At 71.7% G+C, this 48,632-nt stretch carries 32 protein-coding genes (1 of these 32 only partly in view); 19 read left to right on the top strand and 13 right to left on the bottom strand.

Annotated elements, in window-relative coordinates; genetic code table 11:
- The 3 genes from ABZ953_RS15445 to ABZ953_RS15435 form a co-directional block, all read right to left on the bottom strand.
- Nucleotides 1-810, bottom strand: an 810-nt coding sequence (locus ABZ953_RS15445; RefSeq protein ID WP_361722780.1) for a histidine kinase, incomplete at its 3' end; no start/stop codon positions are given.
- A gap of 101 nt (nucleotides 811-911) precedes the next feature.
- Nucleotides 912-1,700: an ABC transporter permease gene (locus tag ABZ953_RS15440; RefSeq protein WP_361722732.1), complete on the bottom strand. Its 789-nt coding sequence runs from the start codon at nucleotides 1,698-1,700 to the stop codon at nucleotides 912-914.
- A complete protein-coding gene (locus tag ABZ953_RS15435) occupies nucleotides 1,697-2,599 on the bottom strand; it encodes an ABC transporter ATP-binding protein (protein WP_361722729.1) in 903 nt (300 codons plus the stop codon). The genes ABZ953_RS15440 and ABZ953_RS15435 overlap by 4 nt, the downstream gene beginning before the upstream one ends.
- Nucleotides 2,600-2,783: 184 nt before the next feature.
- Between ABZ953_RS15435 and ABZ953_RS15430 the strand changes: the two genes are divergently transcribed.
- The 5 genes from ABZ953_RS15430 (at nucleotide 2,784) to ABZ953_RS15410 (ending at nucleotide 12,253) form a co-directional block, all read left to right on the top strand.
- Nucleotides 2,784-4,679, top strand: a complete 1,896-nt coding sequence (locus ABZ953_RS15430; RefSeq protein ID WP_361722727.1) for an ABC transporter ATP-binding protein — start codon at nucleotides 2,784-2,786, stop codon at nucleotides 4,677-4,679.
- Complete coding sequence (locus tag ABZ953_RS15425) at nucleotides 4,676-6,598, top strand: ABC transporter ATP-binding protein (RefSeq protein WP_361722724.1); 1,923 nt, start codon at nucleotides 4,676-4,678, stop codon at nucleotides 6,596-6,598. Before ABZ953_RS15430 ends, ABZ953_RS15425 begins: the two co-directional genes overlap by 4 nt.
- 57 nt (nucleotides 6,599-6,655) lie before the next feature.
- Complete coding sequence (locus ABZ953_RS15420; protein ID WP_361722721.1) at nucleotides 6,656-7,483, top strand: hypothetical protein; 828 nt, start codon at nucleotides 6,656-6,658, stop codon at nucleotides 7,481-7,483.
- Between the two features lie 699 nt (nucleotides 7,484-8,182).
- Nucleotides 8,183-10,255: a M4 family metallopeptidase gene (locus ABZ953_RS15415; protein ID WP_361722718.1), complete on the top strand. Its 2,073-nt coding sequence runs from the start codon at nucleotides 8,183-8,185 to the stop codon at nucleotides 10,253-10,255.
- Between the two features lie 375 nt (nucleotides 10,256-10,630).
- Nucleotides 10,631-12,253 carry a M4 family metallopeptidase gene (locus ABZ953_RS15410; protein WP_361722715.1) on the top strand — a complete coding sequence of 541 codons (1,623 nt, stop codon included), beginning with the start codon at nucleotides 10,631-10,633 and terminating at the stop codon, nucleotides 12,251-12,253.
- Nucleotides 12,254-12,364: 111 nt separating this feature from the next.
- On the opposite strand, the gene glgP is transcribed toward ABZ953_RS15410, so the two are convergent.
- On the bottom strand, nucleotides 12,365-14,992 hold the full coding sequence (gene glgP, locus ABZ953_RS15405) for an alpha-glucan family phosphorylase (protein WP_361722712.1): 2,628 nt from the start codon (nucleotides 14,990-14,992) through the stop codon (nucleotides 12,365-12,367).
- Nucleotides 14,993-15,195: 203 nt separating this feature from the next.
- Here glgP and ABZ953_RS15400 point away from each other — a divergent pair, with 203 nt between their 5' ends.
- The 6 genes from ABZ953_RS15400 (at nucleotide 15,196) to glgB (ending at nucleotide 28,383) form a co-directional block, all read left to right on the top strand.
- On the top strand, nucleotides 15,196-17,931 hold the full coding sequence (locus tag ABZ953_RS15400) for a serine/threonine-protein kinase (protein ID WP_361722709.1): 2,736 nt from the start codon (nucleotides 15,196-15,198) through the stop codon (nucleotides 17,929-17,931).
- 83 nt (nucleotides 17,932-18,014) lie between these two features.
- Complete coding sequence (locus ABZ953_RS15395; protein ID WP_361722706.1) at nucleotides 18,015-20,366, top strand: protein kinase; 2,352 nt, start codon at nucleotides 18,015-18,017, stop codon at nucleotides 20,364-20,366.
- A 233-nt stretch (nucleotides 20,367-20,599) separates the two neighbouring features.
- Nucleotides 20,600-22,636, top strand: coding sequence for an alpha-1,4-glucan--maltose-1-phosphate maltosyltransferase (locus ABZ953_RS15390; protein WP_361722703.1), 2,037 nt, complete (start codon nucleotides 20,600-20,602; stop codon nucleotides 22,634-22,636).
- Nucleotides 22,633-24,351: a maltose alpha-D-glucosyltransferase gene (gene treS, locus ABZ953_RS15385; RefSeq protein WP_361722700.1), complete on the top strand. Its 1,719-nt coding sequence runs from the start codon at nucleotides 22,633-22,635 to the stop codon at nucleotides 24,349-24,351. Before ABZ953_RS15390 ends, treS begins: the two co-directional genes overlap by 4 nt.
- A 118-nt stretch (nucleotides 24,352-24,469) precedes the next feature.
- Nucleotides 24,470-25,903 (top strand): maltokinase, encoded by a 1,434-nt coding sequence (locus ABZ953_RS15380; RefSeq protein WP_361722697.1) that lies wholly within the window; start codon nucleotides 24,470-24,472, stop codon nucleotides 25,901-25,903.
- Between the two features lie 26 nt (nucleotides 25,904-25,929).
- Nucleotides 25,930-28,383, top strand: coding sequence for a 1,4-alpha-glucan branching enzyme (gene glgB / locus ABZ953_RS15375; protein ID WP_361722694.1), 2,454 nt, complete (start codon nucleotides 25,930-25,932; stop codon nucleotides 28,381-28,383).
- 1 nt (nucleotide 28,384) lies between these two features.
- Here glgB and ABZ953_RS15370 read toward each other — a convergent pair whose 3' ends face one another.
- From ABZ953_RS15370 to ABZ953_RS15355, 4 genes are all read right to left on the bottom strand, one after another.
- On the bottom strand, nucleotides 28,385-30,631 hold the full coding sequence (locus tag ABZ953_RS15370; RefSeq protein ID WP_361722691.1) for a helicase: 2,247 nt from the start codon (nucleotides 30,629-30,631) through the stop codon (nucleotides 28,385-28,387).
- A gap of 215 nt (nucleotides 30,632-30,846) precedes the next feature.
- The gene (locus ABZ953_RS15365) at nucleotides 30,847-31,164 is read right to left on the bottom strand and encodes a thioredoxin domain-containing protein (RefSeq protein ID WP_361722777.1); all 318 of its coding nucleotides are present in this window, start codon (nucleotides 31,162-31,164) and stop codon (nucleotides 30,847-30,849) included.
- Between the two features lie 36 nt (nucleotides 31,165-31,200).
- Nucleotides 31,201-31,593 (bottom strand): MerR family transcriptional regulator, encoded by a 393-nt coding sequence (locus tag ABZ953_RS15360; protein WP_361722688.1) that lies wholly within the window; start codon nucleotides 31,591-31,593, stop codon nucleotides 31,201-31,203.
- A gap of 57 nt (nucleotides 31,594-31,650) precedes the next feature.
- Nucleotides 31,651-32,598 (bottom strand): MerR family transcriptional regulator, encoded by a 948-nt coding sequence (locus ABZ953_RS15355; RefSeq protein ID WP_361722685.1) that lies wholly within the window; start codon nucleotides 32,596-32,598, stop codon nucleotides 31,651-31,653.
- A gap of 123 nt (nucleotides 32,599-32,721) precedes the next feature.
- Here ABZ953_RS15355 and ABZ953_RS15350 point away from each other — a divergent pair, with 123 nt between their 5' ends.
- Nucleotides 32,722-33,534: an alpha/beta fold hydrolase gene (locus ABZ953_RS15350; protein WP_361722682.1), complete on the top strand. Its 813-nt coding sequence runs from the start codon at nucleotides 32,722-32,724 to the stop codon at nucleotides 33,532-33,534.
- Here ABZ953_RS15350 and ABZ953_RS15345 read toward each other — a convergent pair.
- The 3 genes from ABZ953_RS15345 to ABZ953_RS15335 all read right to left on the bottom strand — a co-directional run bounded on the left by ABZ953_RS15345 (nucleotide 33,531) and on the right by ABZ953_RS15335 (nucleotide 38,476).
- Nucleotides 33,531-34,136 (bottom strand): dihydrofolate reductase family protein, encoded by a 606-nt coding sequence (locus ABZ953_RS15345; RefSeq protein ID WP_361722679.1) that lies wholly within the window; start codon nucleotides 34,134-34,136, stop codon nucleotides 33,531-33,533. The genes ABZ953_RS15350 and ABZ953_RS15345 overlap by 4 nt on opposite strands.
- Nucleotides 34,137-34,222: 86 nt before the next feature.
- The gene (locus ABZ953_RS15340) at nucleotides 34,223-36,682 is read right to left on the bottom strand and encodes an NACHT domain-containing protein (protein WP_361722676.1); all 2,460 of its coding nucleotides are present in this window, start codon (nucleotides 36,680-36,682) and stop codon (nucleotides 34,223-34,225) included.
- An 87-nt stretch (nucleotides 36,683-36,769) separates the two neighbouring features.
- Nucleotides 36,770-38,476, bottom strand: a complete 1,707-nt coding sequence (locus tag ABZ953_RS15335; protein WP_361722674.1) for an MFS transporter — start codon at nucleotides 38,474-38,476, stop codon at nucleotides 36,770-36,772.
- A gap of 190 nt (nucleotides 38,477-38,666) precedes the next feature.
- Here ABZ953_RS15335 and ABZ953_RS15330 point away from each other — a divergent pair, with 190 nt between their 5' ends.
- A complete protein-coding gene (locus ABZ953_RS15330) occupies nucleotides 38,667-39,257 on the top strand; it encodes a TetR/AcrR family transcriptional regulator (protein WP_361722671.1) in 591 nt (196 codons plus the stop codon).
- Nucleotides 39,258-39,284: 27 nt separating this feature from the next.
- On the opposite strand, the gene ABZ953_RS15325 is transcribed toward ABZ953_RS15330, so the two are convergent.
- Both ABZ953_RS15325 and ABZ953_RS15320 read right to left on the bottom strand, forming a co-directional pair.
- Nucleotides 39,285-40,577: a pentapeptide repeat-containing protein gene (locus tag ABZ953_RS15325; protein ID WP_361722668.1), complete on the bottom strand. Its 1,293-nt coding sequence runs from the start codon at nucleotides 40,575-40,577 to the stop codon at nucleotides 39,285-39,287.
- 180 nt (nucleotides 40,578-40,757) lie between these two features.
- Nucleotides 40,758-42,161: a cation:dicarboxylase symporter family transporter gene (locus tag ABZ953_RS15320; protein WP_361722665.1), complete on the bottom strand. Its 1,404-nt coding sequence runs from the start codon at nucleotides 42,159-42,161 to the stop codon at nucleotides 40,758-40,760.
- A gap of 246 nt (nucleotides 42,162-42,407) precedes the next feature.
- Between ABZ953_RS15320 and ABZ953_RS15315 the strand changes: the two genes are divergently transcribed.
- From ABZ953_RS15315 to ABZ953_RS15290, 6 genes are all read left to right on the top strand, one after another.
- Nucleotides 42,408-44,117, top strand: a complete 1,710-nt coding sequence (locus ABZ953_RS15315) for a sensor histidine kinase (protein WP_361722662.1) — start codon at nucleotides 42,408-42,410, stop codon at nucleotides 44,115-44,117.
- Nucleotides 44,114-44,797 (top strand): response regulator, encoded by a 684-nt coding sequence (locus ABZ953_RS15310; RefSeq protein ID WP_361722659.1) that lies wholly within the window; start codon nucleotides 44,114-44,116, stop codon nucleotides 44,795-44,797. Before ABZ953_RS15315 ends, ABZ953_RS15310 begins: the two co-directional genes overlap by 4 nt.
- Nucleotides 44,798-45,003: 206 nt before the next feature.
- The gene (locus tag ABZ953_RS15305) at nucleotides 45,004-46,365 is read left to right on the top strand and encodes an extracellular solute-binding protein (protein ID WP_361722656.1); all 1,362 of its coding nucleotides are present in this window, start codon (nucleotides 45,004-45,006) and stop codon (nucleotides 46,363-46,365) included.
- A gap of 140 nt (nucleotides 46,366-46,505) precedes the next feature.
- Nucleotides 46,506-47,363: a sugar ABC transporter permease gene (locus tag ABZ953_RS15300; protein WP_361722774.1), complete on the top strand. Its 858-nt coding sequence runs from the start codon at nucleotides 46,506-46,508 to the stop codon at nucleotides 47,361-47,363.
- Entirely contained in the window at nucleotides 47,364-48,233 is an 870-nt protein-coding gene (locus tag ABZ953_RS15295) for a carbohydrate ABC transporter permease (RefSeq protein ID WP_361722653.1), read from the top strand.
- 157 nt (nucleotides 48,234-48,390) lie between these two features.
- Nucleotides 48,391-48,632: the 5' end (the start) of a hypothetical protein gene (locus ABZ953_RS15290; protein ID WP_361722650.1), read on the top strand. 418 nt of this gene lie beyond the right edge of the window; 242 of the gene's 660 nt are visible here — the first part of the coding sequence; it begins with the start codon at nucleotides 48,391-48,393; its stop codon lies beyond the right edge, outside the window.

Below are 48,632 nucleotides of genomic sequence, written 5' to 3'. Positions count from 1 at the left end.
GATCGTACGGACGGTGTCGGCGGCGAGCCGTTCGGCGATGGCCTCGGGGGCGGCACCGTGGCGCCAGTCCCCCGGGATGACGTCGACGTAGACGCGGGCGCCCGCGACGACCTGGAGCTGGGCGATGATCCCGGTCAGGCCCTGCGCGATGGTGTCGTGGATCTCGGCGGCGAGCCTGCGCCGCTCGTCGGCGACGCCCGCCTCCCTGGCCTGGACGAGGAGCTGGGAGTGCAGGGCGGCGTTCTCGTCGAGGGCCTGCTGGAGGGCGGTGTTGGTGCGCTCCAGCTCGGCGATGGTGGCGGCCGCGTCGAGGGCGCGCTGGTCCTCCTGCGCCGCGAGGTGGGCGAAGACGGTGAGCAGGGCGACGTTCACGGCGAGGAGCCCGCCGAAGACGCCCCAGCCGAGTCCGCCGTGCGGGGGCAGGCCGCCGGACTGTGAGCCCGCCATGATGACGGCGGTGGCGAACAGGCCCGGCTTGACCAGGCGCGGGGGCAGCAGCCGCTCGGTGCCGAAGTAGCCGACGACCGCGTAGAACGCGAAGAACGGGTTGATCCAGGTCAGGACGAAGGCGGTGGCCCAGCGCAGGGCGTAGTAGAGGATGCCCGCCGCCGACGGCCCCGGACGGGTGCGGACTTGCGTGCCCCACCACAGCTGGAGCACGACGGCGGAGCCGACCAGGCTCCCCGACACGTACCAGTCGACGCGGTCCATGCCGACGACGCCGCTGGTGGCGGCCGACATGAGGACGCCGAAGAACAGCAGGACGTAGGGGCCCCAGCGGTGGAAGGTGCCCCAGCGCTGTTCGATCATCTGCGTGGCGTCCGCCGTGCTCGTGCTCGTGCTCACCGGCCCAGTGTCGTCGACGGGCGGGACCGTTCGCGTCACTCCCACCCGCGTCACGCCCTCCCGCGTCACTCCCACCGGAACCAGCGCGAGGCCCCCGCCGACAGGACCACGGTCCACAGGGCCAGGACGCCGAGGTGCGCCAGGCCCGGCCAGTCCCCGGCGGCGGCATCGCTGAGCGCCTGCGACGCGGCGCCGAGCGGGGTGCCCTCCACGGCGCGGGCCAGTCCGTCGGGCATCGCCTGCACCGGCAGCCAGACACCCGCGCTGAACATCATCGGGAAGAAGACGGCGGAGCCGATCGCGGTCGCGGCCTTGGTGGTGCGGGCGAGCGCCGAGACCAGGGCGCCCAGGGCGAGTCCGCACAGGATCGCGAGGAGCAGCGCGAGGGCGTAGCCGAAGGCCTGGCGCGGCAGCGCCACGTCGAAGGCGAGCCGGCCCACGGTCAGGGAGAGCAGCGCGGAGACGAGCGCGGCCGCGCCGTGGATGCCCATCTGCGCGCCGAGTACGGCGGAGGGGCGTACGGGGGTGGCGGACATGCGGCGCAGGATGCCGCGTTCGCGGTAGCCGGTGATGAGGGGCGGCATGGCCTGCAGCCCCGCCATGATCAGCGAGAGCAGCACCGTGACGGGCACGTACGCGTCGACCAGGCGGAGCCCGTCGAGCGAGTCGTCCGCCTCACGGAAGGAGGGGATGGAGCCGAGGATCACCAGGAGCAGGGTGGGAAACGCCATGATCCAGAACAGGGCGCCGGGTTCGCGGCGGAAGAGGCGCAGTTCGGCCCTGAGGACGGCCGCGGAGGCCTTGGTGCCCGTGTCCGGGGCGGTGGTGTGCGGTGCGGCGGTGGCCGTGGTCATGCCGATGCTCCCGTCAGGTCGAGGAACGCGTCGTCCAGCGTGGCGTCGGCGACCCGGAGTTGGTGGGCGGTGATGTGGTGCCGGGCGAGCAGGGTGATGGCGGCGTCGACGGTCTCGTCGGTGCCGTTCAGGGTGTAGCGGCCCGCGCGCTGTTCCACGGAGGTGACCGCGGGCAGCGCGGCGAGGACGCGCTCGTCCAGCGGCGCGGACGGCGTGAACGACATGACCGTGGAGCTCGCGGAGCGGCTGATCAGGCCCGCCGGGGTGTCGAGGGCGGCGACCCGGCCCCGGTCGATCACGGCGAGACGGTCGCAGAGGCGCTGTGCCTCCTCCATGAAGTGGGTGACGAGCAGGACCGTGACGCCGCTGTCGCGGACGTCCTCGATGAGCTCCCAGGTGTCGCGGCGGGCGCGCGGGTCCAGGCCGGTGGTCAGCTCGTCGAGGACGACGATCCTCGGGTTGCCGATCAGCGAGAGCGCGATGAACAGGCGCTGCTTCTGGCCGCCGGAGAGCTTGCCGAAGCGGCTGTCGAGCTTGTCGGTCAGGCGCAGCCGCTCGGCCAGCGGCCGCCAGTCGGCGGGGCGCGGGTAGAACGCCGCGTACAGCTCGAGGGCTTCGCGCACGGTGAGCTTCGCCTGGAGCTCGCTCTCCTGTAGCTGCGCGCCGAGGATGCGGGTGAGCTGCCCGTGGTCGGCGACCGGGTCGAGGCCCGCGACGCGGACGGCGCCGGAGTCGGGGACGCGCAGGCCCTCGACACATTCGACGGTGGTGGTCTTGCCGGCGCCGTTGGGGCCGAGGATGCCGAAGATCTCGCCCTCCTCGACGGCGAAGGAGACGCCGTCGACGACGGTGCGACCGCCGTAGGCCTTCTTGAGTCCGTGCACTTCGATGAGGGGCATGTGTCGAGAATCGCCGGTGGGAGGGGGTGCGGACATCGCCCATCACGCTCGAAGCGGCGTCAGCCGATCGGTTGATGGCGGAGTACGACTCGGTGGGTCGCGGGGCGCGACCATGTCGCTTGTCGCTCTGCCGTGCGGAAAACTCGGTGGGCTCTGTCAGTGGCGATCCGTAGGCTCGCTTCTGATGTCATCTACAGATACCCCTGCCGGGAAACGGTCCACCGTACGGACGCTGCTGCGGCTCTGGCCGTACGTGCGTCCGGTGCGAACTCGACTGATCACAGCCGCGGTTGTCGCGGTCGTCGCCTCCTGCACGGGGCTCGTCTTCCCCCTCGTGCTGAAGTGGATGGTGGACGGGCCCGTGGCCGACCGGGACCCGGCCGGGGTCTGGCTGGGGGCGCTCCTGCTGCTTCTGCTCGGTGTCGCGGAGGCGCTGCTGTTCGGGCTGCGGCGGCTGCTGGTCGCCCGGCCCCTCGCGGGCGTCGAGGCGGCGATGCGGGCGGACCTCTACCGCCATCTGCAGCGGCTCCCGGTGGCCTTCCACGACCGGTGGGCGTCCGGGCAGTTGCTCTCTCGCGGCACGACGGATCTGATGCTGCTGCGCATGTTCCTGGCCTTCCCGCTGACGTTCCTGCTGGTCAACGGCGCGACCATCGTGGTCGGCATGATCATCCTGCTCGGGCAGGACTTCACGCTCGGCCTGGTGCTGCTTGCGCCCGTGGTGCCGATGGTGATCGCCCTCGCGTACTACGAGGGGCGGTACAGCGCCGTGGCGCGGCGCGCGCAGGACCAGGTCGGCGATCTGACGACGGTCGTCGAGGAGAGCGTGCTCGGCATCCGGATCATCAAGGGCTTCGGCCGCCACCGCAGCCAGGCACGGGCGTTCCGCGAGCTTTCGCACACCCTGCGCGGCACCGAACTGGCCAAGGCCCGCATCCTCGCCGCGATCTATGCCGTGATCATGGCGCTGCCGGAGGCCGCGATCGGGGCGGCCCTTGTGCTCGGCACGGTGCGGGTCGCGGACGGCGACCTGTCGGCAGGCACGCTGGTCGCCTTCCTGTCGACGGCGCTCGCGCTGCGCTGGCCGGTGGAGTCGATCGGCTTCCTGCTCGCGATGAGCCAGGAGTCGGCGACGGCCACGGAGCGGTACTTCGAGGTGATGGACGCGGTACCGGAGGACGCGGCACCGGAGGACGCGGCACCGAAGGACTCGGCACCGAAGATCACCGAGCCCGCCGGTTCCGGTGGCTCCTCCCCCGCGCCGGACGGCCCCGCCACCGGAACCGGCGGACTCCATTTCGACGGCGTGGAGTTCAGATACCCCGATGCCCCACCGGACTCCCCCGCCACCCTCGACCGCATCGACCTGCACGTGCGCCACGGCGAGACCATGGCGCTCGTCGGCGCGACCGGCAGCGGCAAGACCACGCTCACCGCGCTGGTCCCGCGCCTGCACGAGGTGACCGGCGGCCGCATCACGCTGGACGGTGAGGACATCACGGCGATGGACCGCGAGCACCTGCGCACGCTCGTCGCCGTCGCCTTCGAGGAGCCGACCCTGTTCTCCGCGACCGTGGGCGAGAACGTCCTGATGGGCGCCGAGGAGACCGCGGGCGACACCGAGCTGCGCCGCGCGCTCGACGTGGCGCAGGCCGACTTCGCGCACGCCCTGCCGCAGGGCACCGGCACCCAGGTCGGCGAGCAGGGCCTGAGCCTCTCCGGCGGCCAGCGCCAGCGCCTCGCCCTGGCCCGCGCGGTGGTGGGCCGCCCCCGCTTCCTCGTCCTCGACGACCCGCTGTCCGCCCTCGACGTCCACACGGAGGCGCTGGTGGAGGCGGCGCTGCGGCGCGTCCTCGCGGACACGACGGCACTGATCGTCGCCCACCGCCCCTCCACGGTGCTGCTCGCCGACCGCGTCGCCCTGCTCTCCGGCGGCCGGGTCGCCGCCGTCGGCACCCATCAGCAACTGCTGCGGGACAACGCGGAGTACGCCTGGCTGATGTCGGGCGCCGACACCGGCCCGGGTGCCGCCCCCGACCAGATACCCGCCGACCGCCCCGCCGAGGAGGCTGCCCGATGACCTCGTCGACATCCGTACGGGAGAAGCCCGTAGACCCCGAGGAACCGGCGGGGTCCGACGGCCCGGAGCCGCCCGAGGGATCCGGAGAACCCGGCCGCCCCACGGGCTCGCCCGCGCCGGACGACCCCTTCGACAAGGACGAGCTGCCCGCACCCCCGGGCGCGACCCGCGCGCTGCTGCGCTCCCTGCTCTCGCCGCTGCGCGGCCGCGTCACGCTCGCCGCCGTGCTGCTCCTCGTACAGCAGGCCGTGGTGCAGGCCGGACCGCTGCTCGTCGCGTACGCCATCGACCGCGGCGTGCCCGCCGTGCGCGCCGACGACTACGGCCCGCTGATCGCTGTCGGCATCGGCTATCTGTGCTGCGCGGGCGCCTCGGGCGCGCTGCAATACGCGTTCATCATCGCCTCCGCGCGCGTCAACCAGGACGTCCTGCTCGATCTGCGCGGCCGCATCTTCCGGCACGCGCAGGCGCTCAGCGTCGACTTCCACGAGCGGTACACCTCGGGGCGGCTGATATCCCGCTCCACCACCGACGTCGAGTCGCTGCGCGAACTGCTCAGCGAGGGGCTGCAGGAACTCATCACGGTCCTGCTCTCCTTCGTCTACATCTCGGCGATGCTGCTCTGGCTCGACCTGGGCCTCGGCGCCGTGGCCGTGGCGTCGTTCGTGCCGCTCTACCTCCTCGTACGCCTCTACCAGCGGCGCGCGGGCCGGATGTTCCGCGACCGCTCGACCGCGATCGCCGCCGTCATCGTGAAGTTCGCGGAGACGATGAACGGCATCCGGCCGGTGCGGGCCTTCCGCAGGGAGCGGGCCAACGACGCGGAGTTCGGCGCGCTCAACCAGCGGCACGAGCGGACCAACGGCGACGCCATGCTGGAGATGGCCCGCTATGTGGTCGGCTCCCGGCTCGTCGCCAACACCGCCGTCGCCGCCATCGTGCTGTGGGGCGCCCAGCGCGTCGCGGACGGCGGCCTCGCGCTCGGCGTGCTTGCCGCCTCCGTGCTCTATCTGCGACGGCTCTACGACCCGATCGACCGACTCGGCATGTTCCTCAACTCTTACCAATCGGCGGCCGCGTCCCTGGAGAAGGTCGCGGGGCTCCTTGCCCAGACCCCGGCCGTGCCCGAGCCCGCGTCGGCCGCCGCACGCCCGCTGCCCGTCCTGGCATCCGGCAGGCCGGGCCGCGAGGTGCGGTTCGACGGGGTGCGGTTCGCCTACCGCACGGGCGGCGAGGTGCTGCCCCGCTTCGATCTGACGCTGCCCGCCGGGCAGACCGTCGCCGTGGTCGGCTCCACCGGCGCGGGCAAGTCCACGCTGGCCAAGCTGCTCGCCCGCTTCTACGACCCGACGGACGGGCGCGTCCTCCTTGACGGCGTCGACCTGCGTGAACTCGCGGGCGCCGAGCTGCGGCGCGGGGTGGTGATGGTGACCCAGGAGGCGTTCCTGTTCTCCGGGACGGTCGCGGAGAACATCGCGATCGGCCGGCCCGACGCCACCCGGGAGGACGTCGAACGCGCCGCCGAGGCCATCGGCGCCCACGAATTCATCCTGTCGCTCCCCGACGGGTACGACACCGACGTACGCAAGCGCGGTGGCCGGATCTCGGCGGGCCAGCGGCAGTTGGTGGCCTTCGCGCGCGCCCTGCTCGCCGACCCGGCGGTGCTGATCCTCGACGAGGCGACCAGCTCCCTTGACATCCCGGGGGAACGGGCCGTGCAGCGCGCCATGCACACGGTGCTGCGCGGCCGCACCGCCGTGGTCATCGCCCACCGGCTCTCCACCGTGGAAATAGCCGACCGGGTCCTCGTCATGGCCGACGGCCGGATCGTGGAGGACGGCAGCCCCGACGCACTCATCGCGGGCACCGGCGAATTCGCCGACCTGCACCGGGCGTGGCGGGACAGCGTCGTGAGCTGACGGCACGGCGGGCGGCACGGTTTTTCGGCACGAGCAACGGGGAGTTGAGCCAACGGCATGGCCGACACGGGTACGGACACAGACATGGCCGCGGGCGAGGGCGCGGGGACCGGCGCGGGCACGGAGCACGCCGGGAAGACCTTCACCATCGCGGCGGCCTACCAGGGCTATCCAGGCATCGCCCTCGGCGGATACGTCGCCGGGCTGCTCGTCGGGCGCACGGACGCCGGGGCGGTCCGGGTCGACTTCCGGGCCGCGACCCGGGTGGAGACTCCGCTGCGGTTCGATGAACTCGCGGACGGCGTCGTCCGCCTGTCCGACACGGCGGGCACCGAGCTCGTGACGGCGACGCCCGTCCGTGCCCCGTCCACGACCGACGCCCCCGCGCCGCCGACCCCGGCCGAAGCCCGCACGGCGGCTGAGGCCTTCCGCGCCGCCGGGCTCGCGGGCCTCGACGCGGGCGGCGCCTCGATCGACTGCTTCGGCTGCGGGCACCGCCCGCCGGACCAGGGCGTGCACCAGCAGTGCATGGGGGTGCCCGGCCGCGGCCTCGTGGCGACGGCCTGGACGCCGCACCCCGCTTTCGCCGACGCGCGGGGATCGCTGCGGCCCGAGGCGCTCTGGGCCGCCCTCGATTGCCCGACCGCCTGGGCGGGCATCCACCTCGGCACCCTGCGGCGCGGCGCGGTCACGGCCTCGCTCACGGCGACGTCACCGCGCCCCGTGACGGCGGGCGAGGAGCACATCACGTACGCCTGGCCGATCTCCACGGTGGGCCGCAAGCACACGATGGGCGTGGCGGTCGCGACGTCGGCGGGGGAACTCTGCACGGTGGGCGAGGCGTTGTGGATCGATCCGCGGGAGCGGAGCCGGCCCGAGAGCTGATGTCCGCCGGTGCCGCGCCCCGGCGGAGGCGGCGCCACAGGAATGAACCACCGGCGAAATACAGCCACGTGCCAGCGATCAGTGGCCGTCCTCCGCTTTTCGAACAGCGTGCCGCAGCGCACCGCCGCGGGGCGGGGCGCGTACGGGACGGAGGCGCCCCAGGACGGCCCTCGGGGACGGCGCCGGGCTCCGGCGCGCGCAGCCACCGCCCCCGCCACCGCCCCCGCCTGCGCGCCACGGCCGCGCGACGCACCGCAGGCCCGCGCCCGGATCGCCCCAAGTGGGGCCCTTGCGCCCGGAACGGACCACTCCGAAAACGGTCGTCGAAGCCGGGGTGCGGGGCGACGGAGGCCTCGGCGCAGGTCGCCGGGCAGCCCCGCCGAGGAGCCGCGCCCATCGCCCGCACGGGTCCGCACGAGTCCGCACGCGTCCGCCTGGCCGGACTCCGCATACCGAACGTGCCCTACCGGCCAACGGACTGAATCCAGCCAACTACTGATGCGCACCTGACAACAGCGGTCCTCTGGTGCCACTCTTCCCCTCGACCGTCGCACGGCTTTCAACAAGGCGACGGTTTCTCTTCACGCAATACCCGTTGTGCACCGCCCAGTTCTGCGTTCCGCCTTGTTCTGCCCGGTCGGCGACCCAGCCGTCCGGTAGCTCTGGCCGCGCATCCCCGCGGCCGCGCAGAAGGAGTCCGTGTTGAGAAGCACCTCCCACAGACCCACCTCCCACAGCCGTTCGGCCCGCACTCGCGCGACCGCCGTCGGCGCCCTCTCCGCAGTGGCCGCACTCCTCGCCGTCGCCGTTCAGGCGGGCCCCGCCTCGGCCGACGACCCCGCGGCCAAGGCCCCCGCTCCCGCGGCCCAGAAGCTCGGGAAGGTCGACCCCGGCGCGCTGGCCGTCAAGCTCTCCCCCGCCCAGCGCGCGGAGCTCATCCGCGACGCCAACGCCACCAAGGCGGAGACCGCCGACGATCTCAAGCTCGGCGCCAAGGAGAAGCTCGTCGTCCGCGACGTCGCGAAGGACCGTGACGGCACCGTCCACACGCGGTACGAGCGCACCTACGGCGGCCTGCCCGTCCTCGGCGGCGACCTGGTGGTCGACACCGCCAAGTCGGGCAAGACCGAGGGTGTCACCAAGGCCGCGAAGGCGCAGCTCAAGGGCGTCGACATGAGCGCCGACGTCAAGGCGTCGGCCGCCGAGAAGCAGGCGCTCGGCGCCGCGAAGGCGGCGGGCTCGAAGAAGACCGAGGCGGACCGGGCGCCGCGCAAGGTCGTGTGGATGGCCGAGGGCAAGCCCGTCCTCGCGTACGAGACCGTGGTCGGCGGGCTGCAGCACGACGGCACCCCGAACGAGCTGCACGTCGTCACGGACGCCGCCACCGGCAAGAAGCTCTTCCAGTGGCAGGGCATCGAGAACGGCACGGGCAACACGCAGTACAGCGGCCAGGTCACCGTGGGCAGCGTCCAGTCGGGGTCGAACTACAACCTCACCGACAGCGGGCGCGGCAACCACAAGACGTACAACCTGAACCACGGTACGTCAGGCACCGGCACGCTCTTCTCGGGCCCGGACGACGTCTGGGGCAACGGCCAGGCCTCCAACGCGGAGACCGCAGGCGCCGACGCCGCCTACGGCGCCCAGCTCACCTGGGACTACTACAAGAACGTGCACGGCCGCTCCGGCATCCGCGGTGACGGCGTCGGCGCGTACTCCCGCGTCCACTACGGCAACAACTACGTCAACGCCTTCTGGTCCGACGCCTGCTTCTGCATGACGTACGGCGACGGCTCGGGCAACTCCAAGCCGCTCACGTCCATCGACGTGGCCGCCCACGAGATGACGCACGGCGTGACGGCCGCGACCGGCAACATGACCTACAGCGGCGAGTCCGGCGGCCTGAACGAGGCCACCTCCGACATCTTCGCCGCCGCGGTCGAGTTCAACGCCAACAACGCCCAGGACAAGGGCGACTACCTCGTCGGCGAGAAGATCGACATCAACGGCGACGGCAGCCCGCTGCGCTACATGGACAAGCCCTCCAAGGACGGCGCGTCCAAGGACTCCTGGTACTCCGGAGTGGGCAACGTCGACGTGCACTACTCGTCGGGCATCGCCAACCACTTCTACTACATGCTGAGCGAGGGCAGCGGCGCCAAGGTGATCAACGGCGTCTCGTACGACTCGCCCACCTCGGACGGCCTCCCGGTCACCGGCATCGGCCGGGACAAGGCGTCGCTGATCTGGTTCAAGGCGCTCACCACGAAGTTCACCACGACCACCAACTACGCGGCGGCCCGCACCGGGACGCTCGCGGCGGCCGGTGAGCTGTACGGCACCACCAGCAACGAGTACAAGGCCGTCGCCAACGCCTGGGCGGCCGTGAACGTCGGCAGCCGCCCCGGTGGCGAGGAGCCCGGCACGTCCTTCGAGAACACCACGGACGTCGCCATTCCGGACAACGGCCCCGCGGTCACCTCGACGGTCAACGTCACCGGTCGCACCGGCAACGCGCCGAGCGCCCTGAAGGTCGGCGTCGACATCGTCCACACCTGGCGCGGTGACCTGCAGGTCGACCTGCTGGCCCCCGACGGGTCGGTCTACCCGCTCAAGGCGACCAGTGGCTCGGACTCCGCGGACAACGTCAAGGAGACCTACACGGTCAACGCCTCGTCCGAGGTGGCCAACGGCGCCTGGAAGCTGCGGGTGCAGGACAAGGCCGCGCAGGACACCGGCTACATCAACAGCTGGAAGGTCACCTTCCCGTAAACCGGCCTGAAGGCGCCTGAGGGTGCCGGAAGTCCCCTTCGCAAACACGCCGGAGGGACGCGCCGCCCGTGAACGACGGGCGGGGCGCCCCTCCGGCGCAGCACTGAGCAGAACGAACGCCGCCGCCCCGGGTCGATCAACTCCCCGGGGCGGCGCGCTCGTTCACGCCCCGGTCGCCGTTCACACCCTGTTCGCATTACGTACGTTGACCATCGCTCAACGAACTATTTCCGGCCAACATCAACCCAAGGGCTGACATGTACCTGGCTCGAATGGCACTCTCTCCTCTCAGCACACACACGTCACACCCGCACCGCATCTTTCAAGCCCGGACAGGTCCCCATGCCGTCCGGGCCCCCCACAGAAGGAGCCTGCGTGACCCCCCACATAGCCCGTAAGCGTTCGACCCTGGCCATCGCGACCGCGGTTGCCGCCGGAGCGCTGCTCGCCGCCGGACTGACCACCGGCGCCTCCGCACAGCCGGCCGCCGCGCCCTCCGGCGCGCCCGCCGCCCTCTCCATCTCGGCCAAGGCCGGCCTCATGAAGGACGCCAACGCCGACAAGGCCGCCACCGCCGAGAAGATCGGCCTGGGCGCCAAGGAGAAGCTGGTCGTCCGCGACGTCGTCAAGGACGCCGACGGCACCACCCACACCCGCTACGAGCGCACCTACGACGGCCTGCCCGTCCTCGGCGGCGACCTCGTCGTGCACACCGCCAAGAGCGGCAAGGTGAAGCGGGTCACGAAGGCCACCAAGGCGAGCGTGAAGGTCGCGTCCACCGACGCGAAGCTCGGCAAGTCCTCGGTCGCCAAGTCCGCCGAGTCGACCGCCGCCAAGGCCAAGACCGCCAAGGCCGACGCGCAGTCGCCGCGCAAGGTGATCTGGGCCGCCGAGGGCAAGCCCGTCCTCGCGTACGAGACCGTCGTCACGGGCACCCAGAAGGACGGCACGCCCAGCAGACTGCACGTCATCACGGACGCCGCGACGGGCAAGAAGCTGTTCCAGCACCAGGCCATCGAGAACGGCACCGGCAACAGCCAGTACAGCGGCAAGGTCGAGATCGGCTCGAAGAAGGGCTCGGCAGGCTTCGACCTGACCGACGACACGCGCGGCGGCCACTCCACCCTCAACCTGGCGAACGGCCAGGGCGAGGGCAAGCTCTTCACGGACGACGACGACACGTGGGGCACCGGCAAGCCGGACGACCCGCAGACCGCCGCCGTCGACGCCGCGTACGGCGCCCAGGTCACCTGGGACTACTACAAGAACGTGCACGGCCGCGAGGGCATCAAGGGCGACGGCAAGGGCGCGACCTCCCGCGTCCACTACGGCGACTCCTACGTCAACGCCTTCTGGGACGACAGCTGCTTCTGCATGACGTACGGCGACGGCGAGGGCAACAAGGCGCCCCTCACCTCGATCGACGTCGCGGCCCACGAGATGTCGCACGGCGTCACCTCGGCCACCGGCAACATGGAGTACAGCGGCGAGTCCGGCGGCCTGAACGAGGCCACCTCGGACATCTTCGGCTCCTCCGTCGAGTTCAACGCCAAGAGCCCCGAGGACATCGGCGACTACCTCATCGGCGAAGAGATCGACATCAACGGCGACGGCACCCCGCTGCGCTACATGGACAAGCCCTCCAAGGACGGCCAGTCCCTGGACAACTGGAGCGCGGACGCGGGCAACGTCGACGTCCACTACTCCTCGGGCATCGCCAACCACTTCTTCTACCTGCTGTCCGAGGGCAGCGGCGCGAAGGAGATCAACGGCGTCAAGTACGACTCCCCGACGGCCGACGGCTCCAAGGTCGAGGGCATCGGCCGCGACAAGGCCGAGAAGATCTGGTTCAAGGCCCTGACGACGGAGTTCACCTCGACGACGGACTACAAGGCGGCGCGCGAGGGCACGCTGAAGGCCGCGACGGACCTTTACGGTGCGGACTCGGCTGAGGCCAAGGGCGTGGCGGCGGCCTGGGCCGGCGTCAACGTCAAGTAACAGACAAAAGATTCGCGCAGTTCCCCGCGCCCCTTATTAAGGGGCGCGGGGCTGTGACATGTGCGGCTCCGCCGCGTGGGCGCGACCAGCCCCCACCGGCCCGCAGCAAGCTCACCGCATCAACACCCCCGCCTCCTCCCCGGTAACCTCGGACGGCACCGCCACAAGCCCCATCTCCGCCCCACTCGCAAGCAACCGGTGCGCGGGCAGAATCCGCACCGTGTACCCGAAGGGCCCCGCCCGGTCCAGGGCCAGCGGCCCCTCGTACACCCGTCGCCCCTCCACGTCGGGCCCGCCCGTGGACTTCAGCGGCACCGGATCCGCCCCGTCGATGTGATCCTCAGGATCGACGCGCCCCGCGAGAACCTGGACCTCGACGTCGTCCGGCGTCAGCTCCCCCAGATGCACCCGTACCCGCAGGGACAGCGTGGCCCCCAGCTCGGCGGTGGCGCCGGTCGCCGACGCCTCCACGTGATCGACGGCGACGCGCGGCCACGCGGCCCTGACCCGGGTCTTCCACGCGGCGAGCTCACCCGCCGCGGCGACGTCGAGCGTCCGGTGGGCGCGGGCGGCGGGCACGTACAGCTTCTCGACGTACTCGCGCACCATGCGGCCCGCGAGGACCTTCGGGCCGAGCCGGGTCAGGGTCCTGCGGACCATCTCGATCCAGCGGTCGGGCAGGCCACCGGGGCCGTGCTCGTAGAAGCGGGGCGCGATGCGGCGCTCCAGGAGGTCGTAGAGCGCGGCGGCCTCCAGGTCGTCGCGGCGGTCCTCGTCGATGGCGGCGCCGTCCGCGGTCGGGATGGCCCAGCCGAAGTCCGGCTCGAACCATTCGTCCCACCAGCCGTCCAGGACGGAGAGGTTGAGGCAGCCGTTCAGGGCCGCCTTCATCCCGGACGTGCCGCACGCCTCCAGGGGCCGCAGCGGATTGTTCAGCCACACGTCGCAGCCCGGGTAGAGCTTCTGCGCCATCGCCATGCCGTAGTCGGGCAGGAACACGATGTGCGCACGCACCCGCGGATCGTCGGTGAACCGGACGAGTTCCTGGATGAGCCGCTTGCCCCCGTCGTCCGCCGGGTGCGCCTTGCCCGCGACGACGATCTGCACCGGCCGCTCGGGGTGGCGGAGCAGCTCCATCAGCCGGTCGCGGTCGCGCAGCATCAGCGTGAGCCGCTTGTACGAGGGGACGCGGCGCGCGAAGCCGATGGTGAGGACGTCCGGGTCGAGGACGCCGTCGATCCACCCCAACTCGGCCGTCGCGGCACCGCGTTGGCGCCACGAGTCGTGCAGGCGCCGCCTGACCTCGTGGACCAGCTGTTCGCGCAGGGTGCGGCGCAGCTCCCAGATGTCGGCGTCCTGGATGTCGGCCACCGCGTCCCAGCGGTCGGAGCCGCCGACGGAGAGCGCGTCCTCGGTGCGCCGCTCGCCGATCTGGCGCGCGCCGAGCCGGAAGACCTCGGGGGCCACCCAGGTCGGTGCGTGCACGCCGTTGGTGACGGAGGCGATCGGCACCTCGTCGGCGTCGAACCCCGGCCACAGGCCCGCGAACATCTCGCGGCTCACCGCGCCGTGCAGAGTGCTCACGCCGTTGGCGCGGCTGCCGAGGCGCAGGCCCATCACCGCCATGTTGAAGAGGTTGGGCTCGCCGCCCGGGTAGGTCTCCATGCCGAGGCGCAGGACGTCGCCCGCGTCGATGCGGGGCAGTTCGGCGCCGGGGCCGAAGTGGTGGGCGACCAGTTCGCGGTCGAAGCGGTCGATTCCGGCGGGGACGGGGGTGTGGGTGGTGAAGACGGTCCCGGCGCGCACGGTTTCGAGCCCGGTGTCGAACTCGACGCCTTCCAGGGCCAGTTCGTGGATGCGCTCCAGGCCGAGGAACCCGGCGTGGCCCTCGTTCGTATGGAAGACCTCGGGCTCGGGGTGCTCGGTCAGGCGGCAGTACGCCCGGACGGCGCGCACCCCTCCGATGCCGAGGAGCATCTCCTGCAGCAGCCGGTGCTCGCTGCCGCCGCCGTAGAGCCGGTCGGTCACGTCGCGCTCGCCGGGGTCGTTCTCCTCGACGTCGGAGTCGAGCATGAGCAGCGGCACGCGCCCGACCTGCGCCTGCCAGACGTGCGCCCGCAGCGAGCGTCCGCCGGGCAGCGCGAGCGCGACGGTCGTGGGCGTCCCGTCGTGCTCGCGCAGCAGGGCGAGCGGCAGCTCGTTCGGGTCGAGGACCGGATAGTGCTCCTGCTGCCAGGCGTCGTGGGACAGCGACTGGCGGAAGTAGCCGTGCCGGTAGAGCAGACCGACGCCGATGAGCGGGACACCGAGGTCGCTCGCGGCCTTCAGGTGGTCTCCGGCGAGGATGCCGAGGCCGCCGGAGTACTGCGGCAGGGCGGCCGTGATGCCGAACTCGGGGGAGAAATAGGCGACGGCGCGCGGGAGGTGGCCGTCGCTGCGGGCCCGCTCCTGGTACCAGCGCTCTCCGGTGACGTACTCGCGCAGATCGTCGGACGCCTCGCCGAGCCGTCGCAGGAAGTCCGCGTCGGCGGCGAGCTCGTCGAGCCGCGCGGACGGCACCTCGCCGAGGAGCCGCACGGGGTCGCAGCCGGACGCCGCCCACAGCCGGGGGTCCACGGACTCGAAGAGGTCACGGGTGCGCGGATGCCAGGACCAGCGCAGATTGCGGGCCAGCTCGGAGAGCCGGCCGAGGGGTTCGGGAAGGACGGGACGTACGGTGAATCGACGGATGGCCTTCACAGCGACTCCACCTCTGCCGGGGGATGCGTGACGAATCGACCTACGCGTAGACGGTAGCGGTGTCCGGCCCCCGGGAACCACGGCGCGCGGACGGGCGCAGAAGAGGGGCGTGAGGCGAGGCGCGAAAGAGAGGCGCGGAAGAGAGGCCAGGACGGGCCGGACACCGCCCCCGCCGCCGCCACCCGCTGTAATCTGCAACCTCCTTGAACTTCACGGGACTTGACGGCGGACAACAGCGGCGACGGGGGCGGCAGCGGATGATCGGGCAGTTGCGGGAGTCCTCTCCACGGCGGGTGGGTCCCTACGAGACGCTGGCCCGGCTCGGCGCGGGCGGCATGGGCGAGGTGTTCCTGGCGACGCCGGAGCCGCACGAGCCCGGCCGCCCCTACGAGCAGGACGCGCTCGTCGCCGTGAAGGCGATCCGCAAGGACCTCGCGGGCGACGCCGGGTTCCGCGCCCGGTTCCGGCGCGAGATATCCGTCGCGACGTCCGTCGACAGCCCCTTCGTGGCCCGCCTCGTCGCGGGCGACGCGGACGCCGGGCAGCCCTGGCTCGCCACGGAGTACGTCCCCGGGCCGAACCTCGCCGACGCGGTACGGCGGCACGGCCCGCTGCCCGTCGCCGCCGTCGCCGCGCTCGGCGCCGGAGTGGCCCGCGCGCTGGCCGCCGTACACGGGGCGGGCGCCCTGCACCGCGACCTGAAGCCCGCGAACGTCCTGCTCGGTGCCGACGGGCCCAAGCTCATCGACTTCGGCGTGGCACGGGCGCTCGGCGCGACCACGATGACCGCGACGGGCCTGCTCGTGGGCACGCCCGGCTTCATGTCCCCCGAGCACGTGGCGGGCGGCCGCCACGTGGTGGCCGCGTCCGACGTGTTCTGCCTGGCGTCCGTCCTCGCCTACGCGGCATCCGGCGACGACCCGTTCGGGGACGGCCCGATGGCGGCGGTCCTGTACCGCGTGTCCCGGGCCGAGGCGCGCCTTGACGGTGTCCCCGAGGAGTTGCGCGAACTCCTCGCGGCCTGCCTGGCACGGGAGCCGGGCGAGCGGCCGGAACCGGCGGAGGTGGCGGCGCGGCTGGGCTCGCTGCGAGATGGCGGCGGCGACGGCGGCGGCGGCGACGACGATGATGGGGGTGGTGTTCCTGTCCCTGCGGCCGGGTGGCCCGCCACCGTCCTCGGAGACATCGCCGACGTCCGGCGCGACACCGCCCAGTTGTGCGCCTCGGGACACCCTCTGCTGCCCCTGCCCCTGCCCCCGCTGCCCGACGGCCCCGCGCACCCGGTGACGCAGACCCCCACCTGGACCCCCACGGCGCCTGACCTGCCCGCCCATGGGCTGCCCACCATGAGCTCGGCCGCACCCGTCGCCCCCGCACCCCCCACCCCCGCGCCGCCGCCCCGTCAGGGGCCGACCCTCCGCCGTGCCGTCCTTGTCGTGGCCGCCGTGGCCGTGGCGGGCGCCGTCGTCGGCGGGCTGCTCGCCCTGCGCGGGTCCGACTCCGGTTCCGGCTCCGGTTCCGAAGGCGGCGGCCAGGCATCCGGCAGCACCGGTGGCGGACCCGCGTCCCCCGGGGCGGCGAAGCCCTCCGTCTCCCCCGCCCGGCTGATCGCCACCGCCGGTGTCGACGCGTCCGGCGGCGACGACCGCAACGGCCACGTCCCGCAGCAGGCGGCGCAGCGCCCCGAGGGCTGGCGGCCCTGGAAGGCCACGTACGGCCATGCGCCCATGAGTTGCGCGGCCGACACTGAAGCCGTCGTATGCCTGCTGACGAACGGGACGTACGAGGCACGCAGCGCCGCCGACGGGCACCGCCTGTGGACGTCGGACGGCCGGACGGGGCAGGACGACGGGTCGGGCGGCGAGGCGTACATCAGCCCGTCCGGGGCGTTTTTCATGCCCGGCGACGAACAGCACCCCGTGGTGCGCGGCGGGACGACCGTCATCGCGTACAAGGGCCGTGTGCAGGTTCGCGACTCGAAAAGCGGCGACGTGCGGTGGACGGCCGGTGCTCCGGCCGGGAAGAAGGCCACGTCCGCCCTGCTCACCGACGACCACCTGATCGTCTCCTCGGAGGGCGCCACGCGGGGCGCGGACGGGCCGACGGGCGCCACGGTCCAGGCGTTCCCCGTCGAGCGCGGCGGCGACCCCGTGTGGACGTACGACCTCAGCAACGAGACCCTCTCCATGGCCGAGCAGGGCAACTACACCGCCGTGCTCGCCCACGACGGCCTGGTGTACGCCGACTCCGCCAAGGGTGTCGTCGCGCTCGACGAGAAGAAGGGCGACCGCGTGGGCGGCGTCTTCGACGACGGTCAGTGCCGCTCCCTGATGGCCGACACGCGCGCCTCCGCGGACCCCGGCGACGACCAGATCCTCTGCACCCACGTGCTCGGTGTCGGCGGCGACCTCGACGACCCGACCGCCGATCCGCAGACCCGGGTGAGCCGCCTGGACGCCCGCACGCTCGCCGTCGAGGGCACGTTCGGCTTCAAGGCCCCGCCGACCGGCTCCGACGGGCACCCCGGCCTGGACGTCGTGGTGAGCGCGGTCGCTCCCGGCGCCGCCCTCGCGTACGACACGACGGGCGCGAAGCTGCTCGTGGCCGACCCGAAGACCGGCAGGCTCGTCCGCAAGGAGCCGCTCTCCGTCGTCGACTACGCCATCGCGCGCCCCGTCTCCTCCGGCGCGCTGGTCATCGGAGACCGCGCCCTGACCGCCGACAACTCCACGCTGCGGACGGTGCCGTTGACGGCCGCAGGCACGGTCCGCACCGTCCGGGTCCCCGGCGCCCCCGGCAACCGCGTCGCCGAGCCGCCCGCGGACTCCGGCACGGTGGTCGCCGACCAGCCGAAACCGCCGACGGTCCTGCCGCTCGGCGGCGTCGCGACGATCGTCTACGACCAGGGCACGGTCGTCTCGGTCGAGCTGCCCTCCTGATCCCGGGTTTCCGCCCCCTTTCCCCCGGTCGCCCCCAATCTCCCTCACGATCTCCCTCACGCGCAGCGCTCCTTGGAGGATCCGTGCTCGACCCCCTGTCCGGGCCGCCGCGCCAGGTCGGCCCGTACCGGCTGCTCGCCCTCATCGGCGCGGGCGGCATGGGCGAGGTCTATCTGGCCCGCGAGCGGTCCGGTGCGCCGCTCGTCGCGGTCAAGACCGTCCGGCCCGACCTGGACATCGACCGGGAGTTCCGGATCCGGTTCCGCCGGGAGATCGCGGCGGCGCGCGCGGTCTCGGGCGCGGGCACGGCGGCCCTGCTCGACGGGGACGCGGACGCCGAAGTGCCGTGGCTCGCGACCGAGTACGTCGCCGGGCCCTCGCTCGCGGACGCGGTGCGCCGCTGCGGGCCGCTGCCCGCCGAGGCGGTGCGCGTGCTCGGCGCCGGGCTCGCCCGCGCCCTCGCGGCGGTGCACGCCGCCCAGGTCCTGCACCGTGACCTCAAGCCCGGCAACGTACTCCTCACCCCCGAGGGCCCCACGCTCATCGACTTCGGCATCGCGCAGGCCTTCGACGCGACGGCTCTGACGGCGGCCGGGATGGTCGTGGGCACGCCCGGTTTCATGGCGCCCGAGCAACTGGAGGGCAGCCATGCGGTGGTGCCCGCGTCGGACGTCTTCACGCTCGGCGCGGTGCTCTGCTTCGCGGCGACGGGTCGCGGCCCGTTCGACGACCAGGAACTGGCCTCGGTGATCTTCCGCATCGCGCAGGGCGACGCGGACCTCTCGGCGGTTCCCGACGGCCTGCGCCCGGTGATCGCCGACTGTCTGGCCCCGGCGCCCGAGGGGCGGCCCACGGCGGCGGCGCTCGCCGACCGCCTGGCGGGCGGCGCCGGGCAGGCCGTGCCGTGGCCCGCGCCGGTGCTCTCGCTCTTCGCCGAGCACCGTGAGGCGGTGGCGCGCTGCGAACGGGCGGTGGATCAGCGCTCGTTGGCGGACGCGGCCACCACGTCGGGCATCGCACCCTTGCCGACGCCTCCGGCCCCTCCAACCCCTTCGACCCCTTCTGCCCCTCCGGCCCCTTCGGCCCCGCCGGTCGCGACCGCACCCCGGCGCCGCGGGCGGTGGATCGCCGCCGCGGCGGCGGTGGCGGCCGCGGTGACGGTCGCGGCGGTGCTGCTACCGGGCGACGGCGACAAGGGAAGCGGGAGTGGGAGTGAGCGTGGGAGTGGGGCGAGCGGCGGGCGTCCGTCCGCATCCGGCCGCCACGGCCCCGCCGCCCGTATCGTCCCGGAGTACGGAAACCCGGCCCACTCCGGCGAGTTCGGCGCGGCGAAGTCCCCCGCGTCCGCCCGCCCCAAGGGCTGGAAACCCTGGTCGGTGGCGCGCCCCAAGGGCCTGGACGACCAGGGCAACGGCTGTGTCCTGGTCGCGTCCACGCTGGTGTGCCGGGACGGGAAGGGAGCCGCCACGGCTCTGGACGCGGCGACCGGCGGCCACCGCTGGACCTCGCGCGGCTTCCCTCTCACCGCGGACGACCTGCAGGGCATCCAGTTGCTGCCGCCCGAGAGCGACGGCGAGCGGGTGTACGTCCCGAGCGAGCGCGGCGTGCTCGCGGTGGACCTCTCCTCCGGCACCGAACGCTGGCGCAGACCGACCGCGTCGGACACGGCGGTGATGGGCCTGACGTACGCGAACGGGGTCGTGTACACCGCCGAGTTCAGCTTCGCCGACGAGTCGGCGGGCCCGAGCCGCGCCGTCGTGCGCGCCCGCCGCGCGAGGGACGGCCGCGAGCTGTGGACGTCGCCCACCCTGCCCGCGAAGGTGCAGAACGCGCCCCTCGTCCGGGACGGCCGGGTGTACGCGGCCATCGAGGGCAAGGGCGTCCTGGCCCTCTCCACCAAGGACGGCAAGGTCACCCGGCGCGCCCCCGGCCAGTCCTGCTACGGCCTCCTGGCCCACCGCGGTTCCCTCGTGTGCTGGGACCACGGCACCCCGGGCATCCGCGAACTGGACCCCGCCACCCTCGCCACGCGCCGCACCCTCGCCCCCGGCCTGGAGCCCGCGCTGCCGCCGGTCGTGGGCGACGCGGACGTCCTCGTGGTGGCCACGGGCAGCCCGGATCCCGATGACCCGGTCACCCACACCATGACGGCCTTCGACTGGCGCACCGGCAAGCGCCTGTGGCGTTACGGCGGCCCGCAGGACACCGTGTCCCTCGCCCTGACGGGCAAGCGGGTCCTCGCCGTCGGTCTCTACGAGATGTGGGGCCGCTCCACGAAGGACGACATCGACTCCTACCGCAGGAAGGACATCCCCCTGGCGGACGGGCGGACGGAGTACGACGACCCGCCGTCCCTGGGCTCCCCGCTGTACGTGGGCGGCACCCTGTTCACCGCCACGGACGACGGCAGGATCCTCTCCGGCTACGCCCCGTAGACGTACCCGTCAACAGGCCATAAGGCATATGCGAATTCGGCCCGCTCTTGCCATTCATGGTGGGGCTGGTCTTGCATGCGCCCTTACGCACTAGTAGTTAACAAAGCGCCGGATTGCCCACCCGAAGGGGGTGGGAAGGCTCTTTCGGTACGCACGTCGGCCGCAGTGCCGGCGCGCACCGCGGAACCCCTCCACACCCACGTATCCGTGCACGCGGACAGGAGCGGTCAGACATGCCTCTTGGCTCATCCCCGCCAGGTACTCCCGCACAGCCCACCATCCCCGTCCTGGATGTCGGCCCCGCCGTCCACGGCGGGCGACAACCGGCGAAAGCGGTGCCGGGGGAAACATTCCAGGTCACCGCCACCGTCTTCCGCGAAGGGCACGACGCGGTCGCCGCCAACGTCGTGCTGCGCGATCCCGGGGGGCGGCCCGGACCGTGGACCCCGATGCGGGAGCTCGCCCCCGGCACCGACCGGTGGGGCGCGGACGTCACACCGGACACCGAGGGACGCTGGACGTATGCCGTGGAGGCGTGGGGCGACCCGGTCGCCACCTGGCGTCACCACGCGCAGATCAAGATACCGGCGGGCCTCGACACCGACCTGGTCCTGGAGGAGGGCGCCCGCCTCCACGAGCGGGCCGCGGCCGGTGCCCCCGGCGCCGCCCGGACCGTGGTGCTCGACGCGGCCCGCGCGCTGCGCGACACGGCCCGCTCCCCCGCGGCCCGGCTCGCAGCCGCCCTCATCCCCGAGGTGAAGACGGCACTCGACCGCCACCCGCTCCGTGAACTCGTCACCTCCTCCGAGGAGTTGCCGCTCGTCGTGGAGCGGCGCAGAGCTCTCTACGGATCCTGGTACGAGTTCTTTCCGCGCTCGGAGGGCGCGCTGGTCCGGCCGGGCGCGCCGCCGGTCTCCGGTACGTTCCGTACCGCGGCGGCGCGGCTGCCCGCCATCGCCGAGATGGGCTTCGACGTCGTCTACCTGCCGCCGATCCACCCCATCGGCACCACCTACCGCAAGGGCCCCGACAACTCGCTGTCCGTGGGCCCGCACGACGTGGGTGTGCCGTGGGCGATCGGTTCGCCGGAGGGCGGTCACGACGCCGTCCATCCGGACCTGGGCACCCTGGAGGACTTCGACGCCTTCGTGGGCGAGGCCGGGCGGCTCGGTCTCGAAGTGGCCCTGGACTTCGCGCTGCAGTGCTCGCCGGACCACCCGTGGGTGGAGAAGCACCCCGAGTGGTTCCACCACCGCGCGGACGGCTCCATCGCGTACGCGGAGAACCCGCCGAAGAAGTACCAGGACATCTACCCGCTCGCCTTCGACCAGGACCTGCCGGGGCTGGTCGCGGAGACGGTGCGGCTGCTGCGGTTCTGGATGGGCCACGGGGTCCGCGTGTTCCGCGTCGACAACCCGCACACCAAGCCCGTCGTGTTCTGGGAACAGGTGCTCGCGGACATCCGCGCCACCGACCCGGACGTCATCTTCCTCGCCGAGGCGTTCACCCGGCCCGCGATGATGCGGACCCTCGCTGCAATCGGCTTCCAGCAGTCGTACACGTACTTCACCTGGCGCAACTCGAAGGACGAACTCACCGATTACCTCACGGAGTTGTCACGCGAGACCGCCCACTTCCTGCGCCCGAACTTCTTCGTGAACACCCCCGACATCCTGCACGCCTACCTCCAGGACGGCGGCCGCCCGGCCTTCGAGGTGCGCGCCGTGCTCGCCGCCACGCTGTCGCCGACGTGGGGGATCTACAGCGGGTTCGAGCTGTGCGAGAACAGCGCCGCCCGGCCCGGGAGTGAGGAGTACCTGCACTCGGAGAAATACCAACTGAGGCCCAGGGACTGGGAGTCGGCGGTGCGCAGCGACGACACGATCGCCCCGCTCATCACCGCCCTCAACCGCGTACGGCGCGCCAACCCCGCCCTGCAGCAACTGCGCGACCTGCACTTCCACCCCACCGACAAGGAGACGGTGATCGCCTACTCGAAGTCCACAGGCGCCGCACACGACTCGAACACGGTTCTGGTGGTCGCCAACCTCGACCCTCACCACACCCAGGAGGCAACGGTCTCGTTGGACATGCCGCAACTCGGCCTCGACTGGCACGAGACCGTGCCGGTGCGCGACGAGCTCACCGGCGACACCTATCACTGGGGCAGGACCAACTATGTGCGCCTCGAACCGGGGCGCGCGCCCGCGCACGTCTTCCGGGTCCTGCGACCGTCCTCACCGTTGATCGGAGGGTCACCCACACCATGATCGTCAACGAGCCCGTCCAGGACACCTTCGAGGACACACCCACCAAGGACCGGGATCCCGACTGGTTCAAGCGTGCCGTCTTCTACGAGGTCCTTGTCCGCTCCTTCCAGGACAGCAACGGCGACGGCATCGGCGACCTCAAGGGCATCACCGCCAAGCTGGACTACCTGCAGTGGCTGGGCGTGGACTGCCTCTGGCTGCCCCCGTTCTTCAAGTCGCCGCTGCGCGACGGCGGTTACGACGTCTCCGACTACACCGCCGTCCTGCCCGAGTTCGGCGACCTCGCCGACTTCGTGGAGTTCGTCGACTCCGCCCACCAGCGCGGCATGCGCGTGATCATCGACTTCGTCATGAACCACACCAGCGACCAGCACCCGTGGTTCCAGGCATCGCGCACCGACCCCGCAGGCCCCTACGGCGACTACTACGTCTGGGCCGACGACGACAAGCAGTACAGCGACGCCCGCATCATCTTCGTCGACACCGAAGCCTCCAACTGGACCTTCGACCCCGTCCGCAAGCAGTACTTCTGGCACCGCTTCTTCTCCCACCAGCCCGACCTCAACTACGAGAACCCGGCCGTCCAGGAAGAGATCATCTCCGCCCTCCGCTTCTGGCTCGACCTCGGCATCGACGGCTTCCGCCTCGACGCCGTCCCCTATCTCTTCGCGGAGGAGGGCACGAACTGCGAGAACCTTCCCCGCTCCCACGATCTGCTCAAGCGTGTCCGCGCCGAGATCGATGCCCACTATCCCGACACCGTCCTGCTCGCCGAGGCCAATCAGTGGCCCGAGGACGTCGTCGACTACTTCGGTGACTTCCAGGACGGCGGAGACGAATGCCACATGGCATTCCACTTCCCCGTCATGCCCCGCATCTTCATGGCCGTCCGCCGCGAATCGCGCTACCCCGTATCGGAAATCCTCGCCAAGACCCCCGCCATCCCCTCCGGCTGCCAATGGGGCATCTTCCTGCGCAACCACGACGAGCTCACCCTCGAAATGGTCACCGACGAAGAGCGCGACTACATGTACGCGGAATACGCCAAAGACCCCCGCATGCGCGCGAACATCGGCATCCGCCGCCGCCTGGCCACCCTCCTGGACAACGACCGCAACCAGATCGAACTCTTCACCGCGCTCCTGCTCTCCCTGCCCGGCTCGCCGATCCTCTACTACGGCGACGAGATCGGCATGGGCGACAACATCTGGCTCGGCGACCGCGACGCCGTGCGCACACCGATGCAGTGGACGCCCGACCGCAACGCCGGATTCTCGTCGTGTGATCCAGGGCGCCTCTACTTGCCGACGATCATGGATCCGGTCTACGGCTACCAGGTCACCAATGTCGAGGCCGCCATGTCCTCCCCGTCCTCCCTGCTGCACTGGACGCGCCGGATGATCGAGATCCGCAAGCAGAACCCCGCCTTCGGCCTCGGTTCCTACACCGAACTGCCCTCCTCCAACCCGGCCGTCCTCGCCTTCCTGCGCGAAGCCCCTCCGACGGAAGAGGACGGCGACGACCTCGTCCTGTGCGTCCACAACTTCTCCCGCTTCGCCCAGCCCACCGAACTCGACCTCCAGACCTTCGAGGGACGCCACCCCGTGGAGCTGATCGGCGGGGTGCGCTTTCCGGCCATCGGTGAGCTCCCCTACCTCCTGACGCTGGCGGGACACGGGTTCTACTGGTTCCGGTTGCGCAAGGAACCGGCGTAGGCTCCGGCAGCGCGACGCCCTCGCGGGGCGGTTTCCACCGCCCCGCCCTGGGCACTCCTACGCACGACCGGCACTCCCGCACCCTGCCTTGTCCGCGACGCGGAAAGGACGCGACGCCATGTCGGAAGCCGCCATCCGCCCCACCGCACACGCCACCGCGCTGCTCGCCTCACTCGATCCACTGCTGCGCGCATGGCTGCCCCGGCAACGGTGGTTCGCCGGAAAGGGGCGCCCCATCAGCGCCCTCGAAGCGGTGACGGCCACCGAACTCCTGCCCCGCAGCTCGCCGTCGGGCCTGCTCCACCTGCTCCTGCGGGTGCGCCAACCGGTCATCTCCGCCCCGGGCGCCGCACTCGACGGCGCCGAAGGCCCGGCGGACTGCTACCAGTTGCTGATCGGACTGCGCCGCACCCTGCCGCCCCACCTGGCCTCCGCGCTGATCGGCCACGTCACCGAGGGACCGCTCACCGGCCACACGGTGTACGAGGCACTGCACGACCCGCACCTCGCCGAACTGCTCCTGGAGCGGCTGCGCATGCCGGGCCGGCACGGCGTGCTCCGCTTCGAACGCGACATGGCCGTCGAGATCCCCTCCGGCCTCGGCCCCCGGCTGCTCGCCGGTGAGCAGTCCAACACCTCACTGGTGTACGGAGATACGTTCATCCTCAAGCTGTTCCGCCGCGTCGTGCCCGGCGTCAACCCCGACCTGGAACTCCCCCTGCAGCTCGCCCGCGCAGGCTGCGCACGGGTGCCCGCGCCCGCCGCCTGGTTCCTCGCGGACCTGGCACACGGCACGGCCGCCACGGAGGAGACCTGCGGCCTCGGGGTGCTCCAGCCGTATCTGGCCGGGGCCGAGGACGGCTGGGAGCTCGCCCTCAGGATGCGTGACAAGGGCGAGTCCTTCACCGGCGAGGCGCGGGCGCTCGGCCGCGCCACGGCGCAGGTGCACGCCGCGCTCGCGGCCGCACTGCCGACCGTCACCCTCGGCCGGGCACAGGTCGAGGCGACCGCCGACGCCATGGCGGACCGCCTCACCGCCGCGGCCCAGGCGGTCCCCGCCCTGCGGCCGTACGCACCCGGGCTGCTCACCGCCTTCGAGGCCCTTGCCGACCTGGGCGGCGAGGGCCAGTCCTGGACGGCCCAGCGCGTCCACGGCGACCTGCACCTGGGGCAGTGTCTGCGCTCCCCGGACGGCGAGTGGTCGCTCATAGACTTCGAGGGCGAGCCCGCGCGGCCGCTCTCCGAGCGCCGCCTGCCACAGCCGCCGGTCCGCGACGTCGCGGGCATGCTGCGCTCCTTCGACTACGCGGCGTCCCACGGCGCCCGGGAGCCGCAGTGGGCCGATGACTGCCGCGCCGCCTACTGCTCGGGGTACGCGGAGGTCTCGGGCCGCGACCCCCGCACGGACCCCGTCCTGCTGCGCGCCCACGAGACCGACAAGGCGGTCTACGAAGTCCTCTACGAGGCGCGCCACCGCCCCGACTGGCTGCCGGTCCCGCTGGCCGCGGCCCGCCGCCTCGCCCAGGACGGCCCCGCCGACGAAGCCCACTGACCATCCCTCCGGAGGAGGCCTCTCCCGTGACCCCCCGCCCCCGCAAACCGTCCGACGAAGCCGGGAAGAGCCGCAAGACGGCGAAACCCGCGAAGAGCACCGCAAGCACCACGAGCGCGAAGAGCACGAAGAGCACCACGAGCGCGAAGAAGGCGGCGGCGAAAGCTCCGGCGAAGGGCGGCCGGGCGACGGGCGCCCCCGCGGTCACCGAACCCCCGGCCACCGAACCCGTGGTCACCGAATCCCCGATCGCCGAGTCGCCGGTCACCGAGTCGCCGGTCACCGAGTCCCCTGTTATGGACGGCGACCGCGCCCGGCTCCTGAGCGGCACCCACCACGACCCGCACGGCGTCCTCGGCGCCCACTCCGTCCCCGGCGGCACGGCGTTCCGTGCGCTGCGCCCGTACGCCACGGCGGTAACCGTGATCGCCGACGGCCTGCACGCCGAGCTGCGCGACGACGGCGACGGCTTCTTCTCCGCCGTCCTGCCGCTGCGGACCGCGCCCGACGACTACCGGCTGCGCGTCACGTACGAGGAGACGGAGCTGGAGATCCACGACACGTACTCCTTCATGCCCTCGCTCGGCGAGTTCGACCTGCACCTGATCGGTGAGGGCCGGCACGAGCGGCTGTGGGACGCGCTCGGCGCCCGGCCGATGATCCACCAGGGGGCGACCGGCACCCGGTTCACGGTGTGGGCGCCCAACGCGCGGGGCGTGCGGGTGGTCGGCGGCTTCAACTTCTGGGACGGCGTGGGCTTCCCGATGCGCTCGCTCGGCGGCAGCGGCGTCTGGGAGCTGTTCGTGCCGTCCGTCGGCGAGGGCGAGCTGTACAAGTTCGAGATCACCCGGCCCGACGGCTCGACGACCCTGCGCGCCGACCCGCTCGCGCGCCGCACGGAGACGCCGCCCGCGAACTCCTCGGTCGTGCACGAGTCGCACCACGAATGGCACGACCAGGAGTGGCTGGCGCGCCGCGCGGACCTGTCGCCCCACGAGGCGCCCTTCTCGGTGTACGAGGTGCACCTCGCCTCCTGGCGCCCCGGACTGACCTACCGGCAGCTCGCCGAGCAACTCCCCGCATATGTCAGCGACTTGGGCTTCACGCACGTCGAGCTGATGCCGGTCGCCGAGCACCCCTTCGGCGGCTCCTGGGGCTACCAGGTCACCGGCTTCTACGCCCCGACCGCCCGCCTCGGCACCCCCGACGACTTCAAGTTCCTGGTCGACGCCCTGCACCGGGCGGGGATCGGCGTCCTCATGGACTGGGTCCCCGCGCACTTCCCGCGCGACGACTGGGCGCTCGCCGAGTTCGACGGCCGCCCCCTGTACGAGCACGAGGACCCGGCGCGGGCCGCGCACCCCGACTGGGGGACCCTCGAATTCGACTACGGCCGCAAGGAGGTCCGTAACTTCCTCGTCGCCAACGCCTGTTACTGGTGCGAGGAGTTCCACATCGACGGGCTGCGCGTCGACGCCGTCGCCTCGATGCTCTACCTCGACTACTCCCGCGAGCACGGCGAGTGGACCCCGAACGCGCAGGGCGGCCGCGAGAACCTCGACGCCGTCGCCTTCCTCCAGGAGATGAACGCCACCGTCTACCGCCGCGCCCCCGGCGTCGTCACCATCGCCGAGGAGTCCACGGCCTGGGACGGCGTGACCCGGGCGACGCACCACCAGGGGCCCGGCGGCTTCGGAGGCCTCGGCTTCGGCCTGAAGTGGAACATGGGATGGATGCACGACTCCCTCGGCTACGTGGCGAAGGAGCCGGTGCACCGCAAGCACCACCACAACGAGATGACGTTCTCCATGGTGTACGCGTACAGCGAGAACTACGTCCTGCCCATCTCGCACGACGAGGTCGTGCACGGCAAGCGCTCGCTCGTGTCGAAGATGCCGGGCGACTGGTGGCAGCAGCGCGCCAACCACCGCGCCTACCTCGCCTTCATGTGGGCCCACCCCGGCAAACAACTCCTCTTCATGGGGCAGGAGTTCGCACAGGGCGCCGAGTGGGCGGAGGGGCACGGCCCGGACTGGTGGCTGCTCGACCCGGCGTACGGCGCGGAGGCCGACCACCGGGGCGTGCGCGACCTCGTCCGCGAGCTCAACACCGTCTACCGCCGCGAGGGCGCCCTCTGGCAGCGCGACACCGACCCCGGCGGCTTCGCCTGGGTCGACGGCGACGCCGCCGAGGACAACGTCTTCGCCTTCCTGCGCTATCCCGCGTCAGGCGGCGACGGCACCCCGCTGCTCGCCGTCTCGCACTTCTCGCCGGTCGTCCGGCACGGCTACCGCCTCGGCGTGCCGGAGGAGTTCGCCGCCTGGCAGGAGGTCCTGAACACGGACGAGGGCCGCTACGGCGGCGGTGACGTCACCAACCCCGACCCCCTCAAGCCGGAGCCGGTGGCGTCCCACGGCCGTCCCGCGTCCCTGCGCATGACCCTGCCGCCGCTGGCTACGATCTGGCTCCGACCTGCGTGACCTACTTGACCTGCATGACCTGCTTGAGCGCGACGGGCAGCTCCTCGGCGTACAGGACGCCGAGGCGCTGCGTGGCCCGGGTCAGCGCCACGTACAGGTCGCTGGTGCCGTACCGCGCGGGCTCGACGACCAGGACCGTGTCGAACTCCAGGCCCTTCGCCTGACGCGGGTCGATCAAAACGACCGGCCGCGTCAGGTCCGGGGCCTGCCCGGCCGTCACCCCGGGCAGCTCCGCGGCGAGCTCCGCGTGGAGCTCGCGGGGGGCGATCACCGCGAGGCGCCCCTCCTCCCGCGCTTCGGCGGCCACCGCGTCCGCCACGGCGGTGGCGAGGTCGTCCGCGCGGCGCGCCCAGGGCCGTACGCCCGTGGACCGCACCGAACTCGGCGGCGTGAAGTCGGGCCGCTCCAGGCGCGGCACCTCCGCCGCCACGTCCATGATCTCCACAGGCGTGCGGTAGTTGACACCGAGCCGGGTGTACTCCCAGCGGTCCTCGACGTACGGCGCGAGGATGCTCTCCCACGAGCCGCAGCCGCCCGCCTCCGCGGTCTGCGCCGGGTCGCCGACGAGCGTCATGGAGCGGGTCGGGCAGCGCCGCATGAGGAGTCGCCAGGCCATCGCCGAGAGCTCCTGCGCCTCGTCGACGATGATGTGCCCGAACGCCCAGGTGCGGTCGGCCGCCGCGCGCTCGGCGGCGCTGCGGTGGTCGGCCTCCTCCTGGCGCTCGGCCATCCGCTCCGCGTCGATGATGTTGTGCGCGAGCAGGACCTCGGCGTCGTCCTCGTCCTTGTCCTCGAACTCGTACGTACGGGAGGCGCGCGAGACGTCGAGCACGCCCTGCGCGTACGCGATCTGCTTGGCCCGCTCGGCCTCGGCCGCCGCCCGCTCGGCGCTGTCGTCGTGGCCGAGCAGCTCGGCCGCCTCGTCGAGCAGCGGCACGTCGGCGGCGGTCCAGGGCGCGTCGTACGGCCGCCGGATGGCGTCCGCGTCCCGCTCGGACAGGCCCGTCGGCTCCTGGAGGAAGTCGGCGACGAAGTGCTGCGGGGTGAGCGTCGGCCACAGCTCCTCGATGGCCGCGTGCACGTCACCGCTGGCCGCGACGCCCTTGCCGAGCTGGGCGATGTCGTCGGGGCCCAGGAAGTTCGGTCCGCCGTACGGGTCGTGGCCGATGCGCTCGGCGAGCTGCGCGGTCAGCGCGTCGATGATCCGGAACGCGAAGTGCGGGCGGCCGAGGTTGTGCGGCACGTCGGCGGCGCGGGCCGCCTCGCGCGCCTGGTCGGCGATCGTCCAGTCCAGGATGAGATCGCCGTCGTCGTGCTCAATGATCACCGCTTCGCCCGGCTCGGGGGTCCGCTGCCGGTCGCGTACGGCGGCGGCGAGCACGTCCGCCATCTCCGCGCGGCCCTTCACCTCGGCCGCCTCCGCGCTTTCGGTGCCGGTCGCGGTCACGCCGGGGAAGAGTTCGCCGACCGTGGAGAGCAGCACGCCGGTCTCGCCGAGCGCGGGCAGGACCTCGCCGATGTAGCCGAGGAAGGCCGGGTTCGGGCCGACGATCAGGACCGCGCGCTTGGCGAGCAGCTCGCGGTGGGCGTAGAGGAGGAAGGCGGCGCGGTGCAGCGCGACGACCGTCTTGCCCGTCCCCGGGCCGCCCTCGACGACGAGGACGCCGCGGTGCGGGGCGCGGATGATGCGGTCCTGCTCGGCCTGGATGGTCTGCACGATGTCGTGCATGCGGCCGGTGCGCGCCGAGTCGAGCGCGGCGAGCAGCACCTCATCGGCGTCGGCGCCCTCGTGGCCGGTGCGGGTCGTATCGCCGAGATCCAGGATCTCGTCGTGCAGGTCCGTGACCTCGCGGCCCTTGGTGGTGATGTGCCGACGCCTGCGCAGGCCCATCGGGGTGTGGCCGGTCGCGAGATAGAAGGGGCGCGCGACATCGGCACGCCAATCGATCACGAGTGGGGTGCGTGCGGTGTCGGACGCGCGGATACCGATGCGTCCGATGTGATGGTCACGACCGTCGCGGAATTCGAGCCTGCCGAAGCAGAGCCCGTTCTCTCCCGCGTCGAAGGCGGCGAGCAGTCCGGACTGCTCGGCCACCAGGACATCCCGCTCCAGGCGCGCCTGGAGACCCGTTCCCACCTGCGACAACGACGTCTGCATGGCGGTCTCGGCCTCCTCGCGCAGCGCGTCCAAGCGCGCGTACAGCCCGGAGACGAATTGCTGCTCTTCCCGCAATTCCTCGGTTGACAATTCAGCCCCTCGCCAGTTACAGTGCTCTTATTGAACTTCTTCGCGAAGCCGCCCTGCTTGAAAGTCGACCCGGAAGTCGAGAAGTCAAGGCAAACGGGCAGAGATTCGCGAAAGAATCCAATATACGCAGAGAATCGCCCCGGACGTCAATTCGTCCGGGGCGTTTCTGTATCCGGAGCCAGGGCCCCCGGATTCCGGATTCCGGAACCAGGGCCTCAGAGCACGTCGGCCAGTTCCGCGAGCAGCTTCCGCTTGGCCCGCGCGCCCACCATCTGCAGCACGGGCTCACCGCCCCGGAACACGATCATCGTCGGCGCCGAGAGCACCCGGTACGCGATCGCGGTCTCCGGGCTGCGGTCCACGTCCAGCTGGACGATCTTCAGCCGCTCCGACTCCTCCCGTGCCAGCTCGCTCAGGACCGGCGCCAGCTGTCGGCACGGCCCGCACCAGTCCGCTGTGAACTCCACGAGCACGGGGCGGTCCGCCTCACCCAGCACCTCCCCCGCGAAATCCTCATCCGTCACTTCGGCCACTCCTGCTGCCTTCACTCCGCCACTCCCCTCGTCCGGTCATCCTGTGAGTTCGCACCGCGGCTCGGGGCCGCCCTCGATCGCCGCCTCGGCGCGCGTGAGCTGCGCCCCGACCTGATCGCGCACCGCGCCCAACTCGCCGATCAGGGCGTCGAGTTCGGTGAGCTTGCGGCGGTACACGGCGAGCGACGCGGGGCAGGAATCACCCTCCGGATGCCCCGAACGCAGACACTCCACGAAGGGCCGCGTCTCCTCCAGATCGAACCCGAAGTCCTGCAGGGTCCTGATCTGCTCAAGGAGGCGCACGTCGTCCTCGTCGTACGTGCGGTAGCCGTTGCCGGCCCGCCGCGCGGGAAGCAGCCCGCGGGACTCGTAGTAACGCAGCGTCCGCGTGGTCGTCCCCGCACGCGCCGCGAGCTCGCCGATTCGCATGCCCTGACGGTAATCCTTGACGCGGGCGTCAAGGCCAGGGGTTTCCGTCGCGGGCCTTCAGACCGGCGTGCCCAGGGCCGTGCGGAGCCAGTTGTCCGTGGCTCCGGGGGTCGGCTCCGGTGGGCCCGACGGGGGGCTCAGGATTTCGGCGGTGAGCTGCCAGTAGTGGTCGATGCGGGGTTCGGCGGCGAGCATGCGGTGCAGTGTGCGCCGGAAGCCCGCGGTGTCGCGCCGGTTGAGGGCGGCGGCGTGGGCGGCGACGAAGCAGTCGAGGGCCTCGCCGCGGTGCGGGGCACGGCCCGCGCGCAGATGCGCCGCCGCCAGCTCGTACGCCTCCGGGAGGCCTTCGTAGAGCACGGTGGGGCGGTATCCCTTGCCGGGCGTGTGCACCTCGGGCTGTCCGTAGTCGGTGTCCGCGCGGGGGCCCGCGACGAAACAGGGGCTGACCACGAAGTCGTGCAGCCGGGCGAAGGCGAGCACCTGCGCCGGGGTGGGGGCGTCGGGCGGGGGCGGCACCGCCCGGTCGACGACGGCGGTGACCACCCGCGACGGCAGGCGCGCGGGCAGCCAGCAGCGCCAGAACCGGGCGAGTGCGGCCGTATCGGGAGGTGTGGACACCGCCCCGATCAGGCGCAGCCGCTCGGCGCGCTCCTCGGCGGTGCAGTCGGTCAGGAGTTGCAGGGCCGCCTCCCGCCAGCGCAGGGCGGCCAGGCGTGACCCGACCTCCTTCAGTTGTCCCGCGACGATGTCCGCCAGCTCGTCCTGCCCGTCGAGGACCCGGCCGACGTCGGGGACCGGCAGGTCGAGGGTGCGCAGGGAGCGGATGAGGCGGAGCCGGTCGAGGGCGTCGGGGCCGTAGCGGCGGTGGCCGCCGCCGCTGCGGGCGGCTTCGGGCAGCAGGCCTCGGTCGGAGTAGAAGCGGACGGTCTTGACCGAGACGCCCGCCCGTTCGGCGAGCTGTCCGATGCTCCACATGCCGTTGCACTGCACGCGGTTGCTTGGCATGTCTTCCGGCAGCACGACTTGAACCTCCCTCAGGGGGAGTTCCTACCGTACCGGCGAGCGCGGGCGGCCCCTCGGCCGGACCGCGCGGAACACGGTGTGCGGAGCGTACGAGGAGGAGGACGCATGACGACGTTCGTGCTGGTGTCGGGCGGGTACACGGGCGGCTGGCTCTGGCGGGACGTGGCCGCCGGGCTGCGTTCGGCGGGGGCCGAGGTGCATCCGGCGACGCTCACGGGCCTCGGCGACCGCCGCCATCTGGCGGGGCCCGGGGTCGACCTCGACACCCACATCGAGGACCTCACCCAGCTGATCGACCACATCGACGCGCCCGACGTGGTCCTCGTCGGCTACTGCTACGGCATCTATCCGTCCGCGGGCGCCGCCGACCGGCGCCCGGACCGGATCGCCCGGCTCGTGTACCTGGACTCGCCCATGCCCCAGGACGGTTACTCCATGATCGACCAGATACGCGAGCAGATGCCCGACGGTCCGGCCCGCGACCGGGCGCTGAGCCAGCAGGAGCGGGCCGAGGACGGCTGGCGGATCCCGGCGCCCTCCCGCGCCGAGTGGCAGGCCCACGGCAACCTCGCGGGCGTTTCCGACGAGGCGCTCGACCGGCTCGCGCGCCTCGCCTCCGCGGCGCCCGCAGGACCGTACGCGCAGCGGCTTCGGGTCTCGGAGGCGGTCGGCGCCCTTCCGATGACCGGCGTCTTCTGCACCACCGGCGGGACGATGGACATCGCCGGGCTCGGGGCCCTGGTGGCATCGGGGCTGCCGCTCGTCCAGCACCTGGCCGACCCGCGCGCCGCCTTCTTCGAACTGGCCACGGGACACTGGCCGATGCTCTCCATGCCGGACGAGCTGACCGGCGTACTGCTGCGGGCGGCGGCGGGCGAGGGGCACCGGCTCACGGCCATGCCCGCGCCCCTGTCCTAGGACTCGGCGCCTGCGGGCTTGTCGTAGGTGAGGAAGATCGTGCCGCTGTCGAGGAGAACGGCGTCCGTGCGCTCGTACAGGACCGGGTCGAAGGCGGTCTTCTGCGCGAACAGGGGCGTGCCCGAACCGAGCGTCAGCGGGCCCAGCTTGACGACGAGCCGGTCGATCTCGCCACGCAGCACCCCGGCGAGCTCGCCGCCGCCGCACAGCCAGATGTCCTTGCCGTCCTCCCGCTTCAGTTCCCGCACCCGCTCGACCGGGTCGGTGGCGACCAGTTCGATGCCGGGGTCGGGGTTCTCGGTGAGGGTGCGGCTGAAGACGAGGTGGCGCAGGTGCGGATAGCAGTTGGCGAAGCCCGCGGCCACACCGATCTCGTACGTCCGACGGCCTTCGAGGATCGTGTCGAAGTGGGTCCCCTCCGCGGTGACGCCGAGGGCTTCTCGCGCGGGGGCCGGCAGGGTCTCCGGGTAAGTCTGCGCGAGGTGCTGTACGTAGTCCTGCGCGATGGGCCAGAACCCGTCGGGGCCGGTGGGGTCGGAACCGTCGGGACCGGCGATGAACCCGTCGAGGCTGACGGCGATGAAGTAGACGAGCTTGCGCATACGGCTCCTTGTACTCTGATTGAAGTGGTCTGAACGTAGTACTTCAGATGGAGTGGTGTCAACGGTTTTCGGCGCACTCCCCTGAATCAGCTCCGCGCCCGCGCGTTCCGGGCCAGCCACTCCTGGAGCTCGCTGTGCCGGAACTGGTAGACGCCACCGACGACGCGGAGCAGACCCGCGTGGTAGGCCCAGGCCAGGAACGCGTCGAGGGTCAGGGGCAGGCGGCCCCGGAGGCGGGCGGCCAGCAGGAGGAGGGCGTGGATCGGGGGGCCGACCAGATGTACTGCCGCATAGGCGACGGCGAGGTGGACGACCCCGGCGAAGCCGACCAGCGTCACCGCTCCCAGGCCGCCGATGAGCGAGACGAAAACCACGCCGAGCGGCAGCAGCCAGCGGACGCCGCTCCACGCGCTCCCCACCGCCTCTCGCACGCGCTCCTCCGTGCCCTCGCCCAGCAGGAAACACCCCAGGGTGTACGCGCCGACGATCCCGACCGTGGCTCCCGGCCCAAATCCGCCGGACGGCCACAGCGGCGTGGGGTCCAGGGCGTAGCCGCACCCCATGCCGCCCCCGGCGATCGAGTAGCCGCGCGCGAAGCCGAGACGTACCAGCACGATGACCGTGCCGCCCACTACGGCCCCGTAGACGGCGGCCCCCGGCAGCGAATCGACCGCCGAAAGCCGGAACCCCGCGAGCCAGCCGCACACCGGCAACACCGCGCAGCCGACCATCTCCCGCCGCCCGGTATGGGCGACGAAGTCCTCGACCCTCGCGAGGGCGCCGGCGGCGACGACGCCGCCCACGAGTCCGATCGCGTACCACCCCCGCGGCGGGACAGGCGGATACCAGTCGCCGTACGCGAACGCGGCGCCCAGGACCATCGCCGCCGCGGGCACCAGGGCCTTGTAGCCGACCTCGCACGCTCGCCCGGCGAAGCCGAGCAATCGCTCCCCCACCCGCGCGGGCATCCGGCGCACCCTCTCGGCCACCCGTGCGGGCTCGCGCTCGCCCATCCTCCCGGCCCAGCCGAGCCCGGCGGTGGCCGCCACAAAAACGGCGAAGAACCAGGAGGCCACCTCGCCCGCCCGGTGCTCCCACCACGCCTCGGGGAAGCAGCGCGCCAGCAGCGGCGGCACCGTGAGGAGGGCCGCGCAGACCAGCGAGAGACTGGTGAAGACCGCCAGGACCACCGTGGTCCACTTGCCCACGACCACCGCCACCGAAGCGATCCCGCCGCCCGGGTCCACCAGGTGATGCAGCCACCGGTGGACCGCCCCTGGCTCGTACTCCGCCTGACGGCCGCGCACCGACCGCGCCCCCGCGACGCTCAGCCTGGCCTGCCGGGCGGCGGCGTTCGCCGCGGCCGTCGCGGTCGGGACGCAGCGCGCGAGCAGGTACTCGCGCAGCTCGTCCTCGGAGGCGAAGTCGGCGAGCGGGCGGAGGGGGCGGAGCGGGCCCGGCGGCGCGCCGTACACGGCGAAGGCGAGGCCCAGGTAGAACGGTGAGCTCAGCAGCCTTGCGACCGGCCCCGCCGCGCTGCCGCGCATCACGTCGGCCACGTCGTCCATCGGGGACGCCCGCCCGTCGGACCGCAGTTCGACATAGATACCGGCCTGGTCCGCGTCGACGCCCGCGATGCGCAGCAGCGTCGCCTCCCTCAACCAGGTCTGCTGCGCGGCGAGTTCGGCATAGCGCTCCTCGCGGCAGGTCAGTACGAGGGGGGCGCTGCCGCCCACGTACTGGTAGTGGTTCAGCTCCCGCAGCGCTTCGTGGGCCCGGTCCGAGCCGTCCGGCCCGACTTCGGCGTCCATCTCGTCCAGACCGTCCAGGACCGGGACGACGAGGCGGCGCGCGACGAGCTCCGTCGCCGCGGCGCCATCCACCTCGTACGACTTGACGAGGCTGGTGACGAGCCAGCGCTCGAGGCCGCCCTCGGCCCTGCGCAGCCGCCACCACCTGCGGACGCGCGGCGGCGGCAGGTCGCGGATCGAGAGGCGGACCGGTACCGGGGCGCCGGGGGTGCGGGCCGCCAGGAGGCGCACCACCAGATGCACCGCGAGGACCGTCTTGCCCGCGCCCGGCGGCCCGGTGACGACCAGGCGGTCCGGCGCGGCGCAGTACCACCGTGCGACGTCGGAAAGCAGTTGACGTCCCGGCGGGTTCGCGCTGCCGCTGCGGGGCTCGACGTCCACGTGCAGGTCGATGAGGTGCGCTCCGGTGCCGAGCATGTGGGTGCTCTCGGCGACCTCGACGTCCTCGACGGAGGCCGCGAGCCCGCCGAGGGCGACGGACAGTCCGTCGCTCGCCTTCTGCAGGCGCAGGGCACTGAGGCTGAGGGCCGAGCCGATCAGCAGGGCGAGCACTCCGAGCGGAAGACCGAGCACCCCCGCCACGTCCTGCGGCTGGAGCCCCTCCCCGCGCAGGGACCAGGACGCCCAGGCCCCACCCGCCAGCAGGGTCCCCACCCCGCCGCCGAACAGCCACCGCGCGCTCCCCCGACCCTGCCGCGCCCCCATGTCCCGCAGCATGCCCGAGGCCCGGCGCACGGGCCAGACCAAAGCCGGGCCGCCCCTGGTGGGGCGGCCCGGCGAGTGGTCCGGCGGGTGATTCGCTACCGGTACCGAACGTGCGACTCAGCGCTGGAGCTGCGACTCCCGGCCCGGTGCGCGGTCCTCGGAGGGACCCTCGCCGTCGGTCGGCGCCACGGACTCATCGCCCCGGCCCTTGCGCGGCAGCAACACCGCGACAAGGACCGTTCCGACGCCGAGGATGCCCGCGCCGATGAGGCTGGTGTGGGCCACCGCGTCCGAGAACGCGGAGCCGACCGCGTCCGCCATCTTGCCCGCGCCCTGCGCGAGTTGGTCGGCCTGCCCCTTGAGCTGGGCGGCCTGCTGCTGCGAGCTCGCGTGGGCCGCCTTCTCGGCCGCTGCCTGCGCCTTCTCGCCGATGCCCTGCGCCACCGCGTAGCCCGCGCCGACCGAGTCCTGCGCGGTGTCGAGCGTGCCGGCCGGCAGCTTCGTCCCGGAGGCCTCGGCCGCGTCCGCCAGCTTCGAGGAGTACGAACTGGCGAGCACCGAGCCGAGGATGGCGATGCCGAGCGAGCCGCCGAGCTCCAGGGAGGTGTCGTTGACCGCGCCGCCGACGCCCAGTTCGGACTCGGGGAACGCGCCCATGATGGCGTCGGTGCAGGGCGAGAGCGCGAGGCCGATCGCCAGGCCGAGGATGATCAGCGGGGCCACGAAGTCCCCGTACGAGGAACCGGCGTCCACCCGCGTGAGCAGCGCGAGCGCCACGGTGCCCGCGACCATGCCCGCCGACACCGTGATCTTCATGCCGATGCGCGGGGTCAGGTAACCCGTCAGCGCCGACCCGACGAAGACCGCGCCCGCGAGCGGCAGCATGCGCACGCCCGTCTCCAGCGGGTTGTAGCCGAGTACGAACTGCAGGTGCTGCGTGAGGTAGTAGAACGCGCCGAAGACCGCGAGGAAGAAGAGCGCCACCGCGAGGTTCGAGCCTGCGAAGCGGCGGTCGAGGAAGCGGCGGACGTTCAGGATCGGGTGCGGGTGGCGGAGCTCCCAGACCACGAAGGCCAGCAGGCCCACGCCCGCGACGACCGCCGCCGAGACCGCCTTCGCGTCCCAGCCGAAGTGCGGGCCCTGAATGATCATGTAGACCAGCGCGCCGGTCCAGACGACGGAGAGCAGACCGCCGACGTAGTCGATCCGGTCGTGGTGCCCGGCCTTGGACGGCGGGATGAGTACGAACGCGCCGACGATGGCGAGCGCGGCGACCGGCACGTTGATCAGGAAGGTCGACGACCAGCCGTGGTCCTCCAGGAGCGCGCCCGCGACCAGCGGCCCCGCCGCGATGGCGAGACCCGCGGTGGCGGTCCACAGCACGATGGCCTTGGCCCGCTCGGCGCGCGGGAACGTCGCGGCGAGCAGCGACAGCGTGGCGGGCATGATCATCGCCGCGCCGAGGCCCATCACCGCGCGGGAAGCGATGACCCCGCCCGAACTCTCGACGAGCGAGCCCGCGACCGAGCCCGCGCCGAACACGACGAGGCCGAGCACGAGCGCGCCGCGGCGGCTGTACTTGTCGCCGATCGCGCCGAGCAGCAGCATCAGCGCGGCGTACGGGACGGTGTATCCGTCGATGACCCACTGCAGGTCGGAGCTGGAGAGCCCGAGGTCCTTGGTCATGTCGGGGGCGGCGACGGTCAGCGCCGTATTCGCCATCACGATGATCAGCAGACTCAGGCACAGCACGCCCAGCGCCCACCAGCGCCGCGCGTACGGCTGCTTCATCTCCTCGACCGGTTGCTTCATGACGAGAGCCACCGAAGCCTCACCCTTCCATGCTCCAAGTACGTTCTGCCTGCCGGTGACCTTGCACAGCACTGTGCAATTACACACGACTGTGCAACTTACGCCATTGCACACCGCCGTGCAAAACAGGGCAGAGACGGCGGAGCGGCCCTGGGCTCAAGCCCGGAAACCACCCGCGGAACCCGCATGCACAATGGAGCCCATGAGCCGAGCCGACGCCAACCGCCGCCGCATCCTGGAGGTGGCCCTCGCCGAGCTGCTGCGCGATCCGGACGCCTCCATGGACCAGATCGCGCGCGCCGCGGGCGTCGTGCGCAGGACGGTGTACGGCCACTTCCCCAGCCGGGAGGCGCTGATCGGCGCGCTCATCGACGGCGCGGCCGAGGCGGTCGCCGCGGCCCATGCCTCCGGGCGCGCACGGTCGGACGACCCCGCCGAATCGCTCGCCCACTCGATGGTCGCCGTCTGGGAGATCGCCGACGGCTACCGCCTGCTCATCGCCCTCGCCCAGCGCAGCGTCGCGATGGAGGGCATCAGACAGCGCCTCGCCCCGGTCCGCGCGGAGTGCGTGAACGTCCTCCGCCACGGCCTGGAGCAGGGCGCGTTCACCTCACCCCTGCCGCCCGCCGCCCTCGCGTACGTGCACGAACAGCAGCTCTTCGGCCTGATGGAGGCCGTCAACGACGGCCTGCTCGCCCCGCAGCACGCGGGCCGGGCCGCGGCATCGACGGCACTCATGTCGGCGGGGGTTCCGGCGGAACGGGCGCGGGAGATCGTGGCGTCTCTGTCGTGACTCCGGCCGGGGATATGACACAGGCGCTCAGAGCGAGGACGACGACTCCGACTCGCCCGGCGGGGCGTCCCCCGCGTCGGCCCCTGCCGTCCCCTCCGCCGGTGGAAGTCCCGCCCTCGCGCGCATGATGTCGGCTCTCGCGTGGATCAGGAGAGCGATGGCCTTGACCACGGCGGCGCCGCCCGTGCCGATCGCGAGGACCATTCCGCTGACCGCCGTGATGATCTGGCCCGTCTCGGACGGCTCGAACTGGAGGCCCGCGTGGACGTCCAGGATTCCGGCGGTGATTTCGTGGGTGAGGAAGAAGGCGAGGATCGAAAGTGCCGCGAGGGCCGCGATGAGGGCCGCGTCCGTACGGCGGCGTCTGCGCCGCGCCAGGTACGCGTTCTGACGGTCATGAGCGGCCGACTTCCGGCCCGCCGGGTGGCTGGGGATCAGTACGTGGTGACCGAATTCGTTTCCCCACACTCGTAGGAGAGGGATCAGGCGGGGCCTGGCGGAGCGTATCCGGTCCAGCCCCACGTCTCCCGCTTCGTACTCCCCCAGTGCGTGAGCTGCCTCTCGTGGCACCAGAGTGACGGACAGAAAGTCCTCTGCCTGGTCCGAGAGCATCAGGTCTTCCATGGTCACCCTCCCCTCGACCGAGGTGCCCCGCATCGAGATCCCCCGCTTGAACTCGACGTCTTCCAGCGAGCAGGCCCCACTGATCGCCGCCATGTCCAGGTCCAGCCGCGGGGCGCAGACGCTGCCCTTAATGGAGAGGTCTTGAATCCGCGTCACCGACAGGCACACTGCATTTCCGGTGAAGACGGCTTGACGGAAGGCCACGTTGACCATTCTCGCCTGGTGAAAAGATACGGATCCGTCAAATCGGGAATGATCGAAGCGGACGTCATCACGGAATGTCGCCCTTCCCCACAGGGCTCTCTGCGCGAACCAGGCCCCCTCGAATTCCGTGCGCCCCCAGAACCGTGCGGCGGTGAACACACCTGCTCCGGTGAAGTTCGAGCCCGAGAAATGAGTGGCCCCATAGAAATCCGCCTCGTCGAAGTAGGCGTTCCCGGAGAAACGGGCCTCCTCGAACAAGGCGTTGCCGCTGAACGTCACCCCGGTGAAGCGGGCCTCACCCGTGAACGTCGCCCCGACGAAGCCCGCCTGCCCGAACCGGCAGCTCCGGCTCGCAGGGTCGTACAGGGCCCTTTTCAGAGCACCCAGCAGCTCGGCGTCGAAGCTCGTGCCCCGGTGGTCCACGTCATCGCCCGGCCGCAAGCCCTCGAAGTAGGCGTTCCGCGCGTCCGCGTCCAGGTGCGCCAGGCACACGCCCCGGCGCACCACTTCCCCACCGCACCCCACGCCCGCACTCCGGCCAGCGGGTGGGCATTGAGATCGTCATGGTCTGATCACACCAAGACGAGAAGCCCGGCCGCAGGGATTTCGCGGATCACCGCGCCCTCACGGCTACGGCTACGGCTACGGCTACGGCTACGGCTACGGCCACAGCTACACCTTCAACGGCGCCTTGCCGTCGTCACGCTGCTCCGGCACCGGGTCCACGTCACGCGCGTCCGACGGCGCGGCGACCTCGTGCCCGTCGTCCACCAACGTACGTTCGTCGAAGGGCAGTTGACCGGCGAGGACCGCCGTGACCCGCTCCTTGTCGACCTCCTTGGTCCAGGTGCCGATCAGCAGCGTGGCGACGGCGTTGCCCGCGAAGTTGGTGAGGGCACGCGCCTCGCTCATGAAGCGGTCGACGCCGATGATCAGGCCGACCCCGTCGACAAGCGCGGGCTTGTGCGACTGGAGCCCGCTCGCGAGGACCGCGATGCCCGAACCGGAGACGCCCGCCGCGCCCTTCGACGCGATCATCATGAAGAGCAGCAGCGAGATCTGCTCACCGACGCCGAGCGGCTGGTGCATGGCCTCGGCGATGAAGAGCGAGGACATGGTCAGGTAGATCATGGTGCCGTCGAGGTTGAAGGAGTAGCCGGTCGGCACGGTGATGCCGACGACCGGGCGGCTGACTCCCAGGTGCTCCATCTTCGCGATGAGCCGCGGCAGCGCGGACTCGGAGGACGAGGTGGAGAGGATGAGCAGGAACTCGCGGCCCAGGTACTTGAGCAGCTTGAAGAGGTTGACCCCGGTCACGAGCCGCACCAGCGTGCCGAGTACCACCACGATGAACAGGGCGCAGGTGACGTAGAACCCGATCATGATCGTGGCGAGCGCCTTGAGCGCGTCGACGCCGGTCTCGCCGATGACGGCCGCCATCGCGCCGAACGCGCCGATCGGAGCCGCCCACATGATCATGCCGAGGACCCGGAAGACCAGCTTCTGGATGTGCTCGATGCCGCGCAGCACCGGCTCGCCGGAGCGGCCCATGGCCTGCAGCGCGAAGCCCACGAGCAGCGCCACGAGCAGCGTCTGGAGGACTTCGCCCGCGGTGAAGGCGGAGACGAGCGTCTTCGGGATGATGCCGAGCGCGAAGTCGACGAGCCCCTTGTCCGCCTCCTTGGCCGCCGTGTGGCCCGCGCCCTTCTCGGACTCGGTGATGTCCATGCCCGAACCCGGGTGCAGGATGTTGCCGACGATGAGGCCGATGGCGAGCGCTACGACGGACATCGCCATGAAGTAGGCGAGCGCGAGGCCACCCACCTTGCCGACCTTGGCGGCCTTGCGCACCGAGCCGACGCCGAGAACGATCGTGCAGAAGATGATCGGCGAGATCATCATCTTGATCAGGCTCACGAAACCCGCGCCGACCGGCTTGAGGTCCTTGGCGAAGTCCGGCCAGATGAACCCGACGGCGATGCCGATCAGTACGGCGCCGATGACGGCGAGGTAGAGGTAGTGCGTGCGGTCCCGCTTGGCTGCGGGCTGCGCTTGTGGGTCGGCCGTGGTGGTCACGGGGCCCTCCTTGAACGACGTCGTCGGCGTTGTGGTGCCTCAGGTGGCTCTGGTGCCTTCGGTACGTGCGGCTCACGTTCCGCGTGATCGGCCCACGTCCCGCGTGATCGGGCTTACGCCCCTGCGTGACCGGCTCCCGTCCCGGGCGATCCCGGTGACTATCTCCCGGCCTGTGAGGGCGGTCACCCTTGCGTTCATTTAGTTCGCACTTATACGACCGCTTGTACGAGGAGGCAGACTGGCACCATGTCCCGCACCCCTCCCGGCCGCCCGCGCCGACTGCCGCGCAGCCTGGCGGGCCAGCTCTTCGCGATGCAGATCGTGCTGGTCGCGGTGGTGGTCGCCGGGTGCGCGCTCTTCACGTATCTGAGCGACAAGCACCAGGGCGAGGAGAGCGCGCACCGACAGGCGACCGCGGCGGCGCGCGCGGTCGCGGACTCCCCCTCGGTACGGGAGGCGATCCGCGGCGGCGACCCGTCGAAGGAACTCCAGCCGTACGCGGCACGGGTGCAGCGCGACACGGGCGTCGACTTCGTCACGATCATGGACCGGCGCGGCATCCGCTGGACCCACCCGGACGAGCGCCGCATCGGCGAACGCTTCCTCGGCCACCGGGCGGCCGCGCTCCGCGGCCGGACCTTCACGGAGACGTACACGGGGACGCTGGGCCCGTCGGTGCGCGTCGTCACCCCCGTATGGGCCGGTCCCGCCGCCGGGGACGGCCGCATCGTCGGGCTCGTGAGCGCCGGGATCACCATCGAGGAGATCACCGCGAAGGCCCGCGGCCAGCTCGTCGCGCTGCTCGGCGTCGCGGCGGCGGCCCTCGTACTCGGCGGCATCGGTACGTACGTCATCAACGCCCGCCTGCGCCGCAGCACCCACGGCATGAACGCCGGGGAACTGAGCCGCATGCACGACTACCACGAGGCCGCGCTGCACGCGGTGCGCGAGGGCCTCGTGATGCTGGACGGACAGCGGCGGATCGCGCTCATCAACGACGGCGGCCGTGAACTGCTCGGCGTCCCCGACGGCCCCGCCATCGGCCGCAACGTCGCCGAGCTCGGACTCCCCGCGCCCTTGACCGGCGCGCTGCTCGCCACGGAGCCCCGGGTCGACGAGCTGCACCTGACCGCCGACCGCGTGGTGGTCGTCAACACCTCCCCCGTGACGGGCGGCGAGCGGCGCGGCACGGTGGTCACCCTGCGCGACCACACCGAACTCCAGGCGCTCGCCGGGGAGCTGGACTCCGAGCGCGGCTTCACGCGGGCGCTGCGCTCGCAGGCCCACGAGGCGGCGAACCGCCTCCACACGGTGGTGTCCCTCATCGAGCTCGGCCGTGCGGACGAGGCCGTCGACTTCGCCACCGCCGAGCTGGAGCTGGCCCAGGCGCTCACCGACCAGGTCGTCGCCGCCGTCAACGAGCCCGTTCTCGCGGCTCTGCTGCTCGGCAAGGCGGCGCAGGCGAACGAGCACGGCGTGGAGCTGGTCGTCTCGGCCGACAGCAGCATCGACGACGGCATGCTCCCAGAGGCCCTCTCCGCCCGCGACCTGGTGACGGTGCTCGGCAACCTCATCGACAACGCGGTCGACGCGGCACAGGGATCGCACGTGGCCCGGGTCACCGTCACGGCACGGGCGGACGAGGCGGGCCTCCTCCTGCGCGTCGCGGACACGGGTCCGGGCGTCGACCCGGCCCAACGCCGCTCGGTCTTCGAACGCGGCTGGTCGACGAAGGCGCCGACGGGCCGCGGCCTCGGCCTGGCCCTGGTCCATCAGACGGTCACCCGTAACGGCGGCACACTGACGGTCCGGGAGTCGGCGGAGGAGGGCGGAGGAGCGGAGTTCGAGGTGACACTGAGAGCGACCACCCGGCCTACGCCTTCCGCTGCCACCACTGCCACCGCCACCACCGCTGCGCCCACGGGTGACGGAACCGACCAGGAAGGCGTCCAGTGATCCGCGTTCTCGTCGTCGAGGACGACCCCGTCGCGGCAGACGCCCACGTCCTCTACGTGAACCGCGTCCCCGGCTTCGAGGCCATCGACCGCCCCGCCCACTCCGCCGCCGAGGCCCGCCGCGTCCTCGACCGCACCCCGGTCGACCTGATCCTCCTGGACCTACACCTCCCCGACGGCCACGGCCTCCAGCTGGCCCGCTCCCTGCGCGCGGCCGGGCACCCCACGGACGTGATCGCGGTGACCTCGGCCCGCGACCTGGCGGTCGTCCGCGAGGGCGTCTCCCTCGGCGTCGTCCAGTACGTCCTGAAGCCCTTCACCTTCGCCACCCTGCGCGACCGCCTCACCCGTTACGCCGAGTTCCGCACCGCCGCCGCCGACGGCGAGGCCACCGGTCAGGACGAGGTGGACCGCGCGCTCGCCACCCTGCGCGCGCCGGGCCCCGCCGCCCTGCCGAAGGGCCTCAGCGGGCCCACCCTCGAACGCGTCATCCACACCCTGCGCGCCGCCCCCGAGGGCCTGACCGCCACCGCGGCGGCCCAGTCGGCCGGTCTGTCCCGCATCACCGCGCGCCGCTACCTGGAGCATCTGGTCGACACGGCGCGCGCCGCCCGCAGCCCGCAGTACGGCCATGTCGGCCGCCCCGAACTCGTCTACCGCTGGCTCGCCGCGGGCGACTGAGAGCCTGTGTCACCTCCCCGGCGGGCGCCCTCTTCCCACCCCGGGCGCCTCACCAACGTACGTCCGATAACAACGTTGTCACGTTGCTGAAAAGCATCAATTCACAGCCCCCGCAGGGGCATTGACCTTGCTCGGAGCGCGCCCGTACGTTCACCGGGCAACCCGCGTGGCGAACCGGCCGCGTCGGTCAGTAGGAGGTCGTGCCCGTGCGCCCCACCACCACCCCCCTGCTCCTCACCGCCTCCGCCCTGCTCGCCGCCGGCACCCTCACCGCGTGCGGCGGCGGCTCAGGCGACGACCCCGACACCGTGAAGGTCTCCTTCAAGCAGTCCACGGACAACAAGATCAAGGTCATGGACACCTACCTGGAAGGGGTCAAGAAGCAGTTCGAGAAGGAGAATCCCGGCAAGAAGGTCAAGCTGGTGCCGATCAAGGCGCCGGACTCCGAGTACTACACCAAGCTGCAACAGATGATGCGCTCCCCGAAGACCGCACCCGACCTGGTCTACGAGGACACCTTCCTCATCAACTCGGACATCACCAGCGGGTACTTGAAGCCGCTCGATCCCTACCTGGACAAGTGGCGGGACTGGGACCAGTTCATCGAGACGGCGAAGACGGCGGCGAAGGCGGCCGACGGCAAGACGTACGGCGTGCCGGACGGGACGGACACCCGCGGCCTCTGGTACGACAAGGCCATCTTCAAGAAGGCGGGCCTGCCCGCGAACTGGCAGCCCAAGACCTGGGACGAGGTCCTCGACGCGGCCCGCACGGTCAAGGAGAAGGTCCCTGACGTCACCCCGCTCAACGTCTACACCGGGAAACCGGCGGGCGAGGCGGCGACGATGCAGGGCTTCGAGATGCTCGCGTACGGCACGGGCGAGGACCCGCTCTACGACCCCGGATCGAAGAAGTGGATCACGGGCAGCAAGGGGTTCGAGGACTCCCTGAAGTTCGTGGAGACCGTCTACGAGGAGAAGCTCGGCCCGGACGTCTCGGACGCCCTCGACCCGAACTTCCCCACCCGCGTCCGCGGGGAGCTGCTGCCCGAGGGCAAGCTGGCGATCAACCTCGACGGCTCGTGGCTGCCGCAGGACTGGGGCAAGGGCGCGGGCCACGAGTGGCCCGAGTGGTCGCGGAAGCTGGGCCTCGCGGCCATGCCGACGCAGCACGGCCAGGCGCCCGGCAAGGTGAGCATGTCGGGCGGCTGGACCTGGTCGGTCCCGGCCAAGGCGGACAACCCCGACCTGGCGTTCAAGTTCATCGAGACCATGCAGACCAAGGCCAACGCCAAGAAGTGGTACATCGCCAACTCGGGGATCGCGGTCCGCAAGGACGTCGCGGCCGACCCGGCGTACGTGAAGGCGCAGCCCGGCATCAAGTTCTTCACCGACCTGGTCTCCTCGACGCACTACCGGCCCGCCTACCCCGCGTATCCGAAGGTCTCCACGGCGATCCAGGAGGCGATGGAGACGGTGACGACGGGCGACGGCTCGGTGGAGGACGCGGCGAAGGGGTACGCCGAGGAGGTCGATTCGGCGACGGACGGCGAGGTCGTGGAGAAATAGCGGCACGGGCAGGCCGTACCGCCCTCGCGACCAGAGAGTGAGTCCCGTACGTGACTACCGCATCCCCCGCGGGCCCCGGCGGCGTCGCCAAGACGTCGCCGGGCCGCCCGGCCGCCGCCCCGCCGGACACCCGGGCCCGGATCCGCCGGGGCCTGCTCCGGGCCCTGCCCGTCTCCCCCGCCGTCATCCTGCTCGTCCTCTTCCTCGCGGGCCCGATCGGCTACTGCGCGTACATCGCCTTCACCGATCTCCAGCTCACCGGCCAGGCCGAGTCGAGCTTCGTGGGGTTCGACAACTTCCGTGAGGCATTCGGTGACGAGCGGTTCATCAACGCCGTCTGGCTCACCCTCGTCTTCACGGTCCTGTCCTCCCTCATCGGCCAGAACACCCTGGGCCTGGCCCTCGCCTCCCTCATGCAGCGCGCGTCCAAGCCGGTCCGCACCCTCACCGGCGCGATCGTCGTCACGGCCTGGGTCCTGCCGGAGGTCGTCGCGGGCTTCCTGCTGTACGCCTTCTTCCGCCGCGAGGGCACCCTGAACGCGGTGCTCGACTTCCTCCATCTCCCGTCCCAGAAGTGGATGTTCACCCTGCCGATCCTGGCGGTGTCGTTCGCGAACGTCTGGCGGGGCACGGCCTTCTCGATGCTCGTCTACTCGGCCGCCCTGAACGAGATCCCCAAAGAGATCACCGAGGCCGCGGAGGTCGACGGCGCGAGCGGCTGGCGGAAGATGTGGCACATCACGCTGCCGATGATCCGCCGCTCGATCGGCACCAACCTCATGCTCAACACCCTCCAGACGCTCTCCGTCTTCGGGCTGATCTGGGTGATGACGCGCGGCGGCCCGGGAAACGACAGCCAGACGCTCCCGCTCTTCATGTACGAGCAGGCCTTCCAGAAAAGCATGATCGGCTACGGCACCGCCGTGGCCCTGCTGCTCCTCCTGGTCGGCTCCCTCTTCTCCCTCGTCTACATGCGCCTGCTGCGTACGGAGGTCTGAGTGGCCGTCGATGACAGTTCACACGCGGCGCCTTCGCGCACGCTCCGGACGCGCCGCACCAAGCACCGGCTCGCGGCCGACGCGGGGCTGCTGTTCGTGGCCGCGGCGTTCGTGCTCCCGCTCGCCTGGGTGGTCCTCTCGTCCTTCGACCCGAAGGCGGACCTCAGGGTGCGGGTCCCCGACAGCCTCACCCTCGACAACTACGACCAGGTACTCACCCCCGAGATCACCTTCACCCCGCTCCTCAACAGCCTCCTGCTGTGCGGCGGCGGCACGCTGCTCACGGTGGTCTGCGCGGCCCTCGCCGCCTACCCGCTCTCGCGCTACCGCTCCCGCCTGAACCGCCCCTTCATGCTGACGATCCTCTTCGCGACGAGCCTGCCGATCACCGCGATCATGGTTCCGGTTTACGCCCTCTTCGTCCAGGTCGACCTGATCGACACGATGCAGGGCACGATCTTCTTCTTCGCCGCGTCCCAACTCCCGTTCGCCATCTGGCTGATGAAGAACTTCATGGACGGCGTGCCCAAGGAGCTCGAAGAGGCGGCGTGGACCGACGGCGCGTCGTCCTTCCAGTCCCTCCTGCGGATCGTGCTCCCGCTGATGGGTCCCGGCGTGGCCGTGGTGACGGTCTTCTCCTTCGTCATGATGTGGGGCAACTTCTTCGTCCCCTTCATGCTCCTGCTCACCCCGGAGCAGATGCCCGCCTCGGTCAGCATCAACGACTTCTTCGGCAACAAGGGGACCGTGGTCTACGGCCAGCTCGCCGCGTTCTCCATCCTCTACTCCACGCCGGTGATCCTCTTGTACGTCCTGATCTCGCGGAAGCTCGGCGGCGGATTCGCCCTGGGCGGGGCGGTGAAGGGCTGAAAACAGGCTTCCCCCGCGGACACAGAACTGTGACATGAGTTCGCGCCGATACGTCCCCGGCGCCCCATTCGTGGCTACACATCTCCCTGGTATCGGGCCCTGCTCCGCACTAGCGTGCTGAACTCGCGCCCTCCCCCCACCTCGCCAGGAGCCGACAGTGAACCGCCCTCTCCGCCTCGCGGCGGCCGCCCTCACCGCGGCCGCGGCCCTGCTCCTGACGTCCTGCGGCAGCGACGACGACACGTCCAAGGACGACGACAAGATCGCCGGTGCGGACCAGGGGGACGGCAAGAAATCGACGCCGCCGGACGAGCCCGCGCAGGACGTCGCGGAGCGGCCGAGGATCGAGCTTCCGTCGGACCTGACGTACGAGTTCGAGTGGAACAAGACCGGTGACAA

This window comes from Streptomyces sp. NPDC046465 (assembly GCF_040646035.1).
In the GTDB taxonomy this organism is placed as follows: Bacteria; Actinomycetota; Actinomycetes; order Streptomycetales; family Streptomycetaceae; genus Streptomyces.
The sequence above is the reverse complement of the archived record's forward strand: the minus strand, read 5'-3'. Positions and strand labels throughout refer to the sequence as shown.

Bases quoted from the DNA above. Each gene is read 5' to 3' on its own strand.
- ABZ953_RS15440 (WP_361722732.1), bottom strand. From the start codon at position 1,700: ATGACCACGGCCACCGCCGCACCGCACACCACCGCCCCGGACACGGGC.
- ABZ953_RS15435 (WP_361722729.1), bottom strand. From the start codon at position 2,599: ATGCCCCTCATCGAAGTGCACGGACTCAAGAAGGCCTACGGCGGTCGC.
- ABZ953_RS15430 (WP_361722727.1), top strand. From the start codon at position 2,784: ATGTCATCTACAGATACCCCTGCCGGGAAACGGTCCACCGTACGGACG.
- ABZ953_RS15425 (WP_361722724.1), top strand. From the start codon at position 4,676: ATGACCTCGTCGACATCCGTACGGGAGAAGCCCGTAGACCCCGAGGAA.
- ABZ953_RS15420 (WP_361722721.1), top strand. From the start codon at position 6,656: ATGGCCGACACGGGTACGGACACAGACATGGCCGCGGGCGAGGGCGCG.
- ABZ953_RS15390 (WP_361722703.1), top strand. From the start codon at position 20,600: ATGCCTCTTGGCTCATCCCCGCCAGGTACTCCCGCACAGCCCACCATC.
- treS (WP_361722700.1), top strand. From the start codon at position 22,633: ATGATCGTCAACGAGCCCGTCCAGGACACCTTCGAGGACACACCCACC.
- ABZ953_RS15380 (WP_361722697.1), top strand. From the start codon at position 24,470: ATGTCGGAAGCCGCCATCCGCCCCACCGCACACGCCACCGCGCTGCTC.
- ABZ953_RS15360 (WP_361722688.1), bottom strand. From the start codon at position 31,593: ATGCGAATCGGCGAGCTCGCGGCGCGTGCGGGGACGACCACGCGGACG.
- ABZ953_RS15355 (WP_361722685.1), bottom strand. From the start codon at position 32,598: ATGCCAAGCAACCGCGTGCAGTGCAACGGCATGTGGAGCATCGGACAG.
- ABZ953_RS15350 (WP_361722682.1), top strand. From the start codon at position 32,722: ATGACGACGTTCGTGCTGGTGTCGGGCGGGTACACGGGCGGCTGGCTC.
- ABZ953_RS15345 (WP_361722679.1), bottom strand. From the start codon at position 34,136: ATGCGCAAGCTCGTCTACTTCATCGCCGTCAGCCTCGACGGGTTCATC.
- ABZ953_RS15330 (WP_361722671.1), top strand. From the start codon at position 38,667: ATGAGCCGAGCCGACGCCAACCGCCGCCGCATCCTGGAGGTGGCCCTC.
- ABZ953_RS15315 (WP_361722662.1), top strand. From the start codon at position 42,408: ATGTCCCGCACCCCTCCCGGCCGCCCGCGCCGACTGCCGCGCAGCCTG.